Annotated in this window: 42 protein-coding genes, 1 tRNA gene and 2 pseudogenes (2 of these 45 only partly in view); 25 read left to right on the forward strand and 20 right to left on the reverse strand. The window is 63.1% G+C overall.

Annotation, left to right across the window (positions count from 1 at the left end):
- From CS006_RS03480 to CS006_RS03505, 6 genes are all read left to right on the forward strand, one after another.
- On the forward strand, nt 1-152 hold the 3' portion of the coding sequence (locus CS006_RS03480) for a DsbA family protein (protein WP_100510343.1). Its footprint begins 793 nt before the window's first position; the window shows 152 of its 945 coding nt (coding positions 794-945); its start codon lies off the left edge, out of view; it ends in the stop codon at nt 150-152.
- Between the two features lie 231 nt (nt 153-383).
- Nucleotides 384-457 (forward strand) — tRNA-Thr (locus CS006_RS03485).
- Nucleotides 458-901: 444 nt separating this feature from the next.
- On the forward strand, nt 902-2,428 hold the full coding sequence (locus tag CS006_RS03490) for an aggregation-promoting factor C-terminal-like domain-containing protein (protein ID WP_100510344.1): 1,527 nt from the start codon (nt 902-904) through the stop codon (nt 2,426-2,428).
- A 19-nt stretch (nt 2,429-2,447) separates the two neighbouring features.
- Nucleotides 2,448-3,368 carry a 16S rRNA (adenine(1518)-N(6)/adenine(1519)-N(6))-dimethyltransferase RsmA gene (gene rsmA, locus CS006_RS03495; protein WP_423734826.1) on the forward strand — a complete coding sequence of 307 codons (921 nt, stop codon included), beginning with the start codon at nt 2,448-2,450 and terminating at the stop codon, nt 3,366-3,368.
- On the forward strand, nt 3,365-4,303 hold the full coding sequence (locus CS006_RS03500; protein WP_100510346.1) for a 4-(cytidine 5'-diphospho)-2-C-methyl-D-erythritol kinase: 939 nt from the start codon (nt 3,365-3,367) through the stop codon (nt 4,301-4,303). The genes rsmA and CS006_RS03500 overlap by 4 nt, the downstream gene beginning before the upstream one ends.
- A gap of 65 nt (nt 4,304-4,368) precedes the next feature.
- Nucleotides 4,369-5,004, forward strand: a complete 636-nt coding sequence (locus CS006_RS03505) for a LytR C-terminal domain-containing protein (protein WP_100510347.1) — start codon at nt 4,369-4,371, stop codon at nt 5,002-5,004.
- Nucleotides 5,005-5,155: 151 nt separating this feature from the next.
- On the opposite strand, the gene CS006_RS03510 is transcribed toward CS006_RS03505, so the two are convergent.
- A complete protein-coding gene (locus tag CS006_RS03510; RefSeq protein ID WP_100510348.1) occupies nt 5,156-6,568 on the reverse strand; it encodes a CCA tRNA nucleotidyltransferase in 1,413 nt (470 codons plus the stop codon).
- Between the two features lie 75 nt (nt 6,569-6,643).
- Between CS006_RS03510 and CS006_RS10940 the strand changes: the two genes are divergently transcribed.
- The 5 genes from CS006_RS10940 to trxB all read left to right on the forward strand — a co-directional run bounded on the left by CS006_RS10940 (nt 6,644) and on the right by trxB (nt 16,412).
- Entirely contained in the window at nt 6,644-7,393 is a 750-nt protein-coding gene (locus CS006_RS10940) for an NUDIX hydrolase (RefSeq protein WP_100510349.1), read from the forward strand.
- Complete coding sequence (locus CS006_RS03525; RefSeq protein ID WP_243386653.1) at nt 7,371-9,695, forward strand: DUF6049 family protein; 2,325 nt, start codon at nt 7,371-7,373, stop codon at nt 9,693-9,695. Before CS006_RS10940 ends, CS006_RS03525 begins: the two co-directional genes overlap by 23 nt.
- Nucleotides 9,692-13,594 carry a murein biosynthesis integral membrane protein MurJ gene (locus tag CS006_RS03530; protein ID WP_165777214.1) on the forward strand — a complete coding sequence of 1,301 codons (3,903 nt, stop codon included), beginning with the start codon at nt 9,692-9,694 and terminating at the stop codon, nt 13,592-13,594. Before CS006_RS03525 ends, CS006_RS03530 begins: the two co-directional genes overlap by 4 nt.
- A 577-nt stretch (nt 13,595-14,171) precedes the next feature.
- On the forward strand, nt 14,172-15,392 hold the full coding sequence (locus tag CS006_RS03535) for a Fic family protein (protein WP_243386655.1): 1,221 nt from the start codon (nt 14,172-14,174) through the stop codon (nt 15,390-15,392).
- A 69-nt stretch (nt 15,393-15,461) separates the two neighbouring features.
- Nucleotides 15,462-16,412: a thioredoxin-disulfide reductase gene (gene trxB, locus CS006_RS03540; protein ID WP_100510354.1), complete on the forward strand. Its 951-nt coding sequence runs from the start codon at nt 15,462-15,464 to the stop codon at nt 16,410-16,412.
- 79 nt (nt 16,413-16,491) lie between these two features.
- Here trxB and CS006_RS03545 read toward each other — a convergent pair whose 3' ends face one another.
- The 11 genes and pseudogenes from CS006_RS03545 to rpmH all read right to left on the reverse strand — a co-directional run bounded on the left by CS006_RS03545 (nt 16,492) and on the right by rpmH (nt 26,468).
- Nucleotides 16,492-18,123 (reverse strand): zinc-ribbon domain-containing protein, encoded by a 1,632-nt coding sequence (locus tag CS006_RS03545; RefSeq protein WP_133119525.1) that lies wholly within the window; start codon nt 18,121-18,123, stop codon nt 16,492-16,494.
- Between the two features lie 336 nt (nt 18,124-18,459).
- The gene (locus CS006_RS03550; RefSeq protein WP_243386657.1) at nt 18,460-18,735 is read right to left on the reverse strand and encodes a hypothetical protein; all 276 of its coding nucleotides are present in this window, start codon (nt 18,733-18,735) and stop codon (nt 18,460-18,462) included.
- Between the two features lie 256 nt (nt 18,736-18,991).
- Nucleotides 18,992-20,446 (reverse strand): ParB/RepB/Spo0J family partition protein, encoded by a 1,455-nt coding sequence (locus CS006_RS03555; protein WP_100510357.1) that lies wholly within the window; start codon nt 20,444-20,446, stop codon nt 18,992-18,994.
- A 2-nt stretch (nt 20,447-20,448) separates the two neighbouring features.
- Complete coding sequence (locus tag CS006_RS03560; protein WP_100510358.1) at nt 20,449-21,444, reverse strand: ParA family protein; 996 nt, start codon at nt 21,442-21,444, stop codon at nt 20,449-20,451.
- A gap of 470 nt (nt 21,445-21,914) precedes the next feature.
- Nucleotides 21,915-22,037: a hypothetical protein gene (locus tag CS006_RS11035; RefSeq protein WP_279324817.1), complete on the reverse strand. Its 123-nt coding sequence runs from the start codon at nt 22,035-22,037 to the stop codon at nt 21,915-21,917.
- 301 nt (nt 22,038-22,338) lie between these two features.
- The gene (gene rsmG / locus CS006_RS03565) at nt 22,339-23,004 is read right to left on the reverse strand and encodes a 16S rRNA (guanine(527)-N(7))-methyltransferase RsmG (protein ID WP_100510359.1); all 666 of its coding nucleotides are present in this window, start codon (nt 23,002-23,004) and stop codon (nt 22,339-22,341) included.
- A 544-nt stretch (nt 23,005-23,548) separates the two neighbouring features.
- Nucleotides 23,549-24,103, reverse strand: a complete 555-nt coding sequence (locus CS006_RS03570; RefSeq protein WP_100510360.1) for a Jag family protein — start codon at nt 24,101-24,103, stop codon at nt 23,549-23,551.
- 274 nt (nt 24,104-24,377) lie between these two features.
- Nucleotides 24,378-25,400 carry a membrane protein insertase YidC gene (yidC, locus tag CS006_RS03575; RefSeq protein WP_100510361.1) on the reverse strand — a complete coding sequence of 341 codons (1,023 nt, stop codon included), beginning with the start codon at nt 25,398-25,400 and terminating at the stop codon, nt 24,378-24,380.
- 21 nt (nt 25,401-25,421) lie between these two features.
- Complete coding sequence (gene yidD, locus CS006_RS03580; RefSeq protein WP_100510362.1) at nt 25,422-25,802, reverse strand: membrane protein insertion efficiency factor YidD; 381 nt, start codon at nt 25,800-25,802, stop codon at nt 25,422-25,424.
- An 86-nt stretch (nt 25,803-25,888) separates the two neighbouring features.
- A pseudogene (rnpA, locus tag CS006_RS03585) lies at nt 25,889-26,269 on the reverse strand (ribonuclease P protein component); the annotation flags it as partial.
- A gap of 64 nt (nt 26,270-26,333) precedes the next feature.
- Nucleotides 26,334-26,468: a 50S ribosomal protein L34 gene (rpmH, locus tag CS006_RS03590; protein ID WP_093961566.1), complete on the reverse strand. Its 135-nt coding sequence runs from the start codon at nt 26,466-26,468 to the stop codon at nt 26,334-26,336.
- 377 nt (nt 26,469-26,845) lie between these two features.
- Between rpmH and dnaA the strand changes: the two genes are divergently transcribed.
- The 12 genes and pseudogenes from dnaA to CS006_RS03650 all read left to right on the forward strand — a co-directional run bounded on the left by dnaA (nt 26,846) and on the right by CS006_RS03650 (nt 44,004).
- Nucleotides 26,846-28,555: a chromosomal replication initiator protein DnaA gene (gene dnaA, locus CS006_RS03595; RefSeq protein WP_423734824.1), complete on the forward strand. Its 1,710-nt coding sequence runs from the start codon at nt 26,846-26,848 to the stop codon at nt 28,553-28,555.
- A 464-nt stretch (nt 28,556-29,019) separates the two neighbouring features.
- On the forward strand, nt 29,020-30,144 hold the full coding sequence (gene dnaN, locus CS006_RS03600) for a DNA polymerase III subunit beta (protein WP_100510364.1): 1,125 nt from the start codon (nt 29,020-29,022) through the stop codon (nt 30,142-30,144).
- A gap of 184 nt (nt 30,145-30,328) precedes the next feature.
- Nucleotides 30,329-31,546 carry a DNA replication/repair protein RecF gene (gene recF / locus CS006_RS03605; protein ID WP_100510365.1) on the forward strand — a complete coding sequence of 406 codons (1,218 nt, stop codon included), beginning with the start codon at nt 30,329-30,331 and terminating at the stop codon, nt 31,544-31,546.
- A complete protein-coding gene (locus CS006_RS03610) occupies nt 31,533-32,102 on the forward strand; it encodes a DciA family protein (RefSeq protein ID WP_100510366.1) in 570 nt (189 codons plus the stop codon). The genes recF and CS006_RS03610 overlap by 14 nt, the downstream gene beginning before the upstream one ends.
- A 252-nt stretch (nt 32,103-32,354) precedes the next feature.
- A complete protein-coding gene (gyrB, locus tag CS006_RS03615) occupies nt 32,355-34,421 on the forward strand; it encodes a DNA topoisomerase (ATP-hydrolyzing) subunit B (RefSeq protein ID WP_279324818.1) in 2,067 nt (688 codons plus the stop codon).
- A gap of 149 nt (nt 34,422-34,570) precedes the next feature.
- A complete protein-coding gene (gene gyrA / locus CS006_RS03620) occupies nt 34,571-37,252 on the forward strand; it encodes a DNA gyrase subunit A (RefSeq protein ID WP_100510368.1) in 2,682 nt (893 codons plus the stop codon).
- A 17-nt stretch (nt 37,253-37,269) separates the two neighbouring features.
- Nucleotides 37,270-37,842, forward strand: a complete 573-nt coding sequence (locus CS006_RS03625; protein ID WP_243386660.1) for a DUF3566 domain-containing protein — start codon at nt 37,270-37,272, stop codon at nt 37,840-37,842.
- Between the two features lie 185 nt (nt 37,843-38,027).
- Complete coding sequence (locus CS006_RS03630) at nt 38,028-39,317, forward strand: alpha/beta hydrolase (protein WP_243386662.1); 1,290 nt, start codon at nt 38,028-38,030, stop codon at nt 39,315-39,317.
- Nucleotides 39,318-39,584: 267 nt separating this feature from the next.
- Nucleotides 39,585-40,906: pseudogene (locus tag CS006_RS03635) on the forward strand (gluconate:H+ symporter).
- Nucleotides 40,907-41,188: 282 nt separating this feature from the next.
- Nucleotides 41,189-42,412 carry an Ldh family oxidoreductase gene (locus CS006_RS03640; protein ID WP_100510370.1) on the forward strand — a complete coding sequence of 408 codons (1,224 nt, stop codon included), beginning with the start codon at nt 41,189-41,191 and terminating at the stop codon, nt 42,410-42,412.
- Nucleotides 42,413-42,481: 69 nt separating this feature from the next.
- Nucleotides 42,482-43,138 (forward strand): GntR family transcriptional regulator, encoded by a 657-nt coding sequence (locus CS006_RS03645; protein ID WP_100510371.1) that lies wholly within the window; start codon nt 42,482-42,484, stop codon nt 43,136-43,138.
- Between the two features lie 158 nt (nt 43,139-43,296).
- Nucleotides 43,297-44,004: a LysE family translocator gene (locus CS006_RS03650; RefSeq protein ID WP_100510372.1), complete on the forward strand. Its 708-nt coding sequence runs from the start codon at nt 43,297-43,299 to the stop codon at nt 44,002-44,004.
- A gap of 117 nt (nt 44,005-44,121) precedes the next feature.
- Here CS006_RS03650 and cdd read toward each other — a convergent pair whose 3' ends face one another.
- Nucleotides 44,122-44,646, reverse strand: a complete 525-nt coding sequence (gene cdd, locus CS006_RS03655; RefSeq protein WP_341476068.1) for a cytidine deaminase — start codon at nt 44,644-44,646, stop codon at nt 44,122-44,124.
- 244 nt (nt 44,647-44,890) lie between these two features.
- Nucleotides 44,891-45,511 carry a TetR/AcrR family transcriptional regulator gene (locus CS006_RS03660; RefSeq protein WP_100510374.1) on the reverse strand — a complete coding sequence of 207 codons (621 nt, stop codon included), beginning with the start codon at nt 45,509-45,511 and terminating at the stop codon, nt 44,891-44,893.
- A gap of 338 nt (nt 45,512-45,849) precedes the next feature.
- Here CS006_RS03660 and CS006_RS03665 point away from each other — a divergent pair, with 338 nt between their 5' ends.
- Nucleotides 45,850-48,162 (forward strand): exo-alpha-(1->6)-L-arabinopyranosidase, encoded by a 2,313-nt coding sequence (locus tag CS006_RS03665; RefSeq protein WP_100510375.1) that lies wholly within the window; start codon nt 45,850-45,852, stop codon nt 48,160-48,162.
- Between the two features lie 524 nt (nt 48,163-48,686).
- The gene (locus tag CS006_RS03670) at nt 48,687-51,080 is read left to right on the forward strand and encodes a glycoside hydrolase family 3 N-terminal domain-containing protein (protein WP_243386708.1); all 2,394 of its coding nucleotides are present in this window, start codon (nt 48,687-48,689) and stop codon (nt 51,078-51,080) included.
- Between the two features lie 37 nt (nt 51,081-51,117).
- Here CS006_RS03670 and CS006_RS03675 read toward each other — a convergent pair whose 3' ends face one another.
- From CS006_RS03675 to CS006_RS03700, 6 genes are all read right to left on the reverse strand, one after another.
- A complete protein-coding gene (locus tag CS006_RS03675; protein ID WP_243386664.1) occupies nt 51,118-51,960 on the reverse strand; it encodes an ABC transporter ATP-binding protein in 843 nt (280 codons plus the stop codon).
- A gap of 74 nt (nt 51,961-52,034) precedes the next feature.
- Entirely contained in the window at nt 52,035-53,150 is a 1,116-nt protein-coding gene (locus CS006_RS03680; RefSeq protein WP_207759993.1) for a taurine ABC transporter substrate-binding protein, read from the reverse strand.
- Between the two features lie 83 nt (nt 53,151-53,233).
- Complete coding sequence (locus tag CS006_RS03685) at nt 53,234-54,091, reverse strand: ABC transporter permease (protein ID WP_100510376.1); 858 nt, start codon at nt 54,089-54,091, stop codon at nt 53,234-53,236.
- A 75-nt stretch (nt 54,092-54,166) separates the two neighbouring features.
- Nucleotides 54,167-55,294, reverse strand: a complete 1,128-nt coding sequence (locus CS006_RS03690) for an iron-containing alcohol dehydrogenase family protein (RefSeq protein WP_100510377.1) — start codon at nt 55,292-55,294, stop codon at nt 54,167-54,169.
- A 54-nt stretch (nt 55,295-55,348) separates the two neighbouring features.
- A complete protein-coding gene (locus tag CS006_RS03695; RefSeq protein WP_100510378.1) occupies nt 55,349-56,692 on the reverse strand; it encodes an aminotransferase class III-fold pyridoxal phosphate-dependent enzyme in 1,344 nt (447 codons plus the stop codon).
- A 263-nt stretch (nt 56,693-56,955) separates the two neighbouring features.
- On the reverse strand, nt 56,956-57,671 hold the 3' portion of the coding sequence (locus tag CS006_RS03700; RefSeq protein ID WP_165777215.1) for a PucR family transcriptional regulator. 475 nt of this gene lie beyond the right edge of the window; the window shows 716 of its 1,191 coding nt (coding positions 476-1,191); its start codon lies off the right edge, out of view; the stop codon is at nt 56,956-56,958.

The following is a 57,671-nucleotide window of genomic DNA, read 5'->3' on the forward strand; positions in this document are numbered from 1 at the left end:
TCAACGGCAAGTACTGGAACCGCAACTCCATTCCGTCCGACACCGACCAGCGCACCGCGTTCCTCAAGGCCATCGGCCTCGACGCGAACGCCGTGGGCACGGAGGGCAAGCTCCCGTCGGTCGGCACCGACAAGGGACCGCTCTACCCGTGATCCCCGTCTGACGTCCCGGACCCGCAAACACCGGTGGACCCGCAACCCCATGCTCATCAATGGGTTTGCGGGTCCATGCATTTTCGGACTGCGGACCGATGATCCCGCAATCCCCCAATCCCTGCGGCGGCAAGGCCTTCGAACGGCCGAAGATGACAATATTCCCGCGTTTGGTTATACTTGCCTTCGTTCGATATCGTCGGACGGCATCGTCGTGACGGTCATGAACATGCCTCCTTAGCTCAGATGGCCAGAGCGGCCGCCTTGTAAGCGGCAGGTCGTCGGTTCGATCCCGACAGGAGGCTCCCATAATCGAACCCATAACTGAAGCAGCGAGCACCCTATGCGGGGGTTCATCACGGCGTCGCATACGACACACGTCGTGATAAGATTTCCCCGCGAGAGTAGTATGGTTTGTGAGATACATCTCATAAGCGCATATGCGTGCGTGGCGTACGCACGTTGGGGATACAAAGACTTACCGCGAGTAAGGACTCAGGAGCTTCCCCCATCAATACAGCTTCTGAGATATGGGACGGAGCATCCCCCAACCCGCTCCGTCCACGAGCGAGGGGCCGGATTCATCCCCCTTCTAAAACCGGCTCCTCGCTCTCTTTCTTTTTCAACGCCTTGATGACGACGCCCGCAAATGTGCGAATTTGGCGGCATACGGACCGCGAACCGCCGTCGTCAAGGTCGGCATCATACAATTGATTCCGTATGTTCAAGCGGTTTTTGGGAGGATTTTGATGGCACGTCGATGGACTCCACAACGATTTCTGGCGCTTCGTCGTATTCGTGTGGTGGCATGCGCCGTTATCGTGACCGTGGCATGCGTACTGGCGTTCTTCGTCACCACGCGCAAGACGGTGACGCTGGACATCAACGGCAAGACCACGACGGTGCAGACGAACGCGATGAGCGTCAACCGTCTGCTTCAGGAGCAGAACATCGCCGTGAAGACGCACGACATCGTCAGGTCCACGTCCGGCGACATGCTGAGCGACCACGCGGTCGTCACCATGCAGAGCGCGTACCAGGCCACCATCAACATCGAGGGCCAGGACGTGCCGTTCTGGACGGTCGCGACGAGCGCCGACCAGCTGCTCGGATTCTTCAAGGACAACGAGAAGGCCGCCTCCAAGGTGACCGTCGACATCAAGAACGTATACAACCAGCTCACCGGCGGCTTCATCATCAACAAGCAGGGCCCGGTCACCGTGGTCGCCGACGGCAAGTCGAGCGAGGCGCCGAACGGCAAGCTCACCGCCGCGTCCATCCTTGATTCCAAGGGCATCGTGCTGGGCAAGGAAGACCGCGTGAGCGTGGAGAACACGGGCGGCAGCAACACCGTGCTGCGCGTGCAGCGTGTGACCCACGGCGAGACCACCAAGACCATCGCCGTGCCGTTCGAGACGCAGACCATCGTCGATTCCAGCCTCGAGCCCGGCGAGACGGTCGTGCGTCAGGAAGGCCAGGCCGGCGAGAAGAAGGCGACGTACAACACCACGTTCGTGGACGGCAAGGAGGAGACCTCCATCCTCCTCAAGGAGCAGACCACGAAGATCGCCATCGACAAGATCGTCGCCGTCGGACCGGAGAAGCCGAAGGAGACCCCGAAGCCGAGCGAAAGCGCCTCCGGCTCGTCCTCGTCGAACGCCAACTCCGGCAAGGATTCCGACTCCGATTCCTCGACGAAGCCGAGCAGCGGCTCGAGCGCGTCGTCCTCCGCCAAGCCGTCGCAGTCGGCCACGGCAAAGCCCACGCAGACCGCGAAGCCGACCTCCAAGCCCACCACATCGAAGCCCACCGCCACGGCAAAGCCCACGCAGACGGCCAAGCCGACCTCCAAGCCGACAACGGCAAAGCCCACGTCGAAACCGACGACCGCGAAGCCGACCTCCAAGCCCACCACATCGAAGCCGAGCACCAACACCGGCAGCAGCTCCGGCAGCGGACTGTGGCATCCCTCCGCGGCCGCCGCACAGACCTACGCCAAGGGAGCCGCCGCACAGCGCGGCTGGACCGGCAGCAACTGGACGAACCTCGTGGCCCTGTGGAACCGCGAATCCAGCTGGCAGTGGAACGCCGAGAACCCCTATTCGGGCGCCTACGGCATCCCGCAGTCGCTGCCCGGCAGCAAGATGGCCGCGTTCGGCGCCAACTGGCGCGACGACGCCTCCGTCCAGATCAACTGGGGACTGTCCTACATCGCCCAGCGCTACGGCAGCCCGAACGGCGCCTGGGCCCACTCGCAGAGCACCGGATGGTACTAAATCGATGACCGACACCACTATGCCCGATAAGCCCAGCCATGCCTCGGCCGATGCCGCCGACCAGGCGGACGCCGAGACCAGCGGCCTGCTCGGCGCGGCGGACATCCGCCGCATCGCCGCAGACGCCGGCGTGACCCCCACCAAGAAGTTCGGCCAGAATTTCGTCATCGATCCGGGAACCGTGCGCCGCATCGCGCGCACCGCCGAGATCGGCGCCGACGACCAGGTCATGGAGGTCGGCCCCGGACTGGGCTCGCTCACCCTCGCCCTGCTGGAGACCGGCGCGGCCGTCACCGCGGTGGAGATTGACCCGCCGCTGGCCGAGCGGCTGCCACACACCATCGCCGAACGCATGCCGCAGGCGACTGAGCGCTTCGCCGTCATCAACCGGGACGCGCTGAAGGTCACGCCCGACGATACGCCGGCGCTGGCGCAGTCCGAATCGTTCACGCTGGTGGCCAACCTGCCGTACAACGTGGCGACGCCCATCATCATCACGCTGCTGGAACGCTATCCCAACCTTTCGAGCTTCGTCGTCATGGTGCAGAAGGAGGTCGCCGACCGCCTGTGCGCCAAGCCGGGATCGAAGATCTACGGCACGCCGTCGGTGAAACTGCAGTGGTTCGGCGAGGCCGAACGCGCCGGCGTCATCGGGCGCAATGTGTTCTGGCCGGCACCGAACGTGGATTCCGCGCTGGTGAAGTTCACCCGCACGCACACCGACCTGACGGACGATGACGTCGCCGCCCGCAAGCGCACGTTCGCTCTGGTCGACGCCGCGTTCGCACAGCGACGCAAGACCCTGCACGCGGCGTTGAAGAAGACGGTGCCGGCCTCGGCGTTCGAGACCGCCGGCATCGACGCCACGCTGCGCGGCGAGACGCTGACCATCGACCGGTTCGCGGCGCTGGCGGCGGCCGTGGAGGCCGATGCCTCATGACCGCGTTCGCCTATTCGCCTGCAGCCCCCGCTCCCGATTCCGCCTCCGCGGCGACCCGGCCGGGTGCCACCGTGCGCGTGGAGTGCCCGGCCAAGACCAATCTGACGTTGGAGGTCGGCGAACCGGTCGCCGCATGGGGCGGCCGTCATCGTCTCGACACCATCTACTGCGCCGTGGGCATCTACGACACGGTCACGGTCACGCAGAAGGAGCCGGACACCGGGTTCTCGCTGGACATCAGCGGCGCGTATCTCGGCGATCTGGCGCTCGACAAGGCCGACATGCGACGCAATCACGCGGTCATGGCGTTGTTCGCCCTGGCCGAGGCGGCCGGCATGACCACGGACGTGGCCATCAGTCTCGAGAAGCGCATCCCTGTCGGGGCCGGACTCGGCGGCGGCTCCAGCGATGCCGCCGGCACGCTGCTCGCGCTGAACCGGCTGTGGGGCCTTGATTGGGATGTCGAACGACTGCAGCCCGTCGCCGCCACGCTCGGCGCGGATATGCCGTTCTGCCTCAGCGGCGGCCTCGCCCGCGGCACCGGCTATGGCGAGCGCATCGAGCGCATCAGCACCTCCCACCCCGGTGTGGACGCCTCGCAGCTGGGCATGATGGTCGTCGGCGCCTACAACGCGCAGCTGAGCACGCCCGAGGTCTATCGCACGTTCGATGTCGTCGGCACGAACGCCGGCGAGGCCAATCATCTGCAGAAGGCGGCGGTCGCGCTGCATCCGCGGTCGGGCGAGGCCATCGCCGCGGCCCTGGACGCCGGCGCAAGCTCGGCATTCGTCTCGGGATCGGGCCCGTCCGTCGTGGCCTGCGTGCCGGACGAGCGCGCATCGGCCGCCGTATGCCGTGCGTGGCAGGCGGCGCGATGCGTCGACAGACTGTTCGAGACGTCGGCGCCGGTGACGCCGATCGTCTCCGAATGCTGACGAACCGAGTCAGGCATTCACGTTAAGGTGGTATCCATTACAGACAGCAAGCGGGAAGGTACGTCATGACGTCTCCGGAAGCCTTCGACGAGCGCAAGGCCCGTCAGCAATTCGTACGCGACAGGCAGAAGATCGTGTTCACCATCGCGATCGCACTGTTGGCCGTGATTCTTGTGGTGGCTTTCTTGTTCTATTTCGGTGTGCTCGGCAAGTCCTCGTCGGCCAAGGCCGCGGAGAAGCCGAACTACGGCGTCATCGCGCCGTGCGCGACGACCGATAACACCGGCACCGCCAAGACGGTGGCGAACGGCAACGTCACCGTTCGCGTGCTGAACGGCACCGACAAGTCGGGTCTGGCCAACGCCGTGAGCAGCGCGCTGAAGAACCGCGGCTTCGTGACCAAGGGCGTGGCCGACTACCCGGGCACCACCACGCTGAAGCGCACGGAGATCCGGTTCGGCAAGAACGCCATCAACCAGGCGTACACCGTCGCCGGTCACTTCAACGACGCCATCATGCGTATGGACGATCGTTCCGACAAGCTCGTCGATGTCGTCATCGGCTCCACGTTCTCCACGCTGACCGACGAAAACGCGGTGAAGACCGGCGCCGACCAGCAGATCACGTCGTTCCAGAACTGCGTGGCCGCCGACAAGATCACCAATCTTCCCAAGGCCGTGGACCACGCTGCCGTGAAGTAGCCACCGGCAGGCACGAAGCAATACACGTAGCCGGACGGTTCACGTGACCGCTGGCCGATTCGTAATCCATACGATATCGACCATCACGACGAAGGGCCTCTCATCGAGGGGCCCTTTCGCGTATCCGATCACATGTGATCACATGGGCGGCTCACGCCTCCTCGGCGTACCAACGCTTGAGCTCGGCGACGGCGGCATCGTAATCGGTCGGGCCGTTGTCGAGACGGAAATCGAGCATGTGCCTGCGGGCGCGGCCGACCTCGGGGCCGGGCTCGAGACCGAGAATCTCCATGATCTGCTGTCCGTCCAGGTCGGGGCGGATCGCGTCGATGTCCTCGCGCTTCTTGAGCTCGATGACGCGCGCCTCCATGTCGTCCATCGCGTCGGAGAACATCTGCGCCTTGCGCTTGTTCTGCGTGGTCGCATCGGCGCGGGTCAGGCGGTTGAGCCGGTGGTACAGGTGGCCTGCGTCGCGCACATAGCGGCGCACGGCGGCGTCGGTCCACGGCTCGTCGATGTATCCGTGGAAGCGCAGGTGCAGGGCCACGAGGTCGGTGACGTCCTCCACCACATGATGGTCGAACCGCAGGGCCTTGAGCCGCTTGCGGGTCATCTTCGCGCCCACGTAGTCGTGATGGTGGAAGCTCACCTTGCCGCCGGCCTCGAAACGGCGCGTGCGCGGCTTGCCGACGTCGTGCATGATGGCCGCCAGACGAAGCGTCAGGTCGGGTGCGGGCACGGGGCCGTCCGGACCGGTCTCCAGCGCGATGGCGCGGTCAAGCACCATGAGTGTGTGCTGGAACACGTCCTTGTGGCGGTGATGCTCGTCCATCTCCAGCTGCAGGGCGGGGATCTCGGGCAGCACCTCGTCGGCGAGGCCGGAATCCACCAGCGCCTCGATGCCGGCGTGCGGATTGTCGCTGAGCAGCAGCTTGGTCAGTTCGTCGCGCACGCGCTCCGCCGACACGATGGAGATGCGGTCGACCATGTTGGTGATGGCCTCGGCCGTGGCCGGTTCGATGCGGAAGCCCAGCTGCGCCACGAACCGCACCGCGCGCATCATGCGCAGCGGGTCGTCGTCGAACGACTGCTCGGGGTCGACCGGCGTGCGCAGGATCTTCTTCTGCAGGTCGTTCGCACCGCCGAACGGGTCCACGAACTCGCACTGCGGCACGCGCAATGCCATCGCGTTCACGGTGAAGTCGCGGCGGGAAAGATCTCCCTCGAGGCTGTCGCCGTAGTTCACTTCGGGCTTGCGCGAATCCGGGTCATAGGTGTCGGACCGGTACGTCGTCACCTCGACGCCGATCTCGCTGCCGTCCTCGCGGCGCTTCATGGCGCCCAACGTGCCGAACTTCCTGCCCATATCCCAGAATCCATGGCCCCACTTGCGCAGAATGGGCTCGAACTCCTCGGGACGCGCCGACGTGCAGAAATCCAGATCATGTGAGGGACGGTTCAGCAGCAGGTCGCGCACAGGCCCGCCCACCAGCGCCAGTTCATAGCCGTGCTCGTTGAACAATTCACCCAGTTCAATGGCCTCGGGCCACACCTCGAATCCCACGCTCGCTCCTTTCGCTTTGCGCAATCAAGCTTACCGTTACCCCACCTGCACAATGTTTTGCGTATTGTAAGAGGTATGACTACTCCCGGAGATGTTGCGCGCATGATGGCCCGTGCCGCCAGTTCTTCGGGGAATTATACCCAAAACGGACCCCTTCCCGAAGGTGCCGAAGACGGTCTCGAACCAGTGCCGTTGCGCCCTCTGTACAGCTCCGAGACTCCACAATATGGACAGCGTGCCACATTGCGACTGCCTGAAGGTGATGTGGAGTTCTCCGAGGACCGCATCGATTCCCGCGAGGTGGAGGACAGCCCCATTCCGCCGCGTCCGACGCCGGCGATCATGGCGAAGAAGCAGACGCAGCCCACCACGTTCGCCTCGCTGGACGCCCGCGAACTGCCGGTCGTGCGCGAATACTCCGCCGGCGGCCTGATCTTCGACGAGCAGGGCCGCGTGGCGATCATCGCCCGCCATTCCCGCTCGGGACACCTGGAATGGTGCCTGCCGAAGGGGCATATCGAAAAGGGCGAGACGCCCGAACAGACCGCGGTACGCGAGGTCCACGAGGAGACGGGCATCCTCGGCGAGGTCATCACATCCATCGCCACCATCGACTACTGGTTCACCGGCACCGCGCAGCGCGTGCACAAGCTGGTCCACCACTATGCGTTGCGCATGATCGGCGGCGAGCTGACGGTGGAGGGCGATCCCGACCACGAGGCGGAAGACGCCATTTGGGTCAGATTTGATGATTTGAACGACGTCCTGAGCTATCCTAACGAACGTAGGATTGCATGGCTGTATGCGCGAAAGCACAGGAAGTAGTCAGGATTTGCTGAACCGTACCGCACACCGCTCCGGCCGCGGCTGGGCTTGGTCGCCCTCGGCGCCGCGGCGCTTTCGCATATTCGTTTGCCTGGTCCTCACGCTGTTCGTCGGTCTGTCATGGACGCTGACGGGGTCCGCGCCGGCATGGGCGATGGATTCCGGCGAGGGAACGCAATCGACCTCCGATTCCACGTCGTCATCGTCGTCATCTTCATCATCGAGTGCATCAACGTCGTCATCGTCGACGCACTCGTCAGCCGACATCACGCTTCGTGTGGAAAACAACACGAGCACGACCATCAACGGCAAGGACGACTACACGGCCGTCATCTCCATCACCAATAATTCGAAGACCAGGCTGGCCGCCGGCAAACTCGAGATTCGCACCAACCCGCGGTTCACGTTCGATTCGAGCCTGCTCATGCAGGAGTGGGCCAACGATTCCGACGACGTCAGCCCCGAACTGCATTGGCTGCACGATACGCTCGGCTCGACGTCCGTCAATGCGCTGGAGCCGGGCGCCAGGCAGACGGTGATCGTGCACGCCTCGGCAAGCAGCGACGTGATGCAGCTGTTCCGCACGTGGGGACCGAAGCCACTGAGCATCCGATACCTCGTCGGAGACGTTGAGAAAGCCTGCATCCATTCATTTGTTACCCGTACACAGGACGGTCTGAATCTCGAGCAGACGCCGCAGCTCAACGTGGTCGTCGCGCTGCCGCTGACGACCTCGCAGTGGAAGGCCACCAACGCGAACGTGAAGAAGCTGCTGACGCAGAGCGGCGACACCGACGACGCCGTCACCTCGCTGGGCTCCACCGAACGCAGCGAGCAGGAGGCCCTGACGGGCGTGCTCGCCCGCCACAAATCCATTCAGGTGGTCGGCGATCCGAGCTATGCGCAGACGTTCGAGACCAAGCCGAACATGGCGGCGATCATGCAGCCGGACGGATTCGACATCGCCTATCAGGCGCAGACCGCCGACCAGCATGACTGGCAGTCGACCGGTCTGAAGGCGTCGATGTGGAATGCCGCGAGCGGCGGCACGCTCTACCGCGACGCCGTCGGCGACGAGAAGGCCTCCGTGCCGACCGCCGTGGCCTGGCAGAGCACCGCGCAGTGGACCACGAAATCGCTGGCCGCGGCGAAATCACAGGGATATTCGATCGTGGTGGCGGAATCCGGCTACGATCCGAGCACACCGAGCGCCGTGCACACGTCGAAGATGGTGGTGCCCACCAGCGCCGGCAACGTTACCGTGCTGAACACGCAGCGCGATCTGAGCACGCTCGCGCAGGGCAAGGCCACCAGCGACGACGCGCTCGCCGAGACCACCGAGTCGGGCCGTCTGGCGCGCATCGTCGCGCAGACCGCGCTCTACCAGCAGGAGGGACCGTATGAGTCGCGCACGCTGCTGGTGTCGCTCGGCCAGGACGTCGACTCCACCGACACCGCCAACATGGAGGAGCTGGTCTCCAAGCTCGAATCCTGCTCATGGCTCAAGCTCGACAGCCTCGCATCGCTCATCAAGGCGCAGCCGTACGTTTCGTCCGAGGAGGCCGCCGAACGTGCGAGCGCGGTGAAGTCCCTCGGCGGCCAGGAGGCCATCACGCTCGGCAGACAGGTTCGCGACCTGGGCCGTGCCCGTTCCAACATCACCCGTTTCGTCAACCAGGTGCTGGTGAAGGATTCGAAGACGGCGTCCTCGTCGGCGTCGCCGTCGGCGAGCGCCGACACGAGGACGTCCGGTAACGACAGGCCGACCGCCACCCAATGGGCGCGGTCGCTCAACAGCGCCTATCTTGACTTGGCCCGCAAGTCGTTCAGTTCGTTCCCCACCGAGAACACGACGATGATTCGGGCGGCCCGTCAGCTTGGCAACGGCCTGTTGTCGGGAATTTCCGTGGCCCAGCCCGATTCCATCAACATCGTGAGCCAGAGCGCGAAGATGCCGATAACCATCGCGAACGACCATCCGTATCCCGTGCACATCCATATCACGGCCGCGACCGATTCCGAGCTGTTCACGGCAAGCGTGGATGACGACCTGGTGATTCCCGCGCACGCGGAGGTGCAGTCGACGGTCAACATCCATGTGCTGAACTCCGGCAGCACCAACGTGACGGTCCAGTTGCAGGACCGCAGCGGCGTGACGTTCGGCTCGTCTGCCTCCGCCCGCGTGACGAGCGTCTTTCAGATCAACGACTGGAGCGGCTACGCCATTCTGGCATTGGCCGTGCTCCTTGGCGTGTTTGGCCTATGGCGCCAGTTCCATCGTGTAAAGGACCCCGACGAATGAGCAATTCCGTAGGACGTAACTCCCTCATCATGGCCGCCGGTACGGCGGCCTCGCGCGTTACCGGCCAGATTCGTTCGATTCTGTTGGCCGCCGCCATCGGCACGACCGGCATCGCGGCCAACGCGTATCAGACCGGCTCCATGATTCCGCAGGTCATCTTCACGCTGATCTCCGGCGGCATCTTCAACGCCGTGCTCGTGCCGCAGATCGTCCGCACGCTCAAGCACAAGGACGCCAACGAACGGCTGAGCAAGCTCATCACGCTGGCCATCGCCCTGCTGCTGGGCATCACCGCGCTCATGATGCTGGCCACGCCCATCGTCACCCGACTGTATGTGAACCCGAACTGGGCGCCCGAGCAGCGGGCGCTGGTCGACGCGTTCACGCTGTGGTGCATGCCTCAGATCTTCTTCTACGGCCTGTATCTGGTGCTTGGCCAGATTCTCGCCGCGAAGGGACGCTTCGGCACATATGCGTGGAGCTCGGTCGGCGCGAACGTCATCAGCTGCGCCGGCTTCATCGCGTTCATCATGATGTTCGGCAACGCCAGCCGCCAGCCGATGGAGTTCTGGACGAACGACAAGATCCTGCTCACCGCCGGCACGTGGACGCTGGGTGTGGCGTTCCAGGCGCTGGTCTTGTTCGTGCCGCTGCTGCACATCGGCCTCAAGTACCGCATCAAATGGGGCATCCACGGTATCGGCCTGCGTTCCATGGGCAAGGTGGCCATCTGGAGTCTGGCGCTTACGGTGCTGAACCTCATCGTCGGCATGGTGACCTCGCAGATCAACACGGGCGCCCCGCTCGCCGGCCACGACCTGCACGGCATCGCCGGCAATGGCTCCTACCAGTACGCGTATTCGCTGTACATCCTGCCATATTCGCTGATCGCCGTATCCATCACGACGGCGGTGTTTCCGAAGCTTTCCCGCGCCATCAGCGACAACGACATCGCGTCCGCTCGCGCCGACCTGAGCTCGTCGGTGCGCAACGTCGGACTGTCGATGATGTTCTTCTCGGCGGCGCTCATCGCCATGCCGGTGCCCATCACGCGAGCGCTGCTGCCGTCGGTCAGCGTGCATGACGCGCTGCTGATTGCCGGGCCGCTGGTGAGCCTGTCGGTCGGCCTGGTGCCGATCAGTGCGTTCCTGCTGATCCAGCGCACGTTCTACGCGTATGAGGACGGCAAGAGCCCGTTCCTGTTCGCCCTGTTCAACAACGCGGTGCAGCTGGTGTTCCTGCTGGTCTCCATCGCGGTGCTGCCGCCGCAGCATTGGGCGATGCTTGTCGGCCTGTCGCTGAGCATCGCGTATCTGGTCACGATTCCGTTCCTGTTCCTGCGGCTTCGCAGGCGCATGGGCGGCAGTCTGGACGGCAGGCGCATCCTCGTCATGCATGCGAAGGCGCTGGTGGCCGGCGCGGTGTCGGGCGTGGCCAGCTGGCTGGTCGGCAAGCCGCTGATGGCGCTGCTCGGCGTGCATTACGACCGGTTCGACGGCGTCATGCGCTGGGTGGATTCGCTCATCATCTGCGTGGTGCTCACCATCGTGATCGCCGCCGTGTATGCGGCGCTGCTGATGGTGCTGCGCGTCTCCGAGTTCACCGACCTCATCCACGCCGTTGCCGCGCGGCTGGGGCGCGGTCGCAGCGCGGCCCAGCCCGATGCTGTGGGCAATGCCGACACCGGTGAGAGCAACCACGACGGCACCGATTCGGGCACGCCCGACGATGCCGCGGCAGCCGCCCGGAACACGGTGAAACCGCGCACCGTTTCGTCGTCCACGACCGGCGGCCCGGCAAGTGTAACGGATTCGTCACTAGTTGCGCAGGAAGCTAGGCCTTCGGGCACTCCGACCTATAGAATTGCTACAGCCGAATCCGCGCGCAACCTATTCGCATATGAGAAGAGCAGCACCATGAAACCAGGCCTTGGAGACACCCTGATCGACCGCTACACCTTGGTACAGGTATTACGCGAGGAGCCGGGTCTTTCCGTGTGGCGCGCGAACGACAGCGTGATGGCCAAGGACTGCCAGCTGTTCCTCATCTCCGACGTCGAGATCTCCGCCAATGCGAACGAGATCGCGTCGTCGCTGGTGCTGAGCCACAACCCGAGGTTCACGCCGATTCAGCAGATTCGTTCCGAAGAGGGCGCGTGCATCATCATCACCGACCTCGATCCCGGCATTTCGCTGAGCCGTTATCTGGCGCACAACGCCGGCGCGCCGCATCATGCGCTGAGCGCCGAGGCGATTCGCACCATCATGGGCGAAAGCGTCGAGGCGGCGCTCTCGTTGCGCGCCGCCAAGCTGAACCATCGCGCGATCAGCGCCGATGTGATTCGTCTGACGTCGCAGCACGTCACGCTGGCCGATGCGCCGATCTCGTCGGCTCTGGTGCCGGCGCTGCTCGGGCCTTCCGAAAACCCCGATTCCGAGGCCGTGGTCATCCGCCAGCTTGCCGCCGTGTTGTTCGAGGCCGTCACCGGCCACCGCTACGAGGCCGGCACGAAAGTGGATTCCGCCGAATTCGCCGACGTTCCGGAAGAGTTCCGCATCATCTGCATGCGTGGCCTCGGTCTGCATGAGGCGGGCGAACCCGTGCCCGTGCCGATCAGCACGCTGAACGAGTTCGAGGTGCTGCTGGGTACGTGGAAGCCGGTCACCGAGCTGACCCACGACGACATGACCATCGCCTCGCATGCCTCCAGCCAGTCGGTGGAACTGGTGCAGGTGCTGCCGGCCAAGAAGGAGAACATCGTGGATCTTCCGGCCGCGTTCCGGCCGGCGCCCGAAAAGCCGCAGCTGTCGCAGGAGCCCGCCGGCAAGGCGTGGAGCACCAACCAGCTGCTGTTCTCCGGCCACCGCGAGGTGGACGAGGCCAATCCCGAGGATTTCGCCTCCGACTACTACGATCCCCTTTCTCCGGACCTGCCGCTGCAGGACGGCAACACGCAGTCGAAGCCCACGCTCGGTCTGGATGTGTCGAGCATCCGTCACGGCCACGCACCGTCCGTTTCCGACACCGCCGATAATCTTCCGGCGCATGCGGCCGCCTCGGCCACCGGGCCAGCCGTGCCGATGCCGGTGAGCGTGAAGCCGGCGCTGCCCGAGAACCCGAACGCCAGGAACGCCAATGCCGCTCAGGGCGCCAAGAGCAACGAGGGCGTCGGCGACGCCACCATCGTCATGGAGCCGCTGCCGGCGAGCTTCGAACCGCAGCTGCCGATGAACCCGCCGTCGTATTCGCCCACCGGCAACGTGCAGCAGCAGGCGGCCATGGCCATCGACGAGGAGGAGCAGTCCCCGGAGGTCCGCAAAAAGCAGCGTATGCATCGCATCGTGGCCGTGCTGTGCACGGTCGTCGTGCTGGCGGTGATCTTCGCCGGCGCCGCAATGGCCCTGGGCCTGTTCTCGCCGGATAAGGGCAAGACCAAGTCGGCGGACGCCTGGCCGTCCATCAATACGTCGGAGGTCGGCGGCTTCCCGAGCTCGTCGTCCACCGCGCCGTCCACGTCGTCCACGCCGAAGAAGACCACGGCGTCGGCCACCCCCACGCCGTCGAACACCACGGCATACACCACGTCCACGCAGACCTTCGTCGATGGTTCCGCCACCCTCGGCGGCCGCGGCTGGTACGTGCAGCTCGCCCAGCAGGAGGACGTCTCCCGCGTGGTGGTCTCGCTGCGACAGCCCGGCGGCAAGGCCGCGATCTATGCGGGCGCGACGAGCGACAATCCGACCGGCGGCACCAAGGTGGCGGAGTTCTCCTTCGCGGCCGGCGGCACCACCGAGGTCAAGCTCAGCAAGTCGGTCAAGACGCAGAGTCTTGTCATCTGGGTCCCGTCCGACACCACTCCGGAGGGCGGTCTCTACTTCAACTCCGTCCAGGTGTACTGAACGTTCGACGGTATCAAACCCTCGATATCGCGATATTCGCGGTGTGGTCCATCCGTTCCGATGGACCACACCGCGTTGTTGTTATTTCGCGTCGTAATCCAGCGAAACTCCAATAGCCTGATTTCAAGATCGTTGCAATCACGCGGTTTCTTCCTGCCCCAATGTCAAACGACGATGGACTACGTCGCATTTCGCACATTTCGCTGCGTAGTCCATGTCGCAGCAAATCACGACGACAGGCTCACACCGCGATAATCGTGGCTCCCAGCGCAATCAGGATTGCAACCGCCCACAGGTGTCAATCGATGCTCGCCGCCCGCCACAGGTCATCATTCATCGCCATATCTCGTCTTCCAATGCGTCAAAAACGTCATTTCGACGCATAAGGACCCCACCGGACCTACTCTAACGTGTCTTTTCCTTAAAAAGACACGTTAGAGACTCCATTCACCTCTCATTAACGCGTCTTTTTGCCAAAAAGACGCGTTAGAAGGTAGGATGTATCCCTACTAAAGATTCCTTTGACGAGAAAGTGCGATTGACGATGGATTACAAAAGCATCAGACAAGCCGTACATATGAGTCAATCCACCAAGCCGCCGAAGGATATCGCCGAGACCGAATACCGGCAGCGTCTCGCCGGATGGAGCACGTTCCGTTCCGGAATCGTATTGGACGGTCATGAGCTGTTCGTCACGGGCTTTCGAGAGCTCATGACGCTCTCCGACCGCGTTCGAGAACAGGATGACGCCGTCGTCGCACTATGGAATAAGCTTCCGCCAATCGCACGGCGAGCGTACATCATGGATCTCATCGGCGCCGAAATGCAGAGCACCAACGATATCGAAGGCGTACGCTCCACGCGCCGTGAAATCAGCGACGCACTGGAAGTCGCCCTGACGAATGGGCCGAAGAAAAGATTCACCGAATTCGCGAGGCTTTTTCTCGCCCTGAGTGACGACGACCCGACCCATCTCGATTTTCCGCAGTCATTGCAGGATATCCGTACCATCTATGATGGTGTAATCGCAGGCGAACTCGCCGAAGACAGGATACCCGACGGCGAAATCTTCCGTGATGGTCCCGTGTATATCGATAACGCGGCCACGGGTAAACGTATTCATACCGGAGCGACGCCGGAATCGGCCATCATCGCATTGCTCACGCAATGGCTGCGTTTATCCCACGACGACGGCGTACCACCACTTATCAGAGCGGCGATGTGCCATTACGCATTCGAATGCATTCATCCGTTTTATGACGGCAATGGCCGAATGGGACGGTTCCTGTTCGCTCTGCAGCTGCGTAAGCATCTCAGCGTGCCGACCGTCATTGGGCTGAGTCCATGCATATACGACGGCAAAGCGTCGTATTACAAGGCATTCGAGGATGCGCAGCATCCGCTGAACTGCCAGGACGGAAGCCTGTTCGCCCATCGGATGATGACATTCGTCGCCGAATCGCAACAACGCATCATCGACGATCTCACGGAAAAGCAAATCATACTGAATCATGCGTTCGGCTCCCTCGAGCAGCTTCGCGACAATCGGCATTGGGACGATGACCAGGCCAATATCATCGCCTTCCTTATCCAGGAGGAACTGTTCGGCGCGGCTCCGCATCGCATGACCCGAGCACAGTTGCGCAGCGCGCTGAACGCCGGCCAGAAACGCGTGAACAATGCCTTGGCGGGACTTGAAGCCAATGAGGTCGTCATCCACACCGGACAACGGCCGGCATATTATGCGTTGTCGCGTTCCATGCTGGATTCGTTGCTCGGCGATGACGCTCTCAAGTAAGACTTGCCGAAAGCGGCTGATGTCGGTGTTTCCGCCGAGGGCGATGGGCACTGTTGTAGGGTGAAAGGCATGAGTGAAACGCAAGAAGCAAGCAAACACGACGTTGTCATCATCGGTTCCGGGCCGGCCGGCTACACGGCCGCCATCTATCTCGGACGAGCGGGATATCGGCCGCTGATCATCGCCGGCGCCCTGACGCCCGGCGGCCAGCTGGTCAACACCTCCGAGGTGGAGAATTTCCCCGGATTCCCCGAGGGCATTCTCGGCCCGGAGCTGATGGACCGCATGCGCGAGCAGGCCGAGAAGTTCGGCGCCGTAATCGAATACGACGACGTGACCTCGGTGGACTTCTCCGGCGACGACAAGATCCTGCACACGGATTCCGGCACGGACTACCAGGCCAAGGCGGTCATCGTGGCCACGGGATCGCAGCACCGCAAGCTCGGCGTGCCCGGCGAGGAGGAATTCGCCGGCCGCGGCGTCTCCTATTGCGCCACCTGCGACGGATTCTTCTTCCGCAACAAGCCGATCGTCGTGGTCGGCGGCGGCGATTCCGCGATGGAGGAGGCGGACTTCCTGTCCCGCTTCGGCTCGTCGGTGACGCTCGTGCATCGTCGTGGCGAGTTCCGCGCGTCGAAGATCATGGTGGAGCGCGCCCAGGAGAACCCGAAGATTCGTTTCGAACTCAACGCCACGGTTTCGGCAATTCACGGCGATGACCAGTCCGGCGCCACCGAGGTCGAGCTCACCGACGTCACCACCGGCGAGACGCGCGTGATTCCCGCGAACGGCGTATTCGTGGCCATCGGCCAGATTCCGCAGACGGAGTTCCTCGGCGGAGCCGTCAAGACCGCCGCCGACGGCACCATCGAGGTCGACGGGGCGTCGTCGCGCACGTCCGTGCCCGGCGTGTTCGCCGCCGGCGACAACGCCGACGCCGTGTATCAGCAGGCCATCACCGCCGCCGGCATGGGCTGCCGCGCCGCCCTCGACGCCCAGGCGTATCTCATCGGCGAATAGTCGGAACGTGTCGGCGGCCAATCGTCCGGCGAACGCGATTCGTCGCCGACACCCATTGATGACGTCATTATCGATGGCGTCATTGCTGTTGCGTGCTGCGGCCGCAGGATGGGCAGAACCGCGCTTCCGCACGCATCCGTGTGCCGCAATGCATGCAGAAACGCCATTGCGAGGTGGGCTGCGCGGCCGTTGGTGGCGAGGCGGGCTGCGGCGATGGTTGTGGCACGGTCGGTTGTGGCACGGGTCGAGGCACCGACCGTACGGCACCGGTCCCGGCACTGTTCCGAGCCGCCGGTGGCAATGGCACCGAATCGGGCTGCGAGGCACCGTCAACGGCGACGTTCCCGACCTTGCGTCGCCGCATGACCACCACCGCGATCACCGCAACGCCCGCCACGACAACCACCGCGAGCGCAATCGTCATAACGGGATTGCCCGTCAGACCGTCGATGACTCCGCCTGCACCCTTTCCTCCGGCCTTGGAGCCCCCGATGCCATGGGATGCATTCGCGGACGCCTTGGGCAGATGGGTCTTCATCACGACCAGATATACGGGATCGTCGGCCGAGTCCGCATCCGTGGTCATCACCAGTCGGGAATCATCCGGGGTCATGGCCAAGGACCGCACCAACCGTTCGCCGTCCGGATGCGCGGCCTCCGAGATTGCGCCGGTGGATGTGTTCACCGCCGAAACATCACCCTGCTTCCCAACGGTGTAGGCCGTCGAGCCATCGGCGTTCAACGCGATCTGCTCGCCCGCCCCGGTGAGATTCTCCTGCATGCGTTCCGGCATGGCAGTGGACGTCAGCGTCTTTCCCGTGCCGATGTCGATGGTCCGTATCGTTGCATTCTTCCAGCTGACGTGGCTGTTGTCATCGACCGAGAACTTGCCCATGGCGGCTATCGAACCCCACAGGTTGTACCCCAGTATCGCGCCTGAATCCGATGGCACAACAGTCGTCAGTTTTCCGCTGTCCGGGTCGAGTGCAGCCAGATCCATCTTGTCGTTGCGCTGCACCATCACACTGTGGGTATCGGCGAATTGCGTGGTGAGCAATACCGCGCTTACGTCGTCATCGGTCTGTACGTCGTGGGATGTAGTCTGTTTCCCGCTGGTAAGGCTGTATGCGCTGAATGCGTATTGCGCGGGCGTGGAGGACGTTTGCTGCCGCAGCAGGCTCAGCACATACACCGTCGTGCCGTCTTCGGTGATGCGCGCCTGGCTGACGCTGCCCTCGATGTCGAAAGTGCGCTTTTCTGCGGGCAGGGTGAGATCGTATTGATGCAGTCTTGTCGACGAGCCGTTTTCGGTGGCGGTCAGCATCGTCGAACCATCCTGGGATACCGCCATCAGGCTACCCACACAATCACCCAGTCGCCGTTCCGTTTCCCCCTTCATGTCGACGGCACGAACGGCGTCCGACGAGGAGGCTCCCGTGCTGTAGTACAACGTCGCCGATTTCGGATCCATGATGGCGCCGATTGCGGATACGGTATTGACCTTGCCGGTCCGCAGATCGACGATTCGCACGGTATGCAGTTTCTCCGAGATACTGCCGAACCGGGTGGCGGCGACATACCGCCCATCCGCGCTGATGCTCACTCCGGGATAGGACCCACCATCGGCGTTGTCGTCGATGCGTATGGACTTCTCCCAGGTCGGCGTCGGCGAGGACGCGGCATACGATGAATCGGCGGGAGCGATCATCATGCCGAATATCACGGCGATTGCGAATATCACCGTCGACAACGTCGCATTTGCGGCCGCGATTGGTATGGGCGGCCGGCTTACGGACGATGACTGACGCATACATGACGATTGGCGCGGCTGTGTGTATGACGACTGACGCATCGGCTTCCCCTGTCTCATTTCACCATTGACATGACGACTCTCGTGATTCCTGATTATAGGCCGATGCGGTTTCCGCCCCAATACCCGACCGCTCTCCTAATGATCGTTTCACGTGAAAAAGCAGCATGGCTTCCATACCAAGTCGGCGGAAACCATGCTGCTGTTCTATCGTTGGGGCGGTATCGCCCGATGCTCTCAGCCCAGGCGTGGAGCAGAGGGGCCGTTCATGCGGTTCTGCCGCTCCTCCTCCTTGGCCTTCTTCATGTTGTAGAGCAGCTGAAGCACCATCACCACAAACAGCACCACGTCGAAGACGATGCCGACCATCACGCTGCCGTACTCGTTTGCTGTGTAGAACGGCGCGACGACCATGAGGACAATGCAGATGGGAACCATCATCCATGTGCGGCGCAGCTTCCCCTTGTAGTTCATATTCCAGTAGATCAGGGATTTATCCTTCTTGCCGGCCACGATAATCTCCTTCATCGAGCGTTATGCCGGGTGTATCACCCGGTCATCTGCCTGCAATTTCACGGTAGAAGACGTCGGTGAAGACAACATGAACCGGAGGATAACCCCCGAATATCATTGTGCGACACCGCGATAAATATACCCCCTACGATTTGATATGGTCCGGTCGAATCAAATGGAATCAGGGCTCATACGACGTTGGGGGACGTTTCACGTGAAACGTCCCCCAACGAATCGAATACAGCGAATGGAAGTCTCAGATCCAGCCGTCGTCCTTGCCGTCAGCGGCTTCGCCCGACTGATGTTCGCTGCCAAGCAGCTGCAGGATACGGTCGAAATCCTCCTCCGACGCGAAGGTGATTTCGATACGGCCCTTCTTCTTCGAACCACGAATCGCCACCTTGGTGTCGAAACGGTTCTCCAACGAATGCAGTGCCGGCGAATCCGCCCAGACGTTCTGGCGACGCGGCTTCTTCTTGCCGTCCGGATTCTGACGGACCTCCGTGGCCACGATCTCCTCGGTGGTGCGCACGGAAAGACCTTCGGCGATGATCTTGTTCGCCAGTTCCTCCATACGCTCCGGATTCGAAAGTCCCAGCAGCGCACGCGCATGACCCGCGCTCAGTACACCGGCCGACACCTTCTTCTGCACCGATGCCGGCAGCTGCAGCAGACGCAGCGTATTGGCGATCTGCGGACGCGACTTCGACACCGACTTCGACAGCTGTTCCTGCGTCAGTCCGAATTCGCTCAGCATCTGCTGATACGCCGCCGCCTCTTCCAGCGGGTTCAGCGCCACACGATGCAGATTCTCCAGCAACGCATCGCGAAGCATATCGGTATCCGACGTGGTCTTCACGATGGCGGGAATCGTGGTCAGATCAGCCAGCTGGGTCGCACGCCAACGTCGCTCGCCCATGATGAGCTCGTACGGCGCCTTGCTGTCGGAGGCCTCGATGGCCTCCGCCGTGCGCTTGCGCACGACGATGGGCTGCAGCACGCCGACTTCCTGAATCGAACGAGAAAGCTCCCGCAGCTCGTCCTCGTCGAAGATCTGACGCGGCTGATGATCGTTCGGCGTGATGTCCGTAACCGACAGCTCGGCCAGATATCCACCGGCGACCGGCTTGGGCCCTTCGGCTGCGGATTCGGACACATCATCACGCTGTGCAGCGGACTTCGCCGACGCCTTCTTGACTCCGGCGGCCTTCGCGGCGGACCTGCCACTGCCTTTACCGCTGCCGGCATGATCGCCGGCAGCGGCGGCCGCAGCGGCTTCGGGCTTCGCTGCGGCATTGGCGATCTGCGAAGACAGCGGTCGGGTCGGTGCAATCAGATCCGACAATGCACTCGGAGTCACGCCGGCGCTCGACGATGCTCCGTCAGAGGAATCCCCGCCGAAGAACATATCGCTCGGATGCAGCGAGTCCACGAGAGACGGCATGCTCGGCCGCTTGTTCTTCCGTCCGGCCGCGCCCTTCGAACCGGAGGACTCTCCCCCGGCCTCAGCACGATTGTGCTGCGTGGACTTCACCGGCTTGACGGGTTTCGTTGCACCGGCCGTGGTCGATGCTCCGGAATCCGTACGCGAGGTCTTCTCCGCAGAGTCCGCAGCCGGCGCCGCCGGCTTCTTCTCTTCAGGCTCTTCGCCCGGAAGCGAGGGGAACAAGGCGCCGAGGCCCTTGCCCAAACGACGAGAACGTGCTGCCATGATCAGTCCCCACTCTTTCGCGATGCAATGGTTTGTAACACTTGTTCGGAACGCTTGGCGATTTCCAGTGCCGCCTCGCGGTACGAAATCGACCCGGCACCATTCGGCTCGTAGGAGACGACCGGCTTGCTGAAGCTCGGGGCCTCGGCGATCTTCACCGAACGAGGGATGGTGGTGTTCAGCACGATATCCGGATAATGGTTCTTCACCTCGTCGAACACGTCCTGGCTCAGAATCGTTCGACGATCGAACATCGTGATCAGCATGGTGGAGATGATGAGGTCCTTGTTCAGGGAGGCCTGCACCAGACCGATGGTCTTCATCAGCTGGCCGAGACCTTCCAGCGCGTAGTATTCGGCCTGAATCGGAATCATCACCTCATGCGCGGCGCACAGCGCGTTCAGCACCAGCAGACCGAGGCTCGGAGCGCAGTCGATGAAGATATAGTCGTACTGCTCGTCCGTCTCCTCTATATATGCGTCGATGCTCTCACGCAGCAGCATCGTGCGATCCTCAAGTGCGGCGATTTCCAATTCGGCGCCGCTCAAATCGATGGTGGACGGCACCACATCGAGCGTCGGGAAGTCCTGGCACTGCTGCTTGACCTCACTGATGGTCAGACGCCCCTCAAGCACGTCATACACCGACGGGCTGCCGGACGAGTGCTCGATGTCGAACGCCGTGGACGCATTGCCCTGCGGGTCCATATCGATGACGAGCACGCGAGCCCCCTCTTGCGCAAGAGCAGAGGCGATGTTGACGACGGACGTCGTCTTGCCGACGCCACCCTTCTGATTCGCGACAGCGATCACACGCATCGAGGACGGCTTGGGGTAAGTCTCTCCTTCGAGATACTGGCGGCGTTCCGCCAAATCAAAAATCTGAGCTCCCAATCCAGAAGATTCGCCCTGAAAAATACGATTCAATACTTCAGAGGCTGACTCGATGGTATCGCCACGACCATTCGCGGATGATGTTTCATGTGAAACATTGGTCATGGTTCACCTTTCTTCTTTGCTTGTTACTAAGCGACTATTTTCGTCCTTGCATAACGATAGCGCAAGTTCACAGCGTATTGTGGATGAATGTGGACCATTGTGGATAAAAATGTGGATAACTCGAGATTCCGTTAGCGGACGTTGTTTTTATACCAACTGCCCACATTCGATGAAACGTTGAGATATCAACGTTTCATGACCCTATTGCACCGCCCCCGAAAGGTCGAAAAGTTATCCACATTTCGTCAACACCGCCTGTGGATAACTCGTGGAAAACCTCGATTCCCCGCTTTGCACCACTAAATATTCGACATGTAGTAATGAGCTGCCCTATATCTAGTTTTTTCATCTCTGTTCAACGACCGTCCTCGGGCCGCCATCCCCGGCAACACGCCCATCGCGCATCCATCTACGCCGGTTTGCGCATCCGCACGACAGCGTCGAGACTGCGAACGCCCAGCAAAAAACCATCAATCGATACCAGTCGGGATATCGTCGCCGGCGAATACGTCCGAAGGGGAATCGACGCCGCCCTTCGCCATCCCGGAAATCACCGTGACCAAAGGGCTCGCCACGAATGCATGCATACCCATATTGTTCCCCATACCAAATTCGGGCGCAATGAACGGCTCTCCCCCATGCTCGGAAGACGCCTCATCAGTGGTCCATCGAATTTCTCCGACCGAATACCCCCACCCCCATCTTTGACCATGCAGTGAGTTTCGCGGTTTTCGCTTATTTTTCATACAGTCATCACGTCATATGTCCACACGAAGACACGCGAGCGCGTATAGAAAAGGCCTCGATGATGATGACCGAGGCCTTTCTGCAGGCATGCCTGTCGTTCCGACCGGCGCCTTCTCTCCAAACCGGCGTCGCCGGCCGCAACCGCCGTTACTTCTTCTTGTCGACAAGCACGACGTGCGTGGATTCGAGGCCGTCGGCAACCGGAGCCTCGACCACACGCGGATTCACGCCCTTGGCACGCAGGATGAGCTTCATGCCCTTGTCGATCTCCGCCTGCGCGCTTTTGCCCTTGAGCGCCACCAGACGCCCGCCGGGCCGCAGCAACGGCATGGTGAAGCCGGCGAGCTTGCGCATCGGGGCGACGGCACGGCAGGTCACCACATCGAAGCCGGCGCCGGGCCTGACGGCGTCTTCCGCGCGCGCATGCACGATGCGCACGTTCTTCAGCCCCAGCTCGACCACGACCTCGCTGAGCCAGTCCACGCGACGTTCCATCGGCTCGATAAGCGACACCTTCACGTTCGGCAGGCAAGCCGCCACGATGATGCCGGGGAATCCGCCTCCGCTGCCGACGTCGGCGAGCTGACCGGTGGCCGATTCACGGTCCTTGGCCCCAAGCGCCTCGAGAATGAACGGCACGACGGCCGCCGAGTTGAGAATATGCCGCTCCCAGAGAATATCCACGTCACGGGGCCCGATCAGGCCACGCGGCTCCCCCTCCTTCTCGAGCTTGGCATGGAACTTCGCAAGCGGCTCCGCAGCCGGGCCGAGAACCTCGGCGATAAGCGGCGAGCCTTCAAGCTGATCGGTCATGTATGCACCTCGATTACGTCAAAATCCTGGATTACGTCAAAATCCTGTCGATACGCCGGAAAACCGTCAATATGTCCGATGATATCCGACCCCTGCGGCCGACAATCCGAAAGTCGGCCAACCCATTCATAAGGAAGGGGTTTTCGGCCTCCCCATGTATGTCTTAGACCCACAAACCCGTAGATAAACGGCTTGACCCACAAAATCGATTCGGCAGACCCACAAAACCGACCACTGGACGGGTATGGAGGCCGGAACAATATGGAACCGGTAAGGCCGAAAAGAGGACGGTCTCAGGTCGGGCAAACAAGGGGTCCAAGACGGAAAAGGCCGGTCCAACAAGGCGGACCGGCCCTCTTCGTAAAGTCATGACACTGAATCATGACACCGGGGCATAACAGCCAGGTCATGCCAATCAAATCATGACGACTGGGTCACAACCGGGGCATAGCCGGGTTCCACGGCAATCCGTATACGCCTCGTCGCAGGTCCGACGAGGCGTTCCTCATCGAAACCTGCTCCCTATAAGCCTGCCCCTCAAGAACTACTCCTCGTCGAACTCCTCGACGTCGGAGTCCACGTCGCCATCGGCCTCGGCGGGCTGGGCTGCGGCCTTGCGGTACACCGTCACGTAGCGGTGCGGCTCCTCGCCGTGCGAGCGGGACTTCATGCCCTCCTCACGCACCACGTCGTGGACGATCTTGCGTTCGAACGAGTTCATCGGGTCGAGGGACACCGGCTCGCCGGTCTCGCGGACCTCGTCGATGGCGTCCAGCGCCATGTTGCGCAGACGCTGACGCTTGCGCTTGAGGTAGCCGTCGACGTCCACGATCAGGTGCGAACGCTCGCCGGTCTTCTGCTGCACGGCCAGGCGGGTCAGCTGCTGCAGGGCGTCGACGACCTCGCCCTTGCGCCCGATCAGATGCTTGATGTCGGTGTCGTCGTCGGCGACGATCTGCACGACCGGCCGGTTGTTGCGAATGCCCATTTCGATATCGCCTTCGTAGTCGGCGATGTCCAACAGTCCTTCGAGATAATCGGCGGCGATATCAGCTTCCTCATTGAGCTGATCGACCGTCCTATCGTCTGATTGAGACATTGAAAACTCCTTAAATTCACGCAATACCAGTCAGTCTAATCGCACGGTGCCATCGACACCACGCCACATTCCAGACCGACGGCCGAAAAGTTACGTAGATTTATCATTTCGACAGGTCGCAATGTGGCCGTATCGGCGGGTATCACCGTCGGTACGGCCACATGACGGCTGCGGGCCGGCGTCGCCGCCCGCGGCCGGGACCACGGTACGGAACGCCCCGCAGCCCAAGGGGAACACGGAGAATCACGCCGGACGAAGAGCCGGCGCAATCCGCTCAGCGGTTCTTCTTGCTCTTGTTCTTCTTACGGTTCGGCTGCTGGCGCTGGTGGCCCTGCTCGGCACGCTCGGCGGCCGCGGCCTTGGCCTTGGCGAGGGCCTCCTCCTCGACGCTCGGCAGGCCCTTGCGCTTGCGGCGCTCCTCCTCGCGCTTGCGCACACGGCGGGCGCGGGTCTCGGCGGCCGGCGAGCCCGGGGTGGGCATGTGCTCGACCTGCCAGATGGTACGGATGAGGTTGCACACGTTGTTGGTGAGCCAGTACACGAGCACGCCGAACGGGAACGTGGCACCGGAGAAGATGTACATGAGCGGGAAGATGAACATCATCGAACGCTGCATGTTGTACTGCTGGCCCTGCATGGACTCACGCGGCAGGTTGCGGCGCAGGTTGTAGTACTGCTGCAGGAACATCAGACCGCACATGAGCGCGATGAAGACGCCGATGGTGATTCGGGCGCTGGAGCCGGAGGTGGAGAACATGCTGGCGAGCGACACGTTGAACACGTGCGTCGCCTCGAAGTCCTTAGCCACCTCGACGGTGAACGCGCCGTACGGGGCCTTCACGCCACGCGCGACGTAGCTCACGGACGAGAGCACGTAGAACATGGTCATGAAGATGGGCGACTGGATGAGCAGCGGCAGGCAGGAGCCGGCCGGGTTGGCGCCCATGTCCTGGTAGAGCTTCATGGTCTCGCGCTGCTGGGCCTCGCGGCTGGCCGGATCGGTCTTGCCCTTGTACTTGGCCTGGATGTGCTGCAGCTTCGGCTGGATGGCCTGCATCTTCTGCATGGACTTCATCTGGCGCACGAAGATCGGCAGGATGCACAGGTGCACGAAGATCACGAGCAGCACGATGGACATCCACCATGCGGCGCCCGGGCCGTCCTGGAAGCCCAGGAACGTCAGCGCCTTGTGGAAGATGACCAGCAGGTGGGTCATCAGCCATTCGATGGGGTAAAGAATCTTGTAGAAGAACGCGAAGAAGCTGGCGTTGTCCAGGTAGAACACGTTCTGATTCAACGGTGTCACGGATTTGCCTCCTTAAAGGCTCGACGGAGCGGAATGAACGGAGGCATCATGGTGATCACTACGATTGCTACGCTCCGTTGATGTCTCCTCGTCGTTCAGGTCGTAGTTCAGCGGCGTCAGCCGAGGCTCCTCATGGGCCTTGGACCATGAAAAACGATAGAACAGAGAGAATTGCCGGGGAACGTCGTCTATTCCCCCGATGCTCCATGGCCGGCAACGCAGCAGTCTGAGTGCGGCGAGCACGCCGCCCCTCAACGCCCCGAACCGGGCGACCGCGGTCACGGCATAGTGCGAGCACGACGGATAGTATTTGCAGCAGGGGCCGAACAACGGCGATATTCTGCGCTGATACCAGCGGATCGCCCCTATCATCGCTCCGGCCACGACGCTCATGGCCTGGGCTCGCCCTTCGGACGGACGTCGCCGGCGTCATGGGCATCGCGCGCACTGCGGGTCTCGCCTGCGGCTGCCGCCGCCTCGGCCTTCGCCACCCGATGCGCCACGCGCTCGAACAGCATCCCCACCTGTTGGTCGAGCGAAGCGAACTCCGCCTTCGGGGTGGACGGCTTGGCGCGCATGATCACGTCGCATGAGTCCGGCAGCAGCGATTCGTGCTGCCGGGCCAATACGCGGAAGCGGCGCTTGACGCTGTTCCTGGTCACCGCGTTACCTACGGCCTTGGATACGGCGAGTCCGAGACGCCGGGCCGCGGGGTCGGCCATGCCGTCCCCCCTGGTCGTCGCGTCCTCCGCGATGTTCCTCGGGCGAACATGAAAATGGACCACAAGATCCTTGCTGGATACTTTGGCCCTGGTTTTCAATACGCCGACGAAGTCGCGATGGCTTTTCAGCCGTTCCACTTCAGTAACCGATGATTCTTTGTCTGCGGTTTACCGACTAACTTTGCGTTGCCGCCGAGGGATCTCAGGCGGAAAGAACCTTGCGGCCCTTGGCGCGACGACGGTTGATGAGCGCGCGGCCGGAACGGGTGCGCATGCGGGCACGGAAACCGTGCTTCATGTGACGACGGCGGTTGTTCGGCTGGAATGTCCTCTTCATAGTTTTGCTCCCGGTTATTTTTGGCCATGCAAAAGCACGGCTCCTCATGAGTCAAGCTGTTCTAGCCTACACGCAGCGCTGTACTGAGTCAAACTTCCGTCCATCCCGAGGCCACCGAACATTCACAAAGTTATTCACGTTATCCACATTTATCCACATCGACGATTGTGGATAACTCGGGTGGTTTCTTCAAAGCGCTTGTTTTTCAACGCTTTGCGGGGAAAAGTTATCCACAAATTGCACCCCTGTTATCCACAAACTACACAAATGTTATTCACAATCCAGTGTTTTCAACACGCGAGCTTGTGGATAACTTGTTTTGAAGGGCGTATAAAAGTGTATCTGTATCGCATCCGTCAACGGTAAAGGAGGAGCAGATGGCCATGGATGCCGCGTCGCCGGCGGAAGATGCGTATCGCATCTGGACGGTCGCCTGCGACAGCCTTCGTCACGACGATACGCTCAGTCCGCGTGACATGAGCTGCGTGGAGGACATCACGCCGGTCAGCGTGTTCGATTCGATGATCGTGCTCAACGCCTCCAACGAGATCACGCGCATCACCATAGAGAACAAGGAGGCCGTGCTGCACGCGCTGCAGGCGGCGAACGGCGGCGAGCCGCTCATTCCCCTTATCAAGATCGTGCCCCATGCGCCGTCGACGCAGTCCGACGGCGGCGGCTCTCCGTCCCGTTCGGGCCGGGGATCGTCAAACCGTTCGCGCTCCGGAGGCTCGGGAGTCTCCTCGCGCCAGTCATCGGCGAAGAGCGGCAAGTCGTCGACCAGGTCCTCGGGCAAATCGAATTCCGGAAGGGCCTCGGACCGGTCGGGCGCGAAATCATCTGGCCGCGGTGAATCGGCCAGTCGCTTTGCGAATAGCGCGAAAACGTTTAACGACCTGCCGAAGATGCCTTCGGGGGGTAAGTTCGTCCAGGAGAAGCTCGACGACTTCTCCGACGTGGCCGTCAAGAACCCGCTGGAGAACACCATCGCCGTTCCCGGAGTGCCGGCAGGCGGCACCAAGGTGGCCCGTGACGAGGAGACGCATCTCAACCGCAACGCCACGTTCGACACCTTCGTCCCCGGCGATTCCAACCGTTTCGCCCGCGCCGTGGCCCTGGCCGTGGCCGAGGCCCCGGGACGCGCGTTCAACCCGTTGTGCGTGTATGGCGGATCGGGTCTGGGCAAGACCCACCTGCTCAACGCCATCGGCAACTATGCGCTGCGCGAGGACCCCTCGCTCAAGGTGCGCTACGTGAATTCCGAGGAGTTCACCAACGAGTTCATCGAGTCGCTGCAGGGCGAGGCGCAGGCCAACGGCCTGATAGCCGAGTTCAACCGCCGCTACCGCGAGGTCGACGTGCTGCTCATCGACGACATCCAGTTCCTTGGCGGCAAGGAGGCGACGCTCGAGCAGTTCTTCCACACGTTCAACGCACTGCACGACGCCAACAAGCAGATTGTCATCGCGTCCGACGTGGCGCCGAAGAACCTCAAGGGCTTCGAGGCCCGTCTGATCTCCCGCTTCGATTCGGGCCTGTCCGTGGACGTCAAGCCGCCGGACCGCGAGACCCGTATCGCCATCCTGCGCATGAAGGCGCAGATCTCCAATCTGGAGATTCCCAACGACGTGCTCGATCTCATCGCCGAACAGGTTACGGATAACATCCGCGAGCTGGAAGGCGCGCTGACGCGAGTGACCGCCATGGCCAGCCTGAACAACCAGGCCATCACCCGCACACTGGCGGAGCAGACGCTGCAGGACTTCTTCACCACCGAGGTGGAAATCAAGCCGACCGACATCATCACGCAGGTGGCCCAGTACTTCCAGCTGTCGTTCGACGACCTCGTCGGCCCGTGGCGAGCGAAGAACGTGGCCCTGGCGCGCCAGATCGCCATGTACATGACGCGCGAGCTCACCAGCCTCTCGCTGGTCGATATCGGCGAGATCTTCGGCGGCAGGGACCATTCCACGGTCATGCACGCCTACAAGAAGATCCAGGCCGGCATGGCGCAGAAGCGCGAGGTGTACAACTACGTCAACGAGCTCACCGGCCGCATCAAGCGTCACACCAATCCGGGGGCCTGATTCACGAGCAAGGCAGTTATCCACATCGTCGTCGCGTCTGGGGATTTCAACACGCCGCGGGCGCGACTTTTTCGGGAAAGTTATCCACATAGTTATCCACGTCTCGGGCGAAAACCCGTGGATAACCCCCGTTTTTGCGGTGGAAAACCTGTGGGAAAGCCGTTGAAAACCGGCCCTGAAATGTTGAAAAATCGCGGTTTCGACGCATCTGTGGAAAACCGCCCTAGTTATCCACATCCCATCCGCAAGTTATCCACATTCGGTCGGAATGCTGTACCCTAGGCATAGCAATGGAAATCGGAGTTATCCACATTTTCCACAGCCCTTATTACTACAACTACTTATTCATCTACTTCGTGTAGTCATCATCCCCATCAGCGACGGGATATCTCTGGGGATAAGCGAAGATATCCCCAGTAGAATGAAAACCAGCATTTTTCGAATCCCTATAGCAAGGAACAGCAATGAAGGCAGAAATCGACTCCGCAGCGCTTGCCGATGCCGTGGCATGGACGTCACGGGTCATCCCCGTCCGACCCACGACCCCGATTCTCTCCGGTGTAAAGCTTGAAGCAATAGACGGAACGCTGCAGCTTTCCGCATTCGACTACGAGGTATCCGCTCGTCATCACATCGAGGCAGGCATTGACGAGCCGGGAACGGCGGTCGTTCTCGGCAAGCTGCTGGCGGACATCGCCAAATCGCTGCCGGCGGAGAAGACATATCTGAGCACTGAGGGATCCAAGCTCATCATCTCCTCCGGAAAGTCCTCGTTCTCGCTGCAGCTCATGCCCGAGAACGAATACCCGGATCTGCCGATCGTGCCGGCGAAGCTCGGCCAGGTCGACGCCGACACCTTCGCCCACGCCATCACTCAATCGTCGGTCGCGGTGGCTCGCGAGGAGAACCGCCCGGTGCTCACCGGCGTGAAGATGCAGTTCTCCGGCGACCGCGTGGTGATGACGGCCACCGACCGATTCCGTCTTTCGAGGGCCAGCTTCGCCTGGACCCCCGAGAATCCGGAGCTCGAAACCGTCGCGCTGGTACGCGGATCGTTGCTGCGCGATGTCGCCCGTTCGCTGAACACCAGCCAGAACGTGGTGCTCGACTTCGACGCCGACAAGCCGGTGCTCATGGGCTTCGAAAACGCCGGCCGCACGTCGACCGCGCAGCTGATCGACGGCGAGTTCCCTGCCGTCGACCGTCTGTTCGCCGACGAATATCCGATTCACGCGGTGCTCGACAGACAGCGTCTGCTTGATTCGATTCGCCGAGTCGCTCTGGTCGCCGAACGCAACGCCCCGATTCGCATGGTGTTCTCCGGCGACGAGGTGGTGCTGTCCGCCGGCGCCGCCGACGAGTCGCAGGCCACCGAATCGTTGCCGGTCGACATGGACGGCGAGGACATCACCGTGGCGTTCAACCCGAGTTATCTCATCGAAGGTCTTTCGGCCATCGCCGAACCATACGTCCGCATGAAGATGACGACCGCGGTGAAGGCCGTGGAGTTCAACGGCCAGCAGGAGGCCGACTCCGAGGAGTCGCTCGACTACCGCTACCTGCTCGTGCCGATGCGCTTCACCGACTGATGACCGACAGTTCACGTCGCTTCGTCATGTCTTCGACCGGTGACGGCGATACGGGGTGGAGGGGATGCCGCCAAGGCCCCCTCCCCCGATTTTGCGGAAGGAATCTACCCACTCGAAAATAGTCCGCGTACTATTTTCTTATGCATGACGATGCATAATTATTCTGTAAAGGTGAACATTTACGATGTTCGTTTCTCGATTGGCGTTGGATGATTTTCGATCATGGCATCAGCTCGTCGTCGATTTCGAGCCCGGACTGAACGTGCTGGTCGGCGCGAACGGTCTGGGCAAGACGAACATCGTGGAGGCGCTCGAGGTGCTGTCGACGGGATCCAGCCATCGCGTGACCTCCTCGGCCCCGCTGGTGCGTGCCGGCACGGCGAAGGCCACTGTCCGCGCCAACGTGGAGGACTCCGGCGTCACGACGCTGTACGAGGTCTCCATCCCCGTGCGCGGCGCGAACCGTGCGCGCATCAACTCCGGAAAATCGCTGTATATGCGCGACGTCGTCGGCAAGATCCCCTCGGTGACCTTCTCCCCCGAGGACCAGCGGCTTGTCTCGGCCGATCCGGCGAACCGGCGCTCGTTCCTCAATCAGGCGGCCTCGCAGCTGCTTCTGGACTATTACGACGCGTTGCAGCGGTTCAATCAGACCGCCAAGCAGCGTTCGGCGCTGCTGCGGCAGCTCAGCCAGCGGCAGATGGCCGGCGCCCCCGTCGACACGGCGCTCAGCGGCCTGGAGATCTGGACCGGACAGTTCATCGAAACCGGTATGGCATTGACCTCGCTGCGCGCGAAGGTCGTGGAACGGCTGGATGGGCCGTTCTCCCGAATCTACCGTTCGCTGGCCGGCGAACGTCATCATGCGCGGCTCGTCTATGCGCCGTCGTTCGAGGAGATGCGGCAGCTGGGGGCGCTCGGCGGCGAGACGGCGGCTGGGCCGTCGTCGGCGTCGAACGTCGTCGCTGACGGATTCGGGGGCGACGACGCCATGGACGCCCGGATGAACGCGCATGCGGCCATAAGCCAGCATTTCCAGCGCATCTACGCCGGCGAGGTGGCGCGTGCGCAGAATCTCATCGGTCCGCATCGCGACGACGTCATCTTCGAGCTCAACGGGCTTACGGCCCGCGAATACGCGTCGAACGGCGAGATGTGGACGCTCGCCCTCGCGTTGAAGATGGCATTGTTCGAACTGTTGAAGGACGAACGCGGCGACGACCCGCTGCTCATCCTCGACGACGTGTTCGCCCAGCTGGACGAATCAAGGCGTCGCCAGATCGTCGACTTCGCGGGCCGGCAGAGCCAGGTGCTCATCACCATGGCGGCCGAAACCGATATGCCGGCCGGTCTGGAGGCCAACCGCATCGACGTGCAGGAGCTCATCGATGCAGCGGACTGAACGTGGCGGGAACGCGGGCGGCTCCGGCGGCAGGGGGACGGCTCCGGCGCGGCGCAACGTGCCCGCTGCCGAACTGCTGCATCTCGACCCGCGCAAACTCGAGGAGCGGGTGTTCGAACGCTATACGAACCGCGCGTCCGGCATCGCGAGGCGGAAGGAGCGCGCCCGCGCCGCATGGCAGAACTTCGGCAAGCCCGGACGCGACCCGAGCACGCTGTCGTCGGTGCTTTCCGGGCTTGCGACCCAGGGCAACTGGCGGCCGCACCTCATGATCGCGCAGCTCGGCCGCCATTGGGACCAGGTCGTGGGCCCCGGCATCGCACAGCATTCGCGCGTGGCCTCGTACAGGGACGGCGTGCTGACGATACAGGCCGAGTCCTCGGTATGGGCCACCCAGTTGACGTATATGATTCCGCAGATGCAGAAGACCATCGCCGAACGGCTGAAGGGCATGCCGCTCGACCGCATCGTCGTGACCGGACCGCGGTCGGGCAGCTTCAAGCACGGCGCCAACGACCGGTCCACCGGCCAGTGGCGGCCCCGCGGCCGGTACTGACGTCGTTTTCGTATGGGGTTCCCGGCGGGTATTGCGTAGAATGGCTCAGGACGGCATAATGTCCCTGTTGGCTAGTACCCTATAGCCAGTATTGAAAGCGCGCGGAAGGCCCCATATTTCGAGATTTTGGGCATGGCACCTTTGCAAGAAGCCACGCAAGACGTCTGAAACGTCGGATTTTTCGCCTCCGCGACGCGGGCTAGTTGGAAAGGATAGTTGGTGACAGACCAGACCCAGAATCCGCCCGAATCCATATCCGAAAATCAGAACATCGATTCCACGACCGACGACCAGCTCGAAGACGCCCAGCTCGACGATTCGCTTGCACCGAAGCATTACGACGCCAGCGATCTGAAGGTGCTCGAAGGCCTCGAAGCCGTTCGCATCCGTCCGGGCATGTACATCGGATCGACCGGCCCGCGCGGCCTGCATCACCTCGTCTATGAGATCGTCGACAACTCCGTCGACGAGGCGCTCGCCGGATACGCCTCGCACATCGAGGTGACGATCCTTCCCGACAACGGCATCCGCGTGGTCGACGACGGCCGAGGCATCCCGGTCGACATCGTGCCGGGCGAGGGCATCTCCGGCGTCGAGACCGTGATGACCAAGCTGCACGCCGGCGGCAAGTTCGGCGGCGGCGGATACGCCGTCTCCGGCGGCCTGCACGGCGTGGGCATCTCCGTGGTGAACGCCCTCTCCACCCGCGTGGACGTGGAGGTGCGTCGCCAGGGATTCCACTGGACGCAGACCTACATCGACCAGAAGCCGCAGGCCCGACTCAAGCAGGGCGAGCCCATGGGCGCCGACGAGCACACCGGCACCTCCGTGACCTTCTGGGCCGACCCCGCGATCTTCGAGACCACCGAATACGACTTCGAGACGCTGCGTTCTCGCTTCCAGCAGATGGCCTTCCTCAACAAGGGCCTGAAGATCTCGCTCACCGACCTGCGCCATGTGGACGAGGCCGGCGACGAAGTGGCCGGCGACGACGGGAACGCCGCCGAAAGCCAGCACCAGACCGTGACCTACCAGTACGTCAACGGCATCCGCGACTACGTGGAGTACCTGGTGAAGGCGAAGAAGGCCGCGCCCGTGGTCGACGACATCATCGACATCGAGGCCGAGGACCTCAAGCTCGGCATCTCCGCCGAGATCGCCATGCAGTGGACGGGCGCCTACTCCGAATCGGTGCACACGTTCGCCAACACCATCTCCACCACCGAGGGCGGCACCCACGAGGAGGGCTTCCGCGCGGCGCTCACCGGCCTGGTGAACCGCTACGCCCGCGAGAAGAACATCCTCAAGGACAAGGACGAGAACCTCTCCGGCGACGACGTGCGCGAGGGCCTGACCGCCGTCATCTCCGTGAAGCTCACCACCCCGCAGTTCGAGGGACAGACGAAGACCAAGCTCGGCAACTCCGAGGCCAAGACCTTCGTGCAGCGTGTGATGACCGAGAAGATGACCGACTGGTTCGGCGAGCATCCGAAGGAAGCCAAGCTCATCGTGCAGAAGGGCATCGAGGCCTCCCGCGCCCGCATCGCCGCCAAGAAGGCCCGCGAATCGACGCGCCGCAAGTCCATCTTCGAGACCGCCGGCATGCCCGACAAGCTCAAGGACTGCCAGTCGAGCAACCCCGAGGAATGCGAGCTGTTCATCGTCGAGGGCGATTCCGCAGGCGGCTCCGCCATCCAGGGCCGCAATCCGGAGACGCAGGCCATCCTGCCGCTCAGGGGCAAGATCCTCAACACCGAGCGTGCGAGCATCGACCGCATCATGAAGTCCGACACCATCGAATCGCTGATCACCGCGGTCGGCGGCGGCTACGGCGAGGACTTCGACATCTCCAAGGTGCGCTACCACAAGGTCATCATCATGGCCGATGCCGATGTCGACGGCGCGCACATCGCCACGCTGAACCTGACGCTGTTCTTCCGCTACATGCGACCGATGATCACCGCCGGCTACGTGTACGTGGCCATGCCGCCGCTCTACCGCCTCAAGTGGACGCGCGGCGACCACGACTACGTGTACACCGACGCCGAGCGTGACGCCAAGCTCGCCGAGGGCAAGGCCGCCGGCCGTCAGCTGCCTAAGGGCGAAGGTATCCAGCGCTACAAGGGTCTGGGCGAGATGACGTACCAGGAGCTGTGGGAGACGACCATGGACCCCGAGCACCGCATCCTCAAGCAGATCCACATCGAGGACGCGGCCGCGGCCGACGAGACGTTCTCCATGCTGATGGGCGACGACGTGGAACCCCGCCGCCTCTTCATCCAGCGCAACGCCAAGGACGTTCGCTTCATCGATGCGTGACCTCTTCTAGGCTCCCCTCGCTGAGGGGAGCTGTCAGCGAAGCTGACTGAGGGGAGAAACCCCGTCAAGGAGTCGACTCCCCTCAGTCTCCCTGCGGTCGACAGCTCCCCTCGGAGAGGGGAGCCGAAATCAGACAAAAGGAAAACCAAGTGGCAGACGAAAACAACAGCGGCAGCGAGGCTGAGCAGAACGACGAGCGTGCCGAACGCTCGATGGAGCCCACCAGCCCGCAGGCCGGCGAGAAACTCGTGCTGGACGAGAACCGCGTGCAGCACACCGACATCCAGCAGGAGATGCGTCAGTCCTACCTCGACTACGCCATCTCCGTCATCGTGGAACGCGCCCTGCCGGACGTGCGCGACGGCATGAAGCCGGTGCACCGCCGCATCGTGTACGCGATGTACGACGGCGGCTACCGTCCCGACCGCGGCTACTCGAAGTGCGCGCGTCCTGTGGCCGACGTGATGGGCAACTACCATCCGCACGGCGACGCCGCCATCTACGATTCGCTCGTGCGCATGGCCCAGCCGTGGTCCATGCGATACACGCTGGTCGACGGCCAGGGAAACTTCGGCTCGGCCGGTGACGACCCGCCCGCCGCCATGCGTTACACGGAGTGCCGCATGATGCCGCTCGCCATGGAGATGGTGCGCGACATCGACAAGGACACCGTGGACTTCGTGCCCAACTACGACGGCCGCACGCAGGAGCCGACCGTGCTGCCCGCGCGCTTCCCGAACCTGCTGGCGAACGGCTCCTCCGGCATCGCCGTCGGCATGGCCACGAACATCCCGCCGCACAACATGCGCGAGCTGGGCGAAGGCGTGCATTGGGCGCTCGACCATCCCGAAGCCAGCCGCGAGGAGCTGCTCAACGCGCTCATCGGCATCATCAAGGGACCGGACTTCCCGACCGGCGCCACGATTCTCGGACACAAGGGCATCGAGCAGGCGTACCGCACCGGCCGTGGTCTGATCACCATGCGCGCCGTGGTGAACACCGAGGAGATCAAGGGCCGCATGTGCCTCGTGGTCACCGAGCTGCCGTACCAGGTGAACCCGGACCGTCTGGCCGCCTCCATCCGCGAGGGCGTGCGCGACGGCAAGATCCAGGGCATCGCCGACATGCGCGACGAGACCTCCGGCCGCACCGGCCAGCGTCTCGTGCTCGTGCTCAAGCGCGACGCCGTGCCGAAGGTCGTGCTCAACAACCTGTACAAGCACTCGCAGCTGCAGCAGACGTTCGGCGCGAACATGCTCGCGCTGGTCGACGGCGTGCCGCGCACGCTCTCGCTCGACGCGTTCATCCGCCACTGGGTGAACCACCAGCTCGAGGTCATCGAGCGCCGCACCCGCTACCTCAAGCGCGAGGCCGAGGAGCGCGACCACATCCTTCAGGGCTACCTGAAGGCCCTCGACATGATCGAGGAGGTCATCGCCCTCATCCGCCGCTCCCCCACCGTGGAAGCCGCACGCAGCGGCCTCATGGACCTGCTGGACGTGGACCAGGTGCAGTCCGACGCCATCCTGGCCATGCAGCTGCGCCGACTCGCGGCCCTCGAACGCCAGAAGATCCTCGACGAGCACGAGGAGCTCATGCGCAAGATCGCCGACTATGAGGACATCCTCGCCAAGCCGGAACGCCAGCGCAAGATCGTGGGCGACGAACTCGACGAGATCATCGACAAGTACGGCGACGAGCGTCGTACGAAGATCCTGCCGTTCAGCGGCGAGGTCAACATGGAGGATCTCATCGCCGAGGAGAACGTGGTCGTCACCGTCACGCACTCCGGCTACATCAAGCGCACCAAGGCCGACGAATACCGCGCCCAGCACCGCGGCGGCAAGGGCATCAAGGGCGCGCGGCTGCGTGAGAACGACGTGGTGGACCACTTCTTCCTCACCAGCACGCACAACTGGCTGCTGTTCTTCACCAACAAGGGACGCGTGTACCGCCTCAAGGGCTACGAGCTGCCGGAAGGCTCGCGCGACTCCAAGGGCCAGCATGTGGCGAACCTGCTGCAGCTCGCCCCCGAGGAGAAGATCCAGCAGGTGCTGTCGATCCCGAACTACGAGGTCGCCGACTACCTGGTGCTCGCCACGAAGAGCGGCAAGGTGAAGAAGACGAAGCTCGCCGAATACGATTCCCCGCGTCAGGGCGGCCTCATCGCCGTGCGACTCATGGAATCCGAGGACGGCACGAGCGACGAGCTCGTGGGCGCCTCGCTGTGCAACGCCGATGACGACATCATCCTCGTCTCCCGCCACGGCATGAGCCTCAAGTTCTCCGCCAACGACGAGCAGCTGCGACCGATGGGCCGCCAGACCGCCGGCGTGCAGGGCATGAAGTTCCGCGACGGCGACGAGCTGCTCGCCATGGACGTGGTGCCCGAACAGTCCGAGGACGACCTGCTCGTCGTCACCGACGAGGGCTTCGCCAAGCGCACCGCCATCTCCGAATACCGCCTCCAGGGCCGTAACGGCTATGGCGTGAAGGCCGTGCAGCTGGCCGAGGGACGTGGCTCGCTGGTCGGCGCACTCGTGGTGAACGAGGACGATCAGGTCATGGCCATCATGAAGTCCGGCAAGGTCATCCGCTCCGACGTGGCCGAGGTCAAGCGCACCGGCCGCACCACGCAGGGCGTCACGCTTGCCAAGCCCGACAAGGGCGACGAGATCCTCTCCATCGCCCGCAACGCGGAGAAGGACGACGAGGAGCAGAACGACGCTCCCGCCACGAACGATGGCGATACCGTGGAAACGCCCGCCGAGGCCGTCTCCACGTCCGAAAATGCTGGTAACCTCAGTGCAGCAGAAGACAGCGCTGAGTGATATCCGAAGGAGATTCCATGAGCGACGAACAGTCAGTGCCTGAGTCGGTTCCCATGCCGCAGGCGGGCGCCCGCGAGGGACGCAAGTCCCGTTCGACGGCGTCCTCTCCCAAGCCGTTGATTCCCGAGGACAACGCCAACGTGCCCAACGGTGCCGAGGAGGCCCCGGCCGCATTCCAGCCGCAGTCCGGCAAGGCGGCGAAGGCCGCACGCAAGTCCAGCGTTCCGCGCGCACGCCGCATGAAGCTGTCCCTGACGAAGGTCGACCCCTGGTCGGTCACCAAGGTCTCCTTCCTGCTGGCCATCGCCGGCGCCATCATCCAGGTGGTCGCCGTGGGCATGCTGTGGATGCTGTTGAACGCCATCGGCCTGTTCGACAACATCACGCAGATCGTCTCCACCACCGGTCTTGACAGCGGCGGCATCGACATCGCCAGCGTGCTGAGCATCGGCAAGGTGCTGAGCGTGACCACCATCTTCTCCATCTTCGAGATCGTGCTGGTCACCGTGCTCGCCACCATCGGCGCGTTCCTCTACAACGTCGTCAGCGCACTGGTCGGCGGCGTCCATGTGACGCTCGGCGATGACTGACGGACGGTCTCCAATCGTTACGGCGCTCCTTCGGGAGCGCCTTTTTCATTCCCGTCTGTCGTGTCCTATATGACGGATGGGGATGACGCTTTTCGTGTCGGAGCGGACGAAACGCAACAGACCATGCATCCGTGTTGATGCACAAACGCGGATTGGGTGATTATCGTTGGGGTTGGGAGGCTGTCATGACAGGAACATCAGACGCGCAGCTCGGCGACTCAGCGGAACCATCCGCAGCCGACGATACGGCGACACGTATGGAAGCAGGCGTTCCCAGCGCCAGTTCGTCCGACGGCAGCGGCACGGAATCCGGTCAGCGGAACGATGCCGCGTTGACGGCCGGCGACGCCGATTCCGCCGATGGCGCCGCACTCTCCGGTTCGCTTGACCCCGAATGGGTTCCCGATACCATCATCCCCGGCTACCAGCAGCGCACATTGCATCTCGGAGAGGACGACGAAGGCGAGCTGACCGCCACCTTCGTGCGCAAGGACCCGTCGACGCTGACCTGGCAACACCGATTCCTCCGCTGGAAGCATGCCGTCCCGCGTCGCGTGCCGCTGGCCATCCTGTACGTGCACGGCTGGAACGACTTCTTCTACCGGCGGCACGTCTCCGAATTCTGGGAGTCGCTGGGCGTCGCGTTCTACGCGGTCGACCTGCGCAAATACGGCCGTTCGTTCCACGACGGTCAGACCGCCGGATTCATCGACGACCTGCATGAGTACTTCACGGAACTCAACGCCCTGCGCGACCTCATCGTCGCCGAGCTCGGCGACGACGTGCGCATCCTCGTATTGGCGCATTCGTGTGGCGGACTCACCTCGTCGCTGTGGTTGTCCAACAAGCATCCGCATCATGTGAAGGCGCTGGCATTGAATTCGCCGTGGCTGGAACTGCAGGGCAACCGCATCACCCGCATCATGACCACGCCGGTCGTCAAGGGATTCGGCCTCGCCGGCGCGAAAAGCGTCATCCCCATCCGCGACCCCGGCTTCTATGGGCGCACGCTATGGGCCGACGAGGACGGCGAATGGGACTACAACACCGCCTATCCGTGGCCGAAAGCCGACTTCCAGACGCGCGCCGGATGGTTCGACGCCATCTATCGCGGGCAGGACGAGGTCTCGCGTGGACTCGACATCGCCGTACCGGTACTGGTGTGCACATCCGACAAGTCGATGATTCTCGGCAAATGGGACGAGGCCATGCACGGGGCCGACACCGTGCTCGACGTGGTGGCGATCCGCCAGAACGCGCTCAATCTCGGCGATTTCGTCTCGTTGGCACGCATCCGTGACGGACTGCACGACCTGTCGATGTCGGGCGGCGACGCGCGACGGCGATACTTCGGCACGGTGGCCGCATGGGCGAATCAGTACGCGTGGAGCGGCAGGTCGCCGCATAGGCCGCTGCGTCCCGCCGCCATCGAGCGGGCGCTCGACGTCGTCGCGCAGCCGCGCGGCGGGGTGTGAGCCATCGAATTACGTAGTTGTCGTATCGGGTGGCTGCGATGGCGGTGCAATGGCGGGAGCGATGGTTCCGGCGGTACGTATCTTCCGTCGTATCATCCGCGCAAATATGGCAACTGTTGGCAACGGAACCGAATCAAGTCGGGAATGAGAGATACCACTGACCATGTGCAAAACCGCACATGAGAAAACAGTGCGCTTGCTCGGCGACGTTGCCGAATTGCCGGTCATTGTCGACGAACGGCGTCTGAATACAGAGGGGAATCATCCATGATTCAGCTTGTATGGGTACTGGTCGGCATCTGCCTGCTGGTGATCCTGAATCTGAAATTCAAGATGCACAACATGCTGTCGCTGCTGCTGGTGGGTCTGTTCATCGCACTCACCGCCGGCATCCCGATCGACAAGATCATCACGGCGGTGGAGACCGGCGTCGGCGGCATCTTTGGCAAACTGCCATCATCATCCTGTTCGGCGCCATCATCGGCAAGATCATGACCGACACCGGCGCCAGCCAGCGCATCGCCGACACCGTCATCGACAAGTGCGGCACCAGGTTCCTGCCGATCGGCCTGATGTTCATCGGCGTGATCTTCGGCATCGCCATGTTCTACGAGGTCGCCTTCCTGATCTCCGTGCCGCTCGTGCTCGCCGTGGCCAAGAAGGCCAAGGTGCCGTACATGAAGCTCGTCATCCCGATCGTCGTCGGCTGCACCATGGGCCATTCGCTCTTCCCGCCGCAGCCCGGCCCGGTCGCGCTGGTCGCCGCGTTCGACGCCGACATCTCCAAGGTCTACATCTACGGCATCCTCGCCATCATCCCCGCACTGCTGTGCGCCGGTCTGCTGCTGCCGAAGTTCCTGCCCGGCATCAAGGAGATCCCGCTGAACTCCATGCTCAAGCCGGCGCCCACCATGCCCGAGGACCAGCTGCCGTCGTTCGCCGCCTCCATCTCCATCCCGCTCACCCCGGCCGTGGTGATGATCGCCTCGTCGGTCATCAAGGAGTTCTTCGGCGAGAAGACCACCGTGTACAAGGTGTTCGGATTCATCGGCTCCGCCGAGATCTCGATGCTGCTCGCCCTCTTCGCCGCGTTCTTCCTGCTCATGCACAGCAAGGGCCAGACCGTCGCCGACCTCACCCACAAGATGGAGGAGGCCATCGGCCAGGTGGGCAACGTGCTGATTGTGATCTGCTCCGGTGGCATCATCAAGGAGGTCATCATCGAGTCCGGTGCCGCCGACCACATCGTGCAGCTGGTCTCCTCCATCCCGGTCTCGCCGTTCATCATCGCGTGGATCATCACCGCCATCATCCGTGTGCTCACCGGTCAGGGCGCCGTGGCCGCCATCACCGCGGCCGGCATGGTCGCCCCGCTGGTCACCCAGTTCGGTCTCGACCCGGCGCTGATGGTCATCTGCGTGGCCTGCGGTTCGAACACCATCACGCTGATGTACGACGGCGGCTTCCTGCTGTTCAAGGAGACGTTCGGCATCTCGATGAAGGACACGTTCAAGACCTGGGGCCTGCTGGAGCTCATCAACTCCGTGGTCGGCCTGCTGGCCGTGCTGGTCATCGACCTCTTCGTCTGATTAGCGTGATTTCCATATGACCGTGTGCGGCCTGTGCCGCACACAAGGTCGGTATTGGGAGCCTCGACTTCGCGACTGCGAGTCGGGGCTCCCGTCGTATGCGCCGCCGATGGCATCTGGACCGTTCACTCTTTTTGGTGCCTTTGAAAAAGTGAATCATGAAACCGCCGGCAACATTGCTGGACATGGTTGGTCCGCCGTCCTATAGTCATATCCAACCGATATATCGGTTGGATATGGTAATGGATCAGTCGATGATTCACGCTTTCAAGGAGGAAGGCAATGGTCGCCACGGTCATGGATGTGAAGCAGGGTGCAGTCATGGAGTCGGATGCGGCAGCGAAACCGGCCGAAGTCACGAAGCCAAAAATGAACGTCACCGTGCAGTCGAATATCGGCGACGGGCCGGCCGAGGCCGCCGCCGACCGCCACCGTTATGACGCGGCAGCGCTCAGGGACCTCACCAGCAGGATTGCCCAGGGCTACGGGTTGAGCGAACATGACGGCGACATCGTGGCCGATGTGCTTTCGTTCGCCGACACCCACGGCATCGACTCGCATGGCCTGCAGCGCTTCCAGCTCTACGATGCCCAGATGGGCAACAAAATCGACCCGACCGCCGAGGCCGAGGTCGTCGTCGATACGCCGGTGAGCACCGTCATCGACGGTCATCGGCGCATGGGCCAGGTCACCGGCCGTCAGGCGATGGACATGACCATCGCCAAAGCCAAGAAGACCGGCATGGCCATCGCCGCCGTCCGCCACTCCTGCCATTACGGCGCCGCCGGATACTACGCTAACCTCGCCGCCGAGCAGGGGCTCATCGGATTCTCGGTCACGAACACCGAGCCGGCCGTCTACCCGCTGTACGCCAATGATGTGTGGCTGGGCACCAACCCCATTGCCTGCGCGATACCGACGAAACCGCACACGTTCTTCTTCGACGCCAGCACGTCGGTCGTGGCCTATGGCAAGGTCGAGCTGTATTCCAAGCAGCGCAAGGACACCCCGGCCGCGTGGGTCGTCGATCCGAACAACGAGCCGATCTACGACTCCACGGACGCCCTCGGCCGACTCATGCGCTATAACAACGAGGCCGGTCTGCTCGCCACCGGAGGCAACAGCGAATACACGGGCGGCCACAAGGGCTACGGATTCTCGGTGCTCGTGGAGTTCTTCTCCGGCATCGTCTCGCAGGGCGCCACCACCGACCGCACCGCAGTAGGCGATCCGGTCGAAGGCATTAGCCACGGATTCATGGCCATCGACCCGAGAATCTTCGGCGACGCCGACACCATCCTCAGGAACTTCTCCGACTACCTCGACAAGATCCGCAACCTGCACGCCGTGCCCGGCAAACGCATCTACGTGCACGGCGACAAGGAGGCCGAGGCATACGAGAATCGCATCGCCAACGGCGTGCCGCTGTATTACAAGACCGTCGAGGAACTGCGCGGCATCTGCGACAAGCTCGGCATCTCCTACGTCGGCGTGCTCGACCACTGAGTCGACCGGGTTCGGAACAGCGGTCCGTATACTGGGAAGCCGAAATCTCCCTCAGGTAAAGGCGGCGGCATGCTAAGCAAACGAGATCAGGCGTATCGGTATCTGCGCGAACAGATCGTATCGTGCCGTATCAAGCCGGGCGATCCCCTTGATGAAAAGCAGGCCGCCGAGGAGCTGGGATTCAGTCGCATGCCGGTGCGCGAGGCCGTGAACAAGCTGGCCGAAGAACATCTGGTCACCGTGTTCCCCTCGCGCGGCGTCATCGTCAGTCCTATCTCGTCGTCCGATTATCAGGAGATGCTCGACATCCGGTTGCTTATCGAACCGTATCTGCTGCATCGCGCCTGGCCGTCGCTGGCCACCGGTGACCTTCGGGAGTTCCGTGCGGTGATGATGGAACGGCTTGATAATTCGGAATTGGAGACCGACTCCCCCGCCGACGACTTCGACTACCGTTTTCATATGTATTTCGCCGAGCGTTCCGGCAGTCGCTATCTCATCTCGCTGATGAACATGATAATGACGCAGAGCCAGCGTATCCGCTTCTTCTCCGCGGTGGCGCCGCAGCGTACGCTCGACTCGTATCACGAGCATGTGGCGATCATCGACGCCGTGCTCGCCGGTGACGAGGCCGCTGCGGCCGCGGCCATCCGCGAACACTTGGACAATACGCGCGAAGGATATCTGCGCATCTCGCGCGCCCGTGAGGACTTCTTCCGCTCGTAGGTTGGCCTTCGCCGCTCGTGGGCCGCAGTGTGTGAGCGTGGGCTGTAACGTCCATTTGTGTGTCTGCCGTGCCGGAGCATACGCGAGACGGCCGAGCGGCCGTGACGGACGACGTAATAGACTGATGCCGTTTATGTCGTTCGGAACGGGAGAAGACGATGACCTATATGCAGGCGTTGCTGGGATTCGCGCTGGTGGCGGGGTCGATGGCCCTGGTGCCTGGGCTCGACATGATGATGGTGCTGCACGAGACCATCAATACCTCGCGGCGTCGCGGCATCGCCGCCGCGTGGGGCATATCGTGCGGCGTGCTGGTATGGGCGGTCGCCGCCGCCGTCGGCCTGGCGGCGCTTATCAACGCGTTCCCCATGGCCTACGACGCGATTCGCGTGGTGGGTGGCCTGTATCTGTTCTATCTGGCGTTCAGCATGGCGCGGAAGAAGAAGTCGAATTCCGATGACATGATCGTCAAGGAGATTGACACCGATGCCGACGCTCGTCATCGTGCAAATGTTTCACGTGAAACGTCGCTGCGCGAGTCGCCGACGTTCGGCGACTGCGCACAGTCGTTCTTCCGCGGCTTCCTCACCGACTTCTTCAATCCGAAGATCGGCGTGTTCTATATCGCCATCATCCCCCAGTTCCTGGTTTCCGGCGTCAGCAACCTGCAGATGGGCGTCTCCCTTGGACTCATCCATTTCGTCGAAAGCATCCTGGTGCTCACGACGGTGTCCTATGCCGCAGCGTTCTTCGCCGGCCGACTGCGCAATGAACGTTCGCAGCGCATCCTCGGTCTGGTTTCCGGTGCCATCATGGCGGTGCTCGGCGGTGTGACCATCGCCGACGTGGTGAAGAGCCGGCTCTAGTCGGCATCGAATCCGCACAGAGACGAATCCGTACAGAGAAGGGCGGTTCGGAAGCGAAAACTTCCGAACCGCCCTTCGTGTTGGCATGTGTGACGCCGGCATGATGCCGGCGAAGCGTCACTTGCCGCCGAATGCGCCGCCGAAGGGGTCGTCGGTGTCGAAGACCGGCTTCTCGGTGAGCGGATACAGTTCGTCAAGCGTGTAGGACTTGTATTCGGTCGGGCTCTTGGCAAGGATGATTTCGAAGTCGCGCTCGCAGAATTCGCAGAGGAATTCCCGGCACATGCCGCACGGCGAGCAGAACGACGTCAACGGGCCCTTCGCTCCCCCGACCACGACGATGCGGGTGAACTCATGGTGGCCTTCGGAGACGGCCTTGGCGCAGGCGGTGCGCTCGGCGCAGATGGTCGGCGCGAAGCCCATGTTCTCGATGTTGCAGCCGGTGTACACCGTGCCGTCGGTCGCCTCAAGCGCGGCGCCGACGCAGAAGTGCGAATACGGCGAATAGGAACGCTCGCGCGCCTCGATGGCCTTGGTGATGAGTTCCTCGATGGAAATCGTGCTCATGTCATGCTCCTTCGCAGATGTGTTGCCGTGTCGTTCGGGCGATGTCCGTATGATGCGATGGCTGTCGCATTCGATGTTTCACGTGAAACATCGCTGGTTTCGCGGGGTATGACGCCGCCGATCGGACCGTGTCGAATCATCGTCGAATCCACGCCCATTGTAGGTGTCGTGCGTTTTCGTGAAACGCTGCTCCTGTCCAAACTGAACAAAATTGCAGTATGACGCCGGCCGGCCATGAACGAATATGACGCAGATGCGGCCTTCCGAATCGGCCTGAATCGGCCTGATACGCCCGAGAGCGCCCGGATTCACCCGAGGTCTACCGGTATCCCTCCCACATCGGCAGCGGGAACAGCGCGTCCTCGCAGCGGGCCCACATCTTCTGGAAATCCTGACCGGGGGTGCGCAGCCAGCGCAGCTGGGCGCCGTCCATCATGCTGAATCCGGCCAGCAGCATCTCCGCCGGATCGACGCCGTCGGGAACCGCCCAGTGGATGTTCAGCGCCTGCTCCACCCCGTCGCGCTCGCGCTGTGCGAAGTAGTCGTGCGCCGGATGGTTCGGGTCCAGCGCCTCCGCGCTCAGCGTGGAGAACATATGCACCAGCTTCGGTCGCCGGACGTTGATGGCCACGTTCTCGCGGAACATCTCGGCGAGCAGCGGCCTCGGCCTCGATGCGCACGAGCGCAGCAGCTCGTTGGTCTCCTGATCGTACATATCCGCCAGCACCATCTTCAGCAGCCCCTCCTTGCTGCCGACGTAATGCAGCACGCCGGCCTTGGTCAGGTCGACCTCGGTGGCGATCTTCTGGATGGAGGTGCCGTAATAGCCCAACGTGCCGAAGTACTCGACGGCCGCGTCGAGGATGCGCTCGCGCCGTTCCGGGTCGCGAACGGAGCCTCGTGAGCGCGTGCCGCGTGTGGTTCGAGTGGTTGTGGCCATGATGTCCCTCATCCTTCCCTGACGTTTCCCGTCGTGGTCCTGCCATAGGTGCCGTCTCATCCATCATAGTCAATACCGTCCGGTCGGTAGGCGTGGCGGCGGGCAGGGGTGCATGGGCAGTCATCCCCGGTATTCGAACGATATCCGTCCGTTGTGTGTGTCGTGGCGAAAGTGGTGGTAAGTTATTTACCAACCGGTCGGTTGTGATTTCGTCGATGAACATCATGACCGCTCGCAAAATCGTCAATCAACCAACACGACCATAACCATGACGCGGGGCACGGAAGCCCCGGCCGTGCGGAACGAACCGCAACGGCAACGTCGGAAAGCGAGAACCAATGAGCGAGAACACCAACGCCGCAGCCAACGCCGCAAGCCCCGACACCTTCACGGCCGGCACCGCCGCGACCCCCTCCTACCCCGGCGTGAAGGACCTCACCCTCGAGGAGAAGGCCGGCCTCACCTCGGGCGGCGACGCCTGGCATCTGCAGGGCGTCGAAAACAAGGGCATCCCCGGCTACATGATCACCGACGGTCCCCACGGCCTGCGCAAGTCGCTCGCCACCGACACCGGCGACACCAACCTCGACGATTCCGTGCCCGCCACCTGCTTCCCGCCCGCCGCCGGCCTCGCCAGCTCGTGGAACCCGGCGCTGGCCGTCAGGGTCGGCGAGGCCATGGGCGAGGAATGCGTGCAGGAGAAGGTCGCCGTCATCCTCGGCCCCGGCGTCAACATCAAGCGCAACCCGCTTGGCGGCCGCTGCTTCGAATACTGGTCCGAAGACCCGTACCTGGCCGGCCACGAGGCCGTCGGCATCGTCGAAGGCGTGCAGTCCAAGGGCGTGGGCACCTCGCTCAAGCACTTCGCCGCCAACAACCAGGAGACCGACCGTCTGCGCATCTCCGCCCGCATCTCGCCGCGCGCCCTGCGCGAGATCTACTTCCCCGCATTCGAGCACATCGTCAAAGCCGCCCAGCCATGGACCATCATGTGCTCCTACAACCAGATCAACGGCGTGCACTCCGCACAGAACCACTGGCTGCTCACCGACGTGCTGCGCGACGAATGGGGCTTCAAGGGCATCGTGATGAGCGACTGGGGCGCCGACCACGACCGCGTGGCATCGCTCAACGCCGGCCTCAACCTCGAAATGCCGCCGAGCTTCACCGACGACGAGATCGTCTACGCCGCACGCGACGGCCGTATCCAGCCCGCCCAGCTCGACCGCATGGCGCAGGGCATGATCGACCTGGTCAACAAGGCCCGCCCGGCCATGAGCCAGAACGACTACCGCTACGACGTCGACGCCCACGACGAGGTCGCCCACCAGGCCGCCGTCGAATCCATCGTCATGCTCAAGAACGACGACGCCATCCTCCCCCTCGCCGCCGACGCCAAGGTGGCCGTAATCGGAGAATTCGCCCGCACCCCGCGCTATCAGGGCGGCGGCTCCTCGCACATCACCCCCACGAAGATGACCGGCTTCCTCGACACCCTCGCCCAGCGCGGCATCGACGCCACCTTCGCCCCCGGCTTCACCTTCGCCGACGAGCCGCAGAGCCAGGCCCTCACCGACGAGGCCGTCGCCGCCGCGAAGTCCAACGACGTCGTACTGCTGTTCCTCGGCCTGCCCGAGGCGGCCGAGTCCGAAGGCTTCGACCGCGAATCGCTCGACATCCCCGCCAAGCAGATCGCCCTGCTCGAGGCCGTCGCCGCCGCGAACGAGAACGTCGTCGTGGTCCTCTCCAACGGCTCCGTCGTCTCCGTCGCACCCTGGCGCGACCGGGCCAAGGGCATCCTCGAATCGTGGCTGCTCGGCCAGGCCGGCGGCCCCGCGCTCGCCGACGTCATCTTCGGCGAGCAGAGCCCGTCCGGCAAGCTCGCGCAATCCATCCCGATGAGCATTTTCGACGATCCGACCATGATGAACTGGCCCGGCGAGGAAGGCCACGTCGACTACGGCGAAGGCGTGTTCGTCGGCTACCGCTACTACGACACCTACGACAAGCCGGTCGCCTACCCGTTCGGCTACGGACTGAGCTACGCCACGTTCGCGATCGCCGACGTCGCCGTGACGAAGTCCGGCGCGAACACGGCCCATGTCTCCGCCACCGTGACCAACACGTCCGACGTCGACGGCGCCGAGGTCGTGCAGGTGTACGTCGCGCCCGGCAAGGCCGACGTCGCCCGTCCCCGCCACGAGCTCAAGGGCTTCGAGAAGGTGTTCCTCAAGGCCGGCGAATCCACGACCGTCGGGTTCGACCTCGACGAGCGCGCCTTCGCCTACTGGTCCGAGACGTTCGACGACTGGCACGTCGAAGCCGGCGAATACACGGTCGAAGTCGGCGTCAGCTCGCGCGACATCGTCGCCTCCGGCGTCGTCGCGCTCGACGGCGACGGCAAGGCGAAGCCGCTGACCGAATGGTCCACGTACGGCGAATGGCAGGACGATCCCGTCGGCGCGAAGATCGTCGCCGACATGGAGGCGCGCGGCAGGGCCGGTACGCTCCCCCGGCTGCCCGACACCGACATCGTGCGCGTGTTCCTCAAGACCCTGCCCATCAATTCGATGCCGATGATCAAGAGCGACGGCGGCAAGGAGCTCACCGCCTTCCTGCTCGACGAATACGCCAAGGCGACGGCGAGGTAATCGATCGGCAAAACCATCATCCAACCCCCGATTCCGCGGCCGCGCATCGCGCGGACGACGCGAAAAATCGGGGGTTGGATTACTGTATTCAGGAGGGTATCGGCGCTCGGACAGGTCGCGTTCAGCAAGATGGGCGACAATCGACGTCGACCGAACGACGAGCGACGTCGGACGACGGGCAACACGACGTGCGACGGCAACGACGGATGACATACGACAGACAAGGAAAGGCGAACGGCGTGTCCGCAGCAGATATCAATGATTTTGCCGGCGTCGGCGATCCCATCGACGCGGCCGGGGACATCAAGCCGTTGAGCTTCGATTTCGACGAGGTGGCCCCCGATATTCCGAGCATTCCGATTCCGCTGCCGCCGACCGTGTCCGGCCGCGTGAAGTCGGCTTCCACATCGGGCGCCTCTACGCCGGACGCCGCGCCGGCCGCTGAATCGGCCGGAAGTCCGACCGTTGGACAGACCGCCAAGTCAACCGCCGAGCCGACTCGCGAACCTGTCGCCAGCGATGCGATTGACGACGATGCGATTGACGACGAGCTGCGGGCCCTGCCGTTCCGCGATCCCTCGCTGAGCATCGACGAGCGTATCGCCGACCTGTTGGGCCGCATGACGCTGCGCGAGAAGATCGGCCAGATGATGCAGCTCGACGCCCGCGGCGACCTGGATGACGAGATACTGCGCGTCAACGTCGGCTCCATCCTGCACACCAGCCCCGAGAACCTGTACCGCGCCGCCGAACTGGTGCGCCGAACGAGGCTGCGCATCCCGCTGATCATCGGCGAGGACCTCATCCACGGCTACTCGTTCTATCCCGGCGCGACCATCTTCCCCGAGCAGCTCGGCATGGCGGTCTCATGGAACCCGGCGCTGGTCGAGAAGGCCGCGCGCGTGACCGCCGTCGAAGGCGCCTCCACCGGCGTGCACTGGACCTTCTCCCCCGTGCTGTGCATCGCCCGCGACACCCGCTGGGGCCGCGTGGGCGAGACGTTCGGCGAGGATCCGTATCTCATAGGCGAACTGGCCTCGGCCATGGTCCGCGGCTATCAGAAGGGACCGGCCACCGAAGGCTCGCTCGATACCGACGCCATCCTCGCTACGGCCAAGCATTTCGCCGGCTATTCCGAAACGCAGGGCGGTCGCGACGCCTCCGAGGCCGACCTCTCCCACCGCAAGCTCGCCTCCTGGTTCCTGCCGCCGTTCGAACGCGTGGCCAAGGAGGGATGCGGCACGTTCATGCTCGGCTACGAATCCATCGAAGGCGTGCCGGTGACGTTCAACAAATGGCTGCTGTCCGACGTGCTGCGCGGCGAATGGGGCTACAGGGGCACGCTGATCACCGATTGGGACAACGTCGGCCGTGCCGTGTGGGAACAGCATGTGCAGCCGGACTACATGCATGCCGCGGCCGCCGCGGTGAAGGCCGGCAATGACCTGGTCATGACCACGCCGCGGTTCTACGACGGCGCGTACGACGCCATCCAAAGCGGGCTGCTGTCGGAGAAGGAGCTCGACGCCGCCGTCAGCCGCGTGCTGGCGTTGAAGTTCCGTCTGGGACTCTTCGAGAACCCTCGTCTGCCCGATGCCGAACGCATCAGGGCCGTGATCGGCAACGACGAGCATGGCAGGGTCAACCTCGACCTGGCCCGCGAATCCGTGGCGTTGCTGAAGAACGACGGCGTGCTGCCGTTCGATACGGATGCCGTGAGCGCGGATGCGGCGGATGCGGCCGATGCGACTGCCACCGATGACACGGAATCATCCTCCGTCAAGCCACGGCATCGCGTCGCGCTGGTCGGCCCGCTGGCCGACGACGCGCAGACGCAGCTGGGCGACTGGGCGGGAAGCTCCGGCCAGGTCACCTGGATGCCGGATGGTCATCCGCGCGAGACCATCACCACCGTCAAGGATGCGTTCGAGACGTTGCTGCCCGACGATTGGGAGGTCGTATACCGTCGGGGCGCCGACGTGGTCGACCTCGTTCCCGATCCGGAAGGCGAGTTCTTCCCCGACGGCCAGCCGCGACCGAAGATCGGCGTGCCGGCCGCCATCGACGAGACCATGCTGAACGAGGCCGTGGCCGCCGCCAACGAGTCGGAACTGATCGTGGCCGTGGTCGGCGACGTGGTGCAGCTCATCGGCGAAGGCTGCTCGACCGCCACGCTTGAACTCGTCGGCGCGCAGAACGCGCTGCTCGACGCCCTGTACGCCACCGGCAAGCCGATGGTGGTGGTGCTGATGAACTCCAAGCCGCAGGTGCTGCCCGAATCGGCCATGAACGCCAACGCGCTGCTGTGGGCGCCGAGCCCCGGCATGAAGGGCGGCCGGGCCATCGCCGAGATCATCCTCGGTCTGACCGAGCCGACCGGTCGTCTGCCCATCACATTCCCCCGCCACGTCGGCCAGCTGCCCGTGTACTACAACCAGATTCGCGGACAGCACGGCAACCGGTACGCCGATCTGACGCAGGACCCGGCGTTCGCGTTCGGCGAGGGCCTCTCCTACACCACGTTCGCCTACGGCGAGCCGACGATCGGCCATGCGGGCCTCGACCATGCCGAGGACGCCCCAACCGGCGTGATGACCACGTTCACCCGCGGCGACGTCATCGCCGTAAGCGTCGACGTGACGAACACCGGCGACCGCGTCGGCTCCGAGGTCGTGCAGGCGTACGTCGGCGACCTGGTCACGTCGGTGAGCTGGACGGACCGTGAGCTCAAGGCGTTCCGGAAGATCACCCTGCAGCCGGGCGAGACGCGGACCGTACGGTTCGAGATTCCGGTCGACGCCTGCTCCATCGTGGACGCGGCCGCGCATCGCGTGGTCGAATCCGGCGAATTCGAACTGCTCGTCGGCCATTCCAGCCGCCGCGAGGACCTTCGCCGCGCCACCTTCACCGTCAAATAGTCGGCCGATAGCCGGTGCAAGGAGCGGCCGGCGAATCCTATTCCTGATCGTCCTTCACATGGATCGCGTCGTTGATGCGGTCGCGCAGCTCCACGAACTCCGGCGTCGAACGCACCTGTTCCATGTTGTTCGGATCGTCGGGGTTCTTCGGAATCGTGATGGGAATGTCCATCTTCACGGTTCCCGGATGCGCGCTCATCACGATCACGCGGGTCGCGAGGAAGATTGCCTCGTCCACGCTGTGCGTGATGAAGAACACCGTCTTCTTGCGCTCCTGCCAGATCTTCAGCAGTTCGTTCTGCAGCTTCTCGCGGGTCAGGGCGTCGAGTGCGCCGTAGGGTTCGTCCATCAGGATCACATCCGGGTCGGTGGCCAGCACGCGGGCGATCTGCGCACGCTGCTGCATGCCGCCGGACAGCTCGTACGGGCGTCGGTTCGCGGCATCGGCCAATCCCACCATCTCCAGATAATGGTCGGCGGTCTTCCTGCGTTCCGCCGGCTCGACGCCCTGCATCTTCATGCCGAACTCCACGTTCTTGCGCACGGTGAGCCACGGATAGAGCGGCGGCTTCTGGAACACCACGCCGCGTTTCGGACTGGGCTTGGTGATGCGCTGTCCGCCGGCCAGGATCTCGCCGTCGGTCGGCTGCTCGAATCCCGCGAGCATGTTCAGCAGCGTGGTCTTGCCGCAGCCGGAACGTCCGACCACGCAGATGAAGTCGCCCTGGTTGATGGTCAGGTTGATGTCGTGCAGCGCCGTCACCTCGTCGCCCTGCTGGGTGACGAACCGCTTGTTCACGCCGCGGATGTCCACGGCGATGCCGGCCGAGTCCATCTTCTGCTTGTCGAGCAGTTCGTTCCAGGTCAATGCGTCACTCATCGGAGGTCCTTTCTCTTGTCCGTTCGCACGACGCACGTCATGTGTCATGTGCGCCGGGAACGGAGCGTCATGTCTTACTTCTCGCCGGCCACCGCGTCGATGGCTTTCGTATATAAGGAGCTGTCATATGAATTGCTGACGCTGTCGAGGCTGTTCTGCGTCTTGAGGAACTCGGCCGTCGCCTTGAACGTCGCCGGCAGATTGCCATGGAATATCTCGCTCTGCGCCTTGGCGTCGGGATAGGTGTACCCCTTGAACTGCGTGAGCACCTCCTTCGGGGAGTTGCCCAGCTGCGAGGAGACGGACTCGGCCGACTGCTGCGGCTTCTTGGCGATCTGCTTGGCGGCGTAGTCCTCCACGGCGGTCCATGTCTCCATGGCGCCGGGATTCCTCTCGGCGAAATCGGTCGAGACGAGTTCCATGTCGTAGGTGGCGGAGCCGGCCTTGGCGGTCTCGGCGCTCGACGTCACGATATGTCCGCCGTCGGCCTTGAGCTTCGACAGCACCGGATCCCAGACCCATGCGGCGTCGATTTCGCCTCGGGTCCATGCGGCCGACATCTTGTCGGGGTCGAGATTGATGAGCTTGACGTCCGTATCGTCCATGCCGGCCTCGTTCAACGCCGACAGCAGCGAGAAATGCGAGGTCGAGCCGAACGGGACGGCGATGTTCTTGCCGGCGAGGTCCTTGATGGTCTTCGCGGAGCCGTCCCGGGTGACCAACGATTCCGCCTGGCCGATGACGTCGTGGATCCACGCGACCTTGACCGGCAGGTTCAGCGGCGACGAGACGGAACGGACCGCCGGGCTCGAACCGGCCAGACCAAGGTCGAGCGAACGCGAACCGAACGCCTGGATGACGTCGCCGCCGGAATTGAACTGGTTCCACACGATCTTCGCCTTGGGCATGCAGGCCTCGAGCAGGCCCTGGTCCTTGACGACGAGGTCGGCGTTCGGAATCGCCTGCCATGCGATGCGGATGGTGCCGGTGAAGTCCTTGTTCACCGTGACCGGGCAGGTGGCGTTCTTCGCCGAGGAACCCGACGTGTTGCCGACGAGCTCGTCGGCCGTCGGCATCGGCGCGCATCCTGCAAGGCCGGCCAGCATGGCGCCGCAGGAGGCCAGCGCGGCCACGCGAACGGTGATGCGACGGCGGAAGTCGTTGCGGTGGAGGGAATCTGTGATGGTCATGATGTTCTCGATTCGTAGAAGGTCTCGGTGCGGGCGGCGCCCGCTCGGTGCGGCGTCTCGGACGTCCGGATGTTCGGCATGCGCTATTCGCGGCCGACCCACGGCGTGACCAGATGCGTGATGAGCAGGATCAGGCCGTCGAGCAGCAGGGCGGCGATGCCGATGACGAAGATGCAGGCGATGGTCAGCGGCGTATTGAGCTCGGTGCCGGAAAGATAGGCCAGTGCGCCGATGCCGGGAATGCCGTTGTTGAGCTCGGCCGCCACCACGGTCGTCCACGCGAAGCCGACCGCCAGACGAATGCCGTTCATGATCGACGGCAGCGAGCTGGGAAACACGACGAACAGGAACGCCTTAAGAGGATTCGCGCCCAACGACAGCGCAGAATTGACGCGGTCGCGGTTCACGCCGTTGATGCCATCCACCGTGGCGAGCACGATCGGCGGGAACGCGGCGAGGAACAGCAGCCAGATCTTCGTGGTGTCGCCGATGCCGAACCATACGATGAGCAGACCGATGTAGCCCAGCGGCGGCAGCGCGCGGATGAAGTTGACATACGGCAGCACTATGCGGTTCAGCCACTGCACCTCGGCCAGCAGGAATCCGATGAGCACGCCGAAGACGATGGCCAGAGCCATGCCCACGCCGATGCGTTCGAGGCTGACGACCAGATGCTGCCAGAGGAAATACTGCTGCTCGCCGCACACGATGCGCGAGGAACCGGCCGCGATCGGACGGCAGCTGTTCGCCTCCACGAACGCGTTCCACACCTGGCCGGGGCCGGGCAGATACAGGGGATTCACCAGCTTCGCGGCCGTGGCGCCCCACCAGACCAGCAGGATCAGCACCAGGGAGATCACCGGCTGGATTCGTCTGGACTTCATCCACCCCGGCAGCCGGAACGGTTTGCGTGTCGTGGGGGTCGTGGTCGTGCTGCTCATGGTGTGTTCCTCTCTTGGACGGAAACGATATGAAAAACGCACCGCTGCCTGGGACGCGGCGGTGCGTTCGGAGAATCAGTCGGTGGCGGCGAGATGCTCGTACATGTCGCGCAGCATCTCATCGGTGATGTCCACCGGATTGTTGTACAGGTTCGGGTGACGACTGATGCGCACCAGATCGTCGATCTGCGATTCGCTGAGCGCAAGGTCCTTCAGCCCCGTGCGCATGCCGATGGTCACCTTGAGGTCGTGGATGGCGTCGGCCATGGCGTCCACGTCGGCGAAGCCGAGCGTGCGGGCGAACTCCTGCACCCGGCCATGCTGGGCGTCCGCGTTGATGTGGGCGAACCAGTCAAGCGTCAGACCGCAAGCCTCGCCATGCGGAATGCCATGGATGTTGGTGAGCGGGAACGAGCACGCGTGCGACGACGTGGTCTTCGGCAGCGTGAACGCCAGACCGGCGATCACCGAGGCCTCGCACATCCTCTCGCGGGCCTCGGCATTGCGAGGCTCGGCCACGGCCACCGGCAGCCACCGGAACACCAGCTTGGCGGCATGCACGGCGCACGCATCGCAGATGGGCTGATGCCCCTTGCTCCAGTACCCCTCGATGGCCTGGCTGAGCACGTCCATGCCCGTGCAGGCCGTCACATACGGCGGCACCGAATAGGTGAGTTCCGGATCCACGATCGCCAGGTTTGGGAAGAACCCGTCGGAAACGATGGGCGCCTTCTTGCCGAGCGCACGGTTAGTGAGCACCGAAACGCACGTCACCTCGCTGCCCGTGCCCGCCGTAGTCGGCACGGCGATCAGAGGCAGATGCTTCTGCGGCATCGCCTTGCCGGTGCCGTGATAGTCGGCGATGGAATCCTCTGTCAGGCAGATGCTCGCCGCGGCCTTCGCCAGATCCATGGCGCTGCCACCGCCCATCGCCACCACAAAGCCGGTGCCCGATTCACGCATGACCGCTGCGCAGGCGTCCACCTCGCTCACATCGGGATTCGGGGAGAAATCGCTGAACATGCCGGTCAGCGCGCCGTCGCTGTCGTCGATCAGACGCTGCGCGAAACCGTCGCGCACGAAATGGCCGCTCGTGATCAGCATGCCGTTGCGCAGCCCGCGCTCGCGGGCCAGTTCGCCTATCTCGCTGACACGTCCGTTGCCGAACCGAATATCGACCGGCTGCTCGTAATCCCACATCATGATTCCCCTCCGAAGACAAATGGATGATGACCGTTCGATGATGCCACGCCGGCGTCAGCCGCAGTAGGTTTCGTCCACCCAGGTGAGCACCTCGTCCAGCTTCGGCAGCTGCTCGTTGAGCTCCTCCTCGGTGATGATCAGCGGCGGGCAGATATTGATGTTCGTCTCGCGACCGAACGTGAGGAAGCCCTTCTTCTTGAGCTCCGCCATGATGGTCGGCATCACGCTGTTCGATGCGTGGTACGGCGCCATGAGCTCGCGTGTGGCCTTGTTCTTCACGATGGTGAGCGCGGCGAACAGGCCGATGCAGCGGGCCTCGCCCACGCACTTGTGCTTTTCGACCATGGATTCGAGGAACGGCTTGAGCACGCCCTCCATCTTCTTCACGTGTGCGCACACGTCGTGGTCGAGGTAGTAGCTCACCGCGGCCACGCCGGCGGCGCAGGCCAGCGTGTGGCCGGAATAGGTCAGGCCGCACTGCAGCACATGGTCGGTGAAGTAGTCGGAGATCTTCTTCGAGACCACGACGCCGCCCAGCGGCACGTAGCCGCAGGTCACGCCCTTCGCGAACGTGAACATGTCGGGCTTCAGATCGAAGTTCTGCCAGGCGAACATCTTGCCGGTGCGGCCGAATCCGGCCATCACCTCGTCGCAGATCATGAGGATGCCGTACTTGTCGCACAGTGCGCGCACGCCCTCCATGTACCCCTTCGGCGGCAGGATCACGCCGTTCGCGCCGACGATGCTTTCCATGAGGATCGCGGCCACGTTGTACGGGTTCTCGTAGATGAGCTGATCCTCGAGACGCTTGAGATACAGCTTCGTCACCTTCTCGTCGTCCACTCCACGGTCGAAGCCGTCCTCGTACATGTTCGGGTTCATGAAATGCACGAAGCTCGGGGCCTCGCCGCCGGCCTCCGTGGCGAAGCGGCGCCAGTCGCCGGAGGCGAACGACGCGCCCAGCGTGGAGCCGTGGTAGCTGCGGTAGCAGCTGAAGATCTTGGAGCGGCCGGTCACCATGCGGGCCATCTTGATGGCGTTCTCGTTGGAGTCGGCGCCGCCGTTGGTGAAGAACACCCGCTGGTAGAAGTCCGGGCCCGCCACGTCGACCAGCATCTTGGCCAGCCGGGACTTCGGCTCGGAGGCGTAGGCCGGCGACATGAAGCACATCTTGTGCGCCTGCTCGGTGATGGCGTCCACGATCTCGGGCAGTTCGTGGCCGAGGTTCGAACACACCAGCAGCGACGACATGTCGGCGTACTTGTTGCCGTCGTAGTCCCACAGGTAGATGCCCTTGGCCTCCTTGACCGGCATCGCCTTGCCGCCCTGCTTGTGCCACGACTGCATGACGTAGTCCTGATGCAGCTTCGCCACTTCCTCACCGGTCAATGCTTCCATCGTCGTCTCCTTAGTGTCCGTCAGTTTCGTCGTTGTCCATCGGCGGAAAATGGGCGCAAAAAACTATGCACGATACACAAAATGCAGGGTTTCTCGCGCCATGTGATCCGCGCGGTAATCTCAAGGAATCGTTGTGTTCCTTGATGTACTTCGTACTTTACGAACCTCGTGGGCGAGGAACAACGATGCGGAAACCAAAGCTGATTGTGCTCTGGCACAATCAGTGGCGGGCGACGTATGCTGAGGCCGGCTGCCGGAGGACGTCAGCAGTCGAGGATCTCCCTTACCCGCAATCCCAGCGACAGCTGCTCCCTGGCGGCGAAATCCGAAAGATTCATCCCCAGTATGTGCTCGATCTTGTTGATCTTGTAGGTCACCGTATTACGGTGCACGATCATCGTCTCCGCGGTCTCCTTCACACTGCCGCTGAAACGCAGGTACGTACGCAGCGTCTCCGTCAGATCGGTGTTGTTCACTCGGTCATGCTCGACCAGCGGGCCGATGGTCGACTCATAGTAATCCTCGAGGATCTCCGTGTCCGGAATCGACAGCAGCAGCTTGTCGACGCCCGAATCCTCGTAGAGGAACGGTTCGCCGTCGCGGCCGCGATGCTTCTGCAGTCGTTCGAGCTTCAGACCTTGGGCGTAGCTCTTGCCGATGCACCGGGCCGTGCGAGTCACCTTGCCGATTCCCAGATACAGCAGCTCGTCGTCGTTCGTGATCCTGCGGCATGCGGCCAGCACCGACCTGACCATCGCCTCGACCTTGTCGATGTCGTAGCGGGCGAACACCATCACCATGCGGTGTTCGAGCTGCAGCAGCGCGGCCCGCCACTGATGTCGGGTTATCAACGATTCCGCGGCGCGCACGAACGCCGCCAGGCGAGTGTCGTTCACCCGTGCGGGCGTGCCCTGCCGGTCGTCGCACGCGCAGACCTCCATCACGCCCACGCAGTAGTTCCACTGCTGTCCGAATCCGT

The organism is Bifidobacterium primatium (genome assembly GCF_002802875.1).
Classification (GTDB): Bacteria; Actinomycetota; Actinomycetes; order Actinomycetales; family Bifidobacteriaceae; genus Galliscardovia; species Galliscardovia primatium.

Bases quoted from the DNA above. Each gene is read 5' to 3' on its own strand.
- CS006_RS03505 (WP_100510347.1), top strand. From the start codon at position 4,369: ATGACGTCTCCGGAAGCCTTCGACGAGCGCAAGGCCCGTCAGCAATTC.
- CS006_RS11035 (WP_279324817.1), bottom strand. From the start codon at position 22,037: ATGGGTATGCATGCATTCGTGGCGAGCCCTTTGGTCACGGTGATTTCC.
- CS006_RS03660 (WP_100510374.1), bottom strand. From the start codon at position 45,511: ATGGCCACAACCACTCGAACCACACGCGGCACGCGCTCACGAGGCTCC.
- rsmA (WP_423734826.1), top strand. From the start codon at position 2,448: ATGCCCGATAAGCCCAGCCATGCCTCGGCCGATGCCGCCGACCAGGCG.
- dnaN (WP_100510364.1), top strand. From the start codon at position 29,020: ATGAAGGCAGAAATCGACTCCGCAGCGCTTGCCGATGCCGTGGCATGG.
- CS006_RS03630 (WP_243386662.1), top strand. From the start codon at position 38,028: ATGACAGGAACATCAGACGCGCAGCTCGGCGACTCAGCGGAACCATCC.
- CS006_RS03665 (WP_100510375.1), top strand. From the start codon at position 45,850: ATGAGCGAGAACACCAACGCCGCAGCCAACGCCGCAAGCCCCGACACC.
- rpmH (WP_093961566.1), bottom strand. From the start codon at position 26,468: ATGAAGAGGACATTCCAGCCGAACAACCGCCGTCGTCACATGAAGCAC.
- CS006_RS03570 (WP_100510360.1), bottom strand. From the start codon at position 24,103: ATGTCTCAATCAGACGATAGGACGGTCGATCAGCTCAATGAGGAAGCT.
- CS006_RS03645 (WP_100510371.1), top strand. From the start codon at position 42,482: ATGCTAAGCAAACGAGATCAGGCGTATCGGTATCTGCGCGAACAGATC.
- trxB (WP_100510354.1), top strand. From the start codon at position 15,462: ATGAGTGAAACGCAAGAAGCAAGCAAACACGACGTTGTCATCATCGGT.
- CS006_RS03610 (WP_100510366.1), top strand. From the start codon at position 31,533: ATGCAGCGGACTGAACGTGGCGGGAACGCGGGCGGCTCCGGCGGCAGG.
- rsmG (WP_100510359.1), bottom strand. From the start codon at position 23,004: ATGACCGATCAGCTTGAAGGCTCGCCGCTTATCGCCGAGGTTCTCGGC.
- recF (WP_100510365.1), top strand. From the start codon at position 30,329: ATGTTCGTTTCTCGATTGGCGTTGGATGATTTTCGATCATGGCATCAG.
- CS006_RS03535 (WP_243386655.1), top strand. From the start codon at position 14,172: ATGAGTCAATCCACCAAGCCGCCGAAGGATATCGCCGAGACCGAATAC.
- CS006_RS03560 (WP_100510358.1), bottom strand. From the start codon at position 21,444: ATGACCAATGTTTCACATGAAACATCATCCGCGAATGGTCGTGGCGAT.
- CS006_RS03500 (WP_100510346.1), top strand. From the start codon at position 3,365: ATGACCGCGTTCGCCTATTCGCCTGCAGCCCCCGCTCCCGATTCCGCC.
- yidD (WP_100510362.1), bottom strand. From the start codon at position 25,802: ATGAGCGTCGTGGCCGGAGCGATGATAGGGGCGATCCGCTGGTATCAG.
- CS006_RS03525 (WP_243386653.1), top strand. From the start codon at position 7,371: ATGCGCGAAAGCACAGGAAGTAGTCAGGATTTGCTGAACCGTACCGCA.
- CS006_RS03625 (WP_243386660.1), top strand. From the start codon at position 37,270: ATGAGCGACGAACAGTCAGTGCCTGAGTCGGTTCCCATGCCGCAGGCG.
- CS006_RS03680 (WP_207759993.1), bottom strand. From the start codon at position 53,150: ATGACCATCACAGATTCCCTCCACCGCAACGACTTCCGCCGTCGCATC.
- CS006_RS03530 (WP_165777214.1), top strand. From the start codon at position 9,692: ATGAGCAATTCCGTAGGACGTAACTCCCTCATCATGGCCGCCGGTACG.
- CS006_RS03640 (WP_100510370.1), top strand. From the start codon at position 41,189: ATGGTCGCCACGGTCATGGATGTGAAGCAGGGTGCAGTCATGGAGTCG.
- CS006_RS03650 (WP_100510372.1), top strand. From the start codon at position 43,297: ATGACCTATATGCAGGCGTTGCTGGGATTCGCGCTGGTGGCGGGGTCG.
- CS006_RS03555 (WP_100510357.1), bottom strand. From the start codon at position 20,446: ATGGCAGCACGTTCTCGTCGTTTGGGCAAGGGCCTCGGCGCCTTGTTC.
- CS006_RS03695 (WP_100510378.1), bottom strand. From the start codon at position 56,692: ATGGAAGCATTGACCGGTGAGGAAGTGGCGAAGCTGCATCAGGACTAC.
- CS006_RS03675 (WP_243386664.1), bottom strand. From the start codon at position 51,960: ATGAGTGACGCATTGACCTGGAACGAACTGCTCGACAAGCAGAAGATG.
- CS006_RS03545 (WP_133119525.1), bottom strand. From the start codon at position 18,123: ATGATGATCGCTCCCGCCGATTCATCGTATGCCGCGTCCTCGCCGACG.
- CS006_RS10940 (WP_100510349.1), top strand. From the start codon at position 6,644: ATGACTACTCCCGGAGATGTTGCGCGCATGATGGCCCGTGCCGCCAGT.
- CS006_RS03490 (WP_100510344.1), top strand. From the start codon at position 902: ATGGCACGTCGATGGACTCCACAACGATTTCTGGCGCTTCGTCGTATT.
- CS006_RS03685 (WP_100510376.1), bottom strand. From the start codon at position 54,091: ATGAGCAGCACGACCACGACCCCCACGACACGCAAACCGTTCCGGCTG.
- dnaA (WP_423734824.1), top strand. From the start codon at position 26,846: ATGGCCATGGATGCCGCGTCGCCGGCGGAAGATGCGTATCGCATCTGG.
- CS006_RS03690 (WP_100510377.1), bottom strand. From the start codon at position 55,294: ATGATGTGGGATTACGAGCAGCCGGTCGATATTCGGTTCGGCAACGGA.